Here is a 51,425-nt window from a genome sequence, read left to right on the forward strand (position 1 = left end):
CACAAAAGTCAAGGCTTTACCGGAGGGATAAGTCAAGCCGGTCTGCTTGCCAACGATATTATAACCCGATGACACGATACCGCTATATGCCCCCAAAATCTGCTCTTCCTCTGTGGTCAAGCCGAATGAATTATATTTCATGTTGACCGTGGAATCGTCATTACGCGCCTGTGTCATCTGGTATGCTCCGTTATAAGCAAATTCTTCCCATGTAGTGCCGATAACGCCGGTGGCTCTGGTGATAGTGCGTCCGGTAATCATATTCACGGCATTAAACGTCTGGACGATGACGCTTCCGTTAGGGTCTGTTTTCTGGGTCACGTTATTAGCCAAATCATATTGCCAATTGGTATGTATCCCGCCCGGCAAATATTCATCTGTCTGCCTGTCACGCGCGTCATATATCCAGCTTGAAATATTTCCTTTATCATCCGTCATTGAGGTTCTTCTGGAATTGTCATCCCACTCCTGCATAGTAACAATGGTATCAATGATATTCCCTGTTCCTTTTCCTCCTACACGCAAATCCTGCAAGGTTTTGCGTAAACGGGATAAACCATCCACGATACTATACGAGGTGTTGCCTTCCGCATCAATTAAGGATACCATATCGTTTCTGGAATTATACCCGAATTGGCGGGTCGCGTTATCGCCTGTCCGGGTGGTGCTTTTCAGGCGGTCTAATTCGTCAAAGACATTAGTGGTGGTATATTCCTGCGAAGGAGAATTCAAGATTTCCGTCTCAACCATCACTTCGGGATTGGAATTGGCATCCAGGGTAAGCTCCACCATATTCCCTTTGGCATCCTGTGTTTTTATGGGCCTGCCGAGGGCGTCATATTCTGTAATGGAATCGTGGTTAAGGGCATCCCGCACCAGTTCGACCAGCGAACGCTTGTTAAACTTATACTGAGTGGTTGACCACTCGCCTTGTGACGGCGGCTGTTGGGTTAATGGATTGCCTTTCCAGACCTGCGTTTCATAAACCCGCTCGGCTTCGTCACGGAGATATTTCGTTACACTCAATATGACACCGGCGGAATTCTTGCGCGTTACGCTTAAAGTGCTTCCGCAGGCGTTAAGCTCTATATCCGTCCGGTTGCCCAGGGCGTCTATTGAACCGACATACCTGCCGAACTTATCCCTCAAGGTAGTGTTTTCATATCCCCTGGGGTCAACTGTTTTTACGTGGTTACCGTTGGCATCGTAATAATTCTTATAACTGCCCCAGATGCTTGTGCCGTATCCATAAATTGTTTCCCAGGGAAGCCCGCGCTCGTCAAAAGACTTCTTTACCTGGTTGCCTTCCGGCTTGGTCAGTAAGTCCGCATTCAGGCACGGGTCGTATCCGATGCCGGTGGTGATATTCTGCGTGGCAGAAACCTGCTGGATATAAGAAGTAAGGTTATCCATGACACCGCGGATAAATGACGTCCGAATCCACTGCATATTATATTCATCCGGTGTCCCCGCGGGATTATCCGTGTTTTCTATATCCAGATAATCCATGACGCCGTTATCATTGTAGTGGAACATCTTACGGTATTTATTAGTAAACGGGGCGGGCGGATTAATCTGTTCCATTAAGCCGAGTGTACTAACCTGATATCCGGTGGTATTGCCCTTGGCGTCTGTTGAAGAAACTACGTCGCCGGCGGAGTTATAGTCTTGCGAGGAGGTAATCTGCTTTCCGCCTGTTGCCGAATCCAGGATGCTTTTCCAGAGGAAACCTTTACGGGTGGCATCCGTATAATAGTCAATGGCATTCATAAAGCCATCCGGGTCGGTGGAGCCCGTGGGCTGTCCGGAAGAATTCCAGCGGAAGAGTAAGTCGCGGGTTTGGTTTCCGCCCTGCGCGGCTAAGCCTAAGGTAACCACCGGGCAAACCAGTTTGACGGTTTTATCGGTACTCCTATCGGTAATGCCGTCATTGTTAAGGTCGCCTTCGGTAGCCTCTTCCCATTCATAGAAAAGGGTGCTTGTCTTTTGCAGAGGATTAGTATAGGTTTTCAAACGCTGGAAGCGTGATTCATAGGTCATTGATTCAATAATATCCGGCGGAGCCCCTGCTCCCGGAATGGGTTTTTGGGTAGAGCTAAGTAAATTCCCCCGTGCCAGGGGGTCAGAATTAGTTGTATCAAAGGCATTGACTATGGAGTTGCCCATCGGGAAAAACACGCCGGTAGTTTCATAATTGGCATTGCATGTAAAGGTGGTTGCATAAAACTCAGGCTCTTCCGGACGCAGGTTGGGGTTAGTATACTGCCTGATGGAGGTCATAAAACCGGAGGTATTAAAATATTCCTTTCTTAAGTTGCCGTTCATATCAAGTACTTCCGCATACTGCCCGTTGGCATCGACACCGTAAGAAATATGATAAACGCCGCCGTGCCCAAGCGTCTGCTGGATAGGTTTGCCTAAGTTTACGCTTAAGGTGCTCTGTTCATAGGTATTGGTTAAGAAAGTCTGCCCGGCATGGTCTTTCATGCTTTCCACCAGATAATCGGCATTAGAAAGCGTGCCCTGGTTATTCTGCCCTTCCGACAAATAGGCAATCGGGATGGTCTTGCCGCCGGGAATGGTCAGGAGATTAAAACAATGCTTGGCGTTAAATCCGAGTTCCCATGTCCGGTTTGCATAAACTTCAATAACGTGATACAATAATCCGTTAGAATAATAAACAAGCTGTAAAGCCCTGCCCCAGTTATCCGTGATATCAGTCGGGTAACAGGGATAAGAAGAATTATTATACTGGAAAACAAGGAAGGTGCCGGAAGGCGATTCCCATCTGGTAAGCCTGCCCAAAGCGTCGAAATAGCGCTTATCACCGAAGCGACCGGTCAGGATATATGTGCCATCTTGCTGTTTTTCCAGTTTGGCATATAGTCCCGCGGGCGCGGTATAGGAATTATCCGGATTTTTAGTAAAGCGGTCGGAGCGGTTATCGTGGTTATAAAGAATATCGCCGTTTATGGGAGTTGGGTCTAGCCATATTTCATAAGAATGGCTCCAATACGCCCCTAGCGCGCCCATGGAAGAAGGATTGCCGGTGCTCATGTAGGTAAGCGCAAAGAGGCGCGTGATGCCGTCATCCGTATTGCAATTCGGGAGTGAAGGCATGATTAACGGAACGACCTTGCCTTTTACGGACATGGGGAGCGATAAGGTAAGATTACCCAGATATGGATTGACGCCGACGCCTTCATAAACCTGGTTACGCGGCAAAGCCTGCATCGGCTTGGCGAAGAATGTGCCTGCCTGCCCGGGCTGGGCAGAAGAACTGCCTGCGGAGCCTCCGCGCACGTAAATATTATTGTTCGGGTCATTGGGATTTGATTCGTTATAATTATACTCCATGAACGCGGCGAAGAACTTGACGCGTCCTCCTGACGCACCGCCGCCGCCGTTCATAGCACTGTATGGTGCAGGCACGCCGCCGTTACCGCCATCCGCGTAGATTTTTCCCGTAACGGCAATCCTGTATGCCCTAAATAAGATACCGCCACCCGAACCGCCGCCCGCGCCGCCTGTGAAGAGGTCGTCGACCTGGATACCATCCTCACCGTCAGTGCCGCTGGCATCGATGATGCCCTGAACCAAGATAGTTTGAGCAGCATAAAGCAGGCAGACGCCGCCTTTGCCGCCGTAGGGATCAGCCGGGCCCGGAGGAACAACACTGCCGCCGTCAGAGCCCTGGGCAATATCGTCGAAATAAGCCGTGCCGCGCGCGGCACCGCCGGAATTAGGATTGCCGCCGCCCGCGCCGCCCGTGCCGCCGTATCCGCCACCGCCGCCGCCTTTTTCATAATCCGGCGCATCCAAACCATTAGTTAAGGTCGGGTCTTCTATCCCATTCAGGTTAGAATCGGTCAAATCTATCTTGCCGTTAACGCCAATCGTTATATTGCCATCGGTCTTCAAGTTTATTACCCCGCGTGATGTTGATTTCAATATCCCGTTAATCACGATATCGCCTTGAGCCTGGACTTCCCGGCCGCTGCCGGTCTGGAACTCCACGGTTACGCCCTGGTTAACGGTAAAATCTCCTACATTAAAATGTTCTCCGCCTATGGTGGTATTTGCTGTTATTGTCCAGTCCGCGCCCTGATGGTCGCCGCCGGTCAGGTTATCCCAGGTGTCCCTTGCGTCCAATAGAAGCTGTTTCTGGGCAATTGGATTAAGCACAGGGTCTAAACCGGCAACCTGGAAGGTAATATAATACGTGCCGGTAACCGTAGGTGTGCCGCTCAATAAACCGGTGGAGCTATTTAAAGTTATGCCTTCGGGCAGGCTGCCTGAAACAATAGTCCAGGTATAAGGAGCCGGTGCACCGCTTGCGCTTAAGGCAACGGCATAAGGAACGTTTTTATGGGAATAGGGAAGCGATTGCGTCGTAATATTAAAAGCGTAGTTAACCGTAAGGGAAAAATCCAGGGTTGGCTGGGCGCCCGGGAAATCGCTTAGCCTGAGCGTTGCGTTGTAAACTCCGGTGACCGTGGGTGTACCGGACAGTTTTGGCAACCCGGGGTATGGGTCGCTGGAATAAAAAGTATCCGCCTGGTCCCACCACCCGTAACCGGGTCCGCCATTGGTTGATATCAAACTGATTCCCGCGGGCAGGGTGCCGCTTATTATGCTGAAACGGTATCCCGAACATATGTAAGGCGGCTCGTATTCGTCATAGCCCCAGCAATCGTAAAGGATGCCGCCGGTGGCGCTGAGCGTATTATTGTAAGCGATATTTATGGTTGCCGAATTGAGGGGGCTTTGGGTGGTAATCACCAAAGCAGGGGCAATATAGATACTTAAAGGCTGGGTATCTTCCTGGCTGTCATTAGAAATAACTTTAATCGTAAAATTAGCCGTGCCGTTACTCTCCGGCGTACCGGTAATTGCGCCGGTGGATGAATTCAGGTTTAATCCGGCAGGCAATGAGCCGGAAAGAATAGACCAGGTATAGGGAGGGAGACCCCCGCTATAATTAAGCCCCGCGCTATAAGGGTGATTTACTTCCCCATCCGGCAAGGATGCGGTAGTGATATTAAGCTGGGGAATGGCTACGGTGAGAGAATAATCCCTGGTTACAATGACTCCGAGGTAATCCCGTATTTGCAGGGTAAAAAGGAATGTCCCGTATTGGGCGGGCGTGCCAACCAGTTTGGCTTGCCCCGGGTATGGTTCGTTGGTATAAAAAGTATCTGCCTGGTCCCACCACCCGTAACCGGGCCCGCCATTGCTCGTGGTTAGGCTCAAGCCTGCGGGCAATGTGCCGCTTATTATGCTCACGCGGTATCCTGAGCCGATGTAAGGCGGCTCGTATTCGTCATAGCCCCAGCAATCGTAAAGGATGCCGCCGGTAGAATTGATGGTAGTATTATAAGTGCCGCTTAAGGTTGCCGAAGGCAGAGGGCTCTGGGTGGTAATTGACAATGCCGGTGCGATATAGATGCTTAAGCTTTGGGTATCTTCCTGGCTGTCGTTAGAAACTGCTTTAACCGTAAAGTTACCGGTGCCGCTGGCTGTGGGTGTGCCGGAGATAACTCCGGTGGATGAATTGAGATTCAAACCGCCGGGCAATGAGCCGGTAAGAACAGACCAGGTATAAGGAGTGGCTCCGCCTACCGCCGTTAAGGTTTTAGTATACGCATAATTCACTTCGCCATCGGGCATTGAACTAGTCGTAATGTTTAATGGCTGCCCGTTAATGGTAAGCGAGAATTCTTTGGTAACCGGATCGTTTGGATAGCCTTTGGCTCTTAGAGTAAAGTTATATGTGCCTGCCTGGGTGGGTGTGCCGACCAGTTTAGCTTGTCCGGGATATAATGATGTATAAAAGTTATCTGCCTGGTCCCACCATCCATAACCGGGTCCGCCATTGGTCGTGGTTAGGCTTAATCCCGGAGGCAGGCTCCCGGCGGTCAATTCCCAGACATACCCTGAACCGATGTAAGGGGGTTCGAATTCATCATAGCCCCAGCAATCAAAGAGCGTGCCATTCGCGGCGTTTATCTGGGTGTTGTACGCGGAATTAACCTGCCCGCTGGGCAAGGGGCTGTTGGTGGTAATGGTAATCGGGTCGGCAAAGGCAAGGGAATTCACCGCAAAGACGCAAAGAATTGCCAGAGAAATTACCAGGGCAGTTGACAATTTGGTTTTGTTCAACATGGACAATCTCCTTTATATATAATATAATGTAAATGATTTACGAAAAGATTGAAATGGAGTGATTGACCGGAAGAGGGATTCCCTCTGAGGGAACAAGAACTTTCCAAGATATTCCTTTCTCGAAATATCTTATATCAACGTTGTCGTACTTTAAGCTGTAAGATATAATTCAATTTAGTCAGTCGTAGCGTATACTAAATTGGGATGCGCTCCTTGTCAAGAAATTTTTATTGTTCAGGTAAAATATTTTCGCCGCATTCTCTCAAAACACTGCCGCGCTTCACGATCTTGCTACCCGCTGATGAGGGCCGCCCACCACTAACTTATAACCTGTAACCGGTAACCTGCAACACCTTTTATTGCTCATCTATATTTGACATACTTTTTTTATTTTAGTATAATCAAGTCAAGTTGCGTGAGTTTTAGTTGAGGAGAAAGTTATGGGAATGTTTTTCTATTTCGACTGGACATGGTGGCTGATGATTCCCGCCATCTTAATCGCTTTATACGCCCAGATACGCGTCAAGACCACTTACGCGAAATATGCCCAGCGGACTGCAAGTTCCGGGATTAATGCCACTGACGCGGCGCGCCAGATACTCGACCAAGCCGGCCTCGCCGATGTCCCGATAGAACATGTTCCGGGAAACCTGACCGACCATTACGACCCTCGTGAAAGAGTATTGCGGTTATCAGATACCGTATATAACAGCCGTTCATTAGCCGCCTTGGGCGTTGCCGCGCACGAAGCCGGACACGCCATCCAGCACCAGCAATCATATACACCGCTGGTATTCCGGAACGGAATCGCTCCGGTAGTAGCTTTCGGCCAGCATTTATGGTATATCATACTTCTGGGAAGTATTTTTATGATGTCAACTTATCGGGGTTGGCCGGTTTGGATGCTTGATGTCGGGATAATAGTAATGACCGGAGTGGTTGTCTTCCAGGTTGTGACCTTGCCGGTAGAATTTAATGCCAGCAAGCGTGCTTTGGTGTTATTGAAAACAAACGGCATTGTTTTAGAGAGTGAAATCAGTGATGCCCGGGCGGTTTTGAATGCGGCTGCTTTTACCTATGTTGCCGCAACACTCTCTTCAATCTTGATGCTTCTGCGTTTGATTTTAATCCGGCGGTCCCAGGATTGATTTAAATTATATTTCATAATAAGGAGGCAGAGAATGAGCCCAGCAAGACATTCGATTAATCAACACACCAAAGGCATCTCGCATGGACTTGGCGGTTTTCGCGAGATAGTGATTTCGTCCAACAAGCTCGTCATGATGTATTCCGAACATATCTGGCATCCGCCTACAGATGTCTACGAAACCTCCGAAGAAATAATCATTAAATGCGAGATTTCCGGCATAAGCCAGGATGATATCGCCATTAATATCGAAGAAAATAAAGTCGTGATTAAAGGAATCCGGTCGGATTGTGATAAGCGGCCAAAGCGTGTTTTTAAACAGATGGAAATAAATTACGGCGCCCTGGAGAGGGTAATTGCTTTGCACGGTTATGTCGAGCCGGAGCATGCTTACGCCTCATACAGGGATGGTTTTCTGGAGCTGGTTATACCGAAAAACAACCAGCCATCATCGTGTAAAACAAAACAGATTAAAATTAAAAAATAATTTGGAGCAAAAAAGATGCCTGACGAAAATGACGGAAAAGATATTGAAGCGGCATTGCCTGTGGTTCAGGACCGCCTGAAAGAAGGAACGGTTGTTGAATTGGCGATTTTATCTTCACGCGATATCGTCCTGTTCCCCGGAGTCCTCATGCCTTTGTTAATTAGTGATTCCGAGTCGTTAAGCCTGATTGATGATGTCTTGGGCGGCGATAAATCATTCGGCCATATCACGATGAAAGGGACTGCCGAACAGGAGGATGATACCAGGGCCTATAACTTATATGAGTATGGTTGCCGCGCGGTCGTCTTGAAAATGCTGAAGATGCCCGACGGCAAAGCGCGTATTTTGGTCCAGGGCGGCGAAAGATTTAAGCTCGTTGGCATGGTCCAGCACGAACCTTATCTTAAGGCAAAGGTCCAAATCATTCAGGATGTCGTGGAAAATTCAGATGAGCTGCTTGCCTTAACACGCACTGCTACCAATGTTTTTATCAATGTCATCAAACAGGTCCCTTATTTGCCGGTGGAAGAACTGCAAATGGCGGCCATGAATATTACTTCCCCGGTGTTGCTTTCTTATCTGATTGCCGCAAACATGAATTTCCCTGTCCAGGAGAAGCAGAAAATACTTGAAGAAAACGATGTCAAATTGAAATTGGAGCGTATCATCCGGCTTCTCAACCGCGAAATGGAAGTCATCCAGTTGGGCAGTAAAATCCAGAACCAGCTGCAGAGTGAAATAACAAAAGCGCAAAAAGACCAGCTCCTGCGTGAGCAGATGCGCATCATACAGCAGGAACTGGGCGAAGAAGACGACCACTCCCGTGAAATGAAAGAACTTAAGGAAAAAGTTGAAAAAGCCAAACTGTCTCCCGAAGCCCAGAAAGCGGCGGATGAAGAGATTGCTCGCCTGGCGCGTATTTCTCCTGCTTCGGCTGAATATAGTGTTTCCCGGACATATCTGGACTGGCTTGTTACACTGCCATGGTCTGCCTCAACGAACGACATGCTGGACATAAAAAAGGCGCAGAAAGTCCTTGACGACGACCATTACGGCCTGGAAAAGGTGAAGGAAAGGATTCTTGAATACCTTGCCGTCAGGAAACTTAAAAACGATATGCGCGGGCCAATACTCTGTTTCGTCGGGCCTCCGGGTGTCGGTAAGACATCGCTGGGTCGTTCGATTGCCCGTGCTTTGGGAAGGAATTTTTACCGTATGTCCTTGGGCGGAATCCGGGATGAGGCGGAAGTCCGCGGCCACCGCCGCACCTACGTCGGCGCTTTGCCGGGCAGGATTATCCAGGGCATCCGTAAAGCCGGTTCCAATAACCCAATTTTTATGCTGGATGAAGTCGATAAAATCGGGCAGGATTTCCGGGGCGATCCTTCAAGTGCCCTTCTGGAAGTGCTTGACCCCGAACAGAATTTTTCCTTTTCCGACCATTACTTGGAAGTTCCTTTCGACCTTTCCAAGGTGATGTTCATTACCACGGCCAATATCCTGGATACCATTCCCCCGCCGTTACAGGACAGGATGGAAATACTGGAATTGCCCGGCTATACCGAGGAGGAAAAAATAAAAATTGCCCAACTGCACCTGATTCCGAAACAACTGAAGGAACACGGTTTGGATGAAAAGGATTTTACCATAGATGAATCAGCCCTGTGTAAAATAATCAGTTCTTATGCGCGTGAATCGGGCGTCCGCAACCTGGAAAGGGAAATTGCCACTCTCTGCCGTAAAATAGCCAAGGAAAAAGCCAGCGGCAATAAATTCGCCAGGAAAATCACGGCTAATAATGTCGCTGACTTTTTAGGACCCATCAAGTATTTCCAGGAAATCGCCGAACGCACCAGCGAACCCGGCGTGGCAACCGGACTGGCCTGGACCAGGGTCGGAGGTGATATCCTTTTTATAGAAGCCACACGCATGAAAGGGAATAAAGGTTTCATGCTTACCGGCCACTTGGGCGAAGTGATGAAAGAATCTGCCCAGGCGGCTTTGAGTTATATCCGGGCGCATGCCAAGAAGTTTAAGATACAGGAAGATTTCTTCAGGGAATCAGATATCCATGTCCATGTCCCGGCCGGGGCGATTCCGAAAGACGGCCCTTCCGCCGGCGTGACCATGGCGATTTCGCTGATTTCGCTCTTGACCAACAGGCCCGTCCGTTCCGATGTCGCTATGACAGGGGAAATTACCCTGCGCGGGAAAGTGCTGCCGGTTGGCGGGATAAAAGAAAAGGTGCTTGCGGCAAAAAGCAGCGGCATTAAGACGGTGCTCCTGCCCAAAAAGAACATGAAAGATATCGAGGACATCCCGCTCCGGCTGACCAAAGGACTTCATTTTGAATATTTGGACACCATTGAGCAGGCGGTCAAAAAGGCTTTTAAATAATGAACAATATCAAAAAGACACTGGTGGTCGTAATGGCCGGCGGCAAAGGCGAGCGCCTGGAGCCTTTAACCCGCGACCGCACCAAGCCGGCTGTTCCATTCGGCGGGATTTACCGCATCATTGATTTTACCTTAAGCAACGCCCTAAACTCAAATTTCCGGAAGATTATCGTTCTGGTCCAGTATAAATGTAATTCCCTCAACCGCCATTTGCGTGATGGGTGGAATTTCCTTTCCCCGGAATTGGGTGAATACGTGGAAACCATCCCGCCCCAGCAGCGTATCAGGGACACCTGGTACCTGGGCACCGCGGATTCGGTTTACCAGAATATTTATTCAATCGAAAAGGAAAACCCGGCATACGTGATTATCCTTGCCGGCGACCACGTTTACAAAATGAACTATGCGGAAATGCTCGCTTCTCACATTGAAAAAAACGCCGATGTCACGGTCGGCGCCGTTCCTGTTCCTTCGGAATTGTCTCCCCTTTACGGTATTATCGGCGTGGATTCATCAAACCGCATTACCGCCTTTCAGGAAAAACCGCACAGTAATCCGATAACAAAGCATGATAACCCTAAAATGTGCCTGGCATCGATGGGTATCTACATATTTACCACCTCTATTCTGTATGAAACTCTCGTGGCCGATGCGAAAAATGAAAAAAGCACGCATGATTTCGGGCGTGATATTGTCCCCGGCCTTCTCGGCAAGAAACAGCTTTATGTCTACCCATTTACTGATTCTAAAACCAACGGGCCGGGATACTGGCGCGATGTCGGGACCATAGACGCATATTACATGGCGAATATGGATTTGGTTTCGGTCTCGCCTGAATTTAATTTATATGAACCGGAATGGCCTATTTACACCTACCGGACCCCTGCGCCGCCGCCTAAATTTGTCTTTGCGCAGGAAGGACCGGATGCCCGGCGCGGAACGGCGCTTGATTCGCTCGTCAGCCAGGGTTCGATCATCAGCGGCGGCCGTGTGGAGCGCTGCATCATATCGCCCAACGTCCGGGTAAACAGCTATTCCAATATATTCGGCTCTATTCTCTTCGAAGGCGTCGATGTCGGACGCCGCGCCAAGATAAAAAATGCCATCATCGATAAGAATGTTAAAATACCGGCCGGCATGGAAATTGGCTATGACCTGGAAAAAGACCGCAAACGGTTTGCCGTCAGTGAAGGCGGTATCGTAGTAATCGCCAAAGAGCAGCATTTGTAAATACGGAATGAATCCAAAAGCATTGCATAAAATCGGTTACGGAATGTATATCGTCTCTTCGCGTAAAGGAGACAGTTTTAACGGACAGATTGCCAATACCGTTTTCCAAATTACCTCCGAACCCCCCACCATTGCGGTAAGCATCCATAAGAAAAACCTCACCCATGAATATATTTCCGAAAGCAATGTTTTTACCGTTTCCGTCCTGAATAAGGATACCCCGATTAAACTTATCGGAACATTCGGGTTTAAATCAGGGCGTGACCTGGATAAGTTCGAAGGCGTCAAGACGAAAACCGGGGTGACCGGCGTCCCGATTGTTCTTGATAATACCCTGGCTTACCTGGAAGCCGAAGTCATCAAGTCCGTTGATGTGGTGACCCATACTGTTTTTATCGGCAAGGTGGTCAATGCAGAAGTCATACAGGATGAGGAAGGCATGACCTATTGCTATTATCATGAAGTAAAAAAAGGGAAAGCGCCATCCACCGCCCCGACGTATGTTGCTGCGGTGGATAACGCGCCTAAGCAAAAGGAGGGAACCAAAATGGATAAATATGTTTGCAAAGTCTGCGGCTACATCTACGACCCGGAGAAAGGAGACCCCGATTCCGGTATAAAGCCGGGCACCGCCTTCCAGAATATTCCGGATGACTGGGTCTGTCCGGTCTGTGGCGTCGGTAAATCCGAATTCGAAAAAGTTTAATCCTTTATAATCTCAAACCGGTATGTGGTTCATCGGAGTGTAACGACGTCTCTTTAGGGATGGTGAAATAATAAAAAAGGAGTTTGATATGGCCGCGAGATTACAGGTGTACAAATGCGAAATATGCGGGAACATCGTTGATGTATTACACGAAGCCAAAGGCGATTTGGTATGCTGTGGCAAACCTATGAAACAAATGGTGGAAAATACCGTCGATGCTTCAAAGGAAAAGCATGTCCCGGTCGTGGAAAAAACCTCTTACGGATTCTTGGTAAAAATCGGCAGTATGCCCCACCCCATGGAAGAAAAGCATTACATCGAATGGATTGAAGTATTGGCCGATGGCCGGGTCTGCCGCAAGTTCCTAAAAACCGGAGACAAGCCCGAAGCCGAATTCTACCTCAAGGCGGAAACCGTTACCGCCCGCGAATACTGCAACCTCCACGGCCTGTGGAAAAGCTAAGGGCAATTAGTGTCACTCATTGGGGTTTTCCACCCTGCCCATAAAGAGGATGCTGTTGGTCTTGGTATCGCGTATCAGGAATATAAACGGATGATCTGCCCAGAAAGTCGTTTTTTCTTCAGGCATTGCAGTTGCTTCCATTGTCACTGCCGTTGCCGCCGCGGCCTCGGTGCCTTCCTCGTTAACCTCCACAAATGCTTTGTGGATTACACTGGTGATAAAAAAATCCTTATTCCCGTTCATTCCGGAAAAATCAGCCTTTCCGAAGCTGAACGCATCGGTCATTCCCATTGTCTTAAGGATTCCGCTTAACTCAATATCTTTGGTGAATTTCAGTTGCGGGAAGCCGACCTCCACTGTTTGCTTCTTCATGACTTGCAGCCATTTATCCAATTGTTCGGGATTCAGGGCTTTTTCGAGGCCTGCTAATCCGTTGACATTATCCGGAAGCAATACCGCCATGGCCAAAGAGCTGTCGCGGTAAGGCATCTCCAGTATCCGCATGTTTTCCAGTCGGGCGTAATTGAATTCATTTTCCTGCTGCATCATAAGAGTTTCAATATATTTATCTTCGGCGAGTTGGAAGTTGAGGTTTTTGGTCCCTTCCTTATCAAATATAAACTGCCATTTTCCCTTAAAGTAAATCGCATTTGTCAAGACTAGCCTTGTCGCCTCATTTAGAACTCCTTCTTTCAATAGTTCCTTGATTTTATCCTTGGTCTCTTTTTCCACCCAGCTATTGATAGCCTGGCGCGATTCCTCGGTTGCCTTTTCAAAATCAACTTCCATTAATTCCACTCCGTAAAAATTCTTGGTCGAATCCAGGAACGCCGGCAGGAAATTATAGCCTTTCTGCCCCCAAAGCATGTTGGCGACGTTTAGCTCATATCCTTTTTTATCCGGTCCATTAAACTCCTTGTTAAGTTGGGCGAAAGCCTCGTGGAGTATTTCCGGGTCGGTTTCAAAGTAAAGGGTTTTTGCCATCTGTTTAGCGGTTTCATTTTTGGCGCCGGCATAGGCCATGGCCAGTGCGCTTGAAATGCTGTATGGAGAAAAGAAAAGGTTGCCTTTTTCCGCGCGCAGCATTCCGTAAAGGCCAAGGGCGAATTTGTTATTGTAGGCTACGACCTTGTTTACATCGGACGCTTTTTTCTTTGATTCTGGCTCTTCTTTTTTGGGAGAATTTTTTGCGGGTTCCGCTATTGGTTCGGATTTTTTAGCCAAATCCATTCCACAGCCTTCACAGCGGTTAAGTTTCTTCGAACACTTCTGGCAGTAGGTGTCCGCATTGTAAAATATTTCCGTCTTGCAGAAGGCGCAATGGCCGATTACCGCGGCTTTGAAACGGCTTTTGCATTCCTTCGAGCACCAATCCGCCTGTAGCGCGGTATTGTATAAGAGAACCCCTGTTACGGCCAGCATCCCCAAAAACGCCGTGGTTATCATTCGTTTTATCATATATCCTTCCATCTCCACTATTTATAATCATTCAGGCGCACCTAAAGGTTGGCTGCGTAATTTCTAACACCGTCTGAATATCAACTCTCATCATACCAAATCTTGTCAAAAAATAAAGTTTTAAGATGAATTTATTTCGGGCAGCAGGAAGCTTCTTTCTTATCTAAAATCCGCCCATAGGTATTTTCACTTGACAAAGCACGGTAACAAGCTATAATTAACTGGAAACACACTTAAAGGAATAGATATGGGAATGAAGGAAAACGAGCTTCCAAAAACGGTAAAAGATGAAATCACTGATGACGGCATGCCGTTTTTCGAGCTTTTCGGCCAGGACGAGAAATACCACGTGGAAAAAAAGCTCGGCAAAGGCGGCATGGGCGAAGTGCTTTCCGTGGTCGATAAAAATATCCAGCGTAAGGTGGCGCTGAAGCTGATTATCAGAGATAAAGCCTCTGATGCCTCCAGCATGTCCCGTTTTATAGAAGAAGTCCAGATTACCGGCCAGTTGGAGCATCCCAATATCGTCCCGACCTACGAGCTCGGAAAAACAAAAGACGGTAAGATTTATTATACCATGAAGCTGGTCAAAGGGGTTACCCTGGAAGCTATCATCGATTCTCTTAAGGAAAAGAAATCCACTCATAGTATCCAGCAATATTCTTCGAACAGACTCCTGCAGATATTTATCCAGGCATGCAACGGCATTGCTTTTGCCGCCAGTAAAGGCGTCGTCCACCGCGATTTGAAGCCGGAAAACATAATGGTCGGTGAGTTCGGCGAGGTCTTGATAATGGATTGGGGTCTGGCCAAGGTCCTCGGCAAATCCGAGCGCAAAGGTGGTGTCGCTAAAGTCGAAGGCGTCCGGGAAAGCGGTATGGTGACCAAAACAATGGATGGGACGGTCATGGGCACTCCTGCTTATATGCCCCCGGAACAAGCCGCCGGTGAGGTTTCCGAAATCGACGCGCGAAGCGATGTCTACGGCCTGGGCACCATCCTTTACCAGATACTTACTTTTACTCCCCCATATGTCAATAAGGATATCGATAAGGTTTTGGAGGCGGTGGTGAATAAACCCGTAACGCCTCCCAGAAAACGCAATCCCGTTAACCATATCCCGAAAGAGCTGGAAGCCGTTTGCCTTAAGGCCATGGCAAAAAACAAAAGCAAACGCTATGCTTCAGCCCAGCTTTTGGCCGCGGATATCCAAAGCTACCTGGAGGGCAAATCCGTCTCGGCTCTTCCTGATGCTCTTCTTGTCAGGGCGGTTAAATGGGTCAAGCGGAATAAAATCTTGAGCGGCAGTATCGCCGCTATTGTCTTGGTTACGGCCGGGCTCTATGGAGGACTAACCTACCTGCAATACTCGCAAAAACAGGCGGAAATCCGGAATAACTTGAGCGAGGCGGAAGAGTTTGTATCGCAAAATGATTATGAAAAGGCGTTGGAATCCTATAATAAAGCTTTGGGGCTGGATCCGGATAATGTATTTGCAACGATTGGAGCCGGGGATTGCAAAGAAAAACTATCTTCCTTGGCCGAAGAAGAGAAAAAACACGCCGTCGAATCCGAACGCAGCAAAAAGATATCCGAACTCCTCGCGCCGGCCCGGGCGTTTAAAGAGGCGGGCGATAAACTATTGCAGGAAGAAATAAAGCCGATAGAAACGATTCTCTTTAAAACGTTTACGGCTGAAGAAGGCCACAAAATAGACCACGGGAAATATTACAAGCAATGGCTGGAAAAACAGGAGATAATCAAGGAAAAATATGATAAGGCCATCCAGAATTACCAGTCCGTTTACCAGCTTAACCGCGATAACGAAACCGTCAACAAAGACCTCTCCGGGATTTACCGGATCTATTTCGATTGGGCGGAAAAGGTGAATGACTATAAGCTGGCCGAGATTTACGGGCAATTGCTGGCGCTATATGACCGCAAAGGAATTCATGCGGATTACTTGAAAGGCGCCGGCCGCCTTAAAATCACGAGCAACCCACCGGGCGCGGAGGTTTACCTCTTCAGCCTGAAAGCCACTGCTGATAAACGCCTCTCACCCGAAGGATTTAATACTGTGGAGATGGCATTGCAGGACCTTTCTAAGGTCCAATCTCTCAAGCTTGGACAGACCCCACTGGATTGGAAGGATTTGGAAATGGGCTCTTACCTGGCCGTTCTCCATAAAGATGGCTATGCGGATACGCGCTACCCGGTTTTTATCGAGCGAAAGGAATCGGAAATTGCGGATGTCCGCCTGCTCAAGGAATCGGAAATTCCGGAAGGCATGGTTTATGTTCCGGCCGGTGAGTTTTTCCCGCTATTAAATTTGAATGCCAAAGTTATCCTTCCGGGATTTTTAATCAGTAAATATGAAGTGGCTTATGGTGAGTATGTGGAGTTTATGAATAACTCGGATAAAAAAGGTTCTGAAGAAATGATTGACTATTGTAAAAGGATGAAAATTGATTCCTTTGTTGTAGATGCGGAAGGCAAATATGCGCTTAGGAACAGCGTTTTGGAACGCATTCCCGTTGCGTATCTGGTGCCTTCCCAGGCAATGGTTTATGCCATGTGGAAATCGGACAAAAAAGGAGGCAAATATCGGCTGCCGACTATGGATGAATGGATAAAAGCGGCGCGCGGGGCGGATAAACGCCTTTACCCCTGGGGTAATGTCGCAAACAGCATCTTTGCCAATATCTCAGAAGGCGCAAAAGAGACATACCCGGAATTCGCCGGCAGTTTCCGAATGGATTGTTCGATCTATGGGGTTTATGATATGGCTGGAAACCTTTCGGAATGGACTTCTGACTATAAAACAACTTCCGGCCAGAAGTATCATTACGTCAAAGGCGGTCGGATCAATTGGGAAATTAAAAATTGCGGAATTGATAATACGCAACTATATCAGGATGCTTTCCATACTTTCGAAGTAGGTTTCCGTTTGGTAAAAGAAATAGAATAAAGGAGGAAGATATGAAAGACAGGCAGCTCTTGGCAAAAACCATCCCGGCGATGGTATTGGCCGCCCTTATCCTTATGGTCGGGTGCGCCGTAAAAAAGACGATAGAGTCTCCCCCGCCGCTGAGGCCGGCCGTTCAGGGCAGAACCTTTGTGTTGGACGAAATCAAGTTTTTCGAAGCGAGCAAAGCCGAAGTCCCGGACGCAACTAAAAGAAAGTATTCGTTTGAGTTTGACCGTGATTTGAGCCGCTATGTTTATTTTGAGCTGACCGTGCAAAATAAACTGTATGGTAAACAGGATAACAAAGTGAAAATTGATGCGAAATATTATTACCCGGATGGCAATCTAATGGGCGAACCGGTCCTGGAATACACCATCCCGCAAAGCTGGGATGTGGCCTTACTTCACCAGGGCTATGGATGGGATGAACCGGGCCAGTGGCCGCTCGGCACGTACAGGGTCGAGTTTTTTACCGGCGGGGAAAAATTAGGCGAAAAATCTTTTACCGTCTTCGAAACTAAAAAGCTCGGAAAGGGCCAAAAAGATGCTGAGAAAACCTGGACGAGTGGCAAGTGGGGTTTTGAAGTGACTCTTCCGTCTGAATACGATATGGATATTTTGGATAAGCCCGAAGGCATCCTTATCGCCCGGTTTTCTGATGGACAGGGCACTGTCAGGGGCATTATTGCCAAGGAGGATTCTGAAGGCAGGGCCGATGACTACCTGAATGACGTTATTGCGATGCTTAAGGAAGATAGTGATATCGAAGTAGTCAAAAATCCGAAGGGCAATAAGTCCGCGACGGTAGTTTATATAAGCAATATCAACGGCACGGATTACCAATACTATGCCCGGGTGATAGATATTGGCGGTGCCAAGTTCCGGGTTGTGTTTTATTGCCGGAAAAACATCTACGAGGAACACAACGACATTTTTGAAGAATACGCCGACACGTTGGAAGAGCTGGAATAATAAAAACCGCCTCTTGAGCGTCGGGACAATTCCAGCTTCTTTTGGGATACGGGATACTACTATATTTTAATATCACCTTAAATTTGATTTATTTGTTTATATGTCTATAATAAAGCCATGAAATACAAACTGCTTTTACTGCTGATTTTACCGTTTGTCGTAATGCTTTTTACCCCGCCGGCCTATCCGGCGGATGATGCAAAACAAGAGGCCGATAATTCCGCGCTAAAAGCCGATACCCAAAAACTAATCACTGAACTCGGCTCGGACGACTGGGAAACGCGTGAAGCCGCCCAAAAATCCCTGGAAACACTGCCGGATAGCAACCCGAGGCTCAATCTGGATGAGTTTGAAGCATCAATCGAGGATGCCGTCAAAAACGGCGATGCCGAAGTCAGCATACGCGCTAAACACATACTCAAAGTGATTGAAACAAGGAAACGGGCACGTTTCTCCAAAAGCTTCTTGGAAAAATTCCCGGATATCTATTCCGAAATAGGCGGCATGGACGCAGTTGATAAATTCGCCGTATTTAAAAAAGTGATAGAAAGCAAAGACCTTCCCCCGGAAAACACTTCCGGCGATGTCGCCGTGCTAATCAACGAAATCCTTTCGGATGGCGGGGCTGGCTTGGAATTAGGGCAAAAATACGAGATACTCGGCCTGGTCAATAAACCGGAGTGGCGCAATGCCGTTCGCCAGTCCATGTCGGGCATCAGGAAACTTGTCAGGGATACCGATCAATCCGTATCCTCCTATGCTATCAGTTCCCTCAGCAATATGGGCGATAAAGAATCGCTTCCCCTGATACGCGAATTGCTGGAGGATAAAGACGATAATATACGTTCCTCCGCCATCTATGCCATTTTGAATTTGGGGGATAAAGAATCACTTTCCCTAATACGTAAAATGCTTGATGATAAAGACGAGAACGTGCGCCGCGCCGCCTTAAGCGCTCTGGGCTCATTTTCTGATGCCGAATCACTCCCAAAAATACGCCAAATGCTTAAGGATAAAAGCGAAAATGTGCGCTCCTCCGCCGTTTATGCCGTTTTAAATCTTAGAGATGCCGAATCCATCCCTGAACTGCGCAAGATGCTTGAGGATAAAAGTTGGAATGTAAGGCAGTCCGTTATTACTACCCTTGCCGGGCTTAACGACAAAGAATCCATCCCCCAAATACGCAAATTGCTCGAAGATGAAAATATGCAGGTCCGCGCTTCTTCCGTGCGCGCACTCGGCGCTTTCGGGGATAAAGAATCCCTCAGCTGGATACGCCAGACGCTTAAAGATAAAGATATCTCTGTGCGCAGCGCCGTTGCGGAAGCGCTCGGCGAGTTGGAGGATAAGGAATCCATTCCCGAAATACGCGGGCTGCTTGAAGACACTGATGCTTACGTGCGCGGCTCCGCCATCGAGGCGCTTAATCGTTTGGAGGATGCCGAGTCCCTTCCCAAAATACGAAAGATGCTCGAGGATGAAAATATATCTGTGCGTATTTCCGCCGTAATTGCCCTTAACTCGTTTGTTGATGCAGAATCAATACCCAAAATACGCAAGTTGCTCGATGATGAAAATGCAGCTATGCGCCAGACTGTTTTCAGTGCCCTGGCCGGGCTTGGTGACAAGGAATGCATCCCCCGGATACGCCAGCTGCTTAAGGCGGAAGATTATAATACGCGCGGCTCCGCTATTGACGCCCTGGGCGAACTGGACGATAAGGAATCCATTCCCGCGATACGCGAATCGCTCGACGATCAAAATGAGTATATCCGTTACTCTGCCGTAGAGGCGCTTGGCAAACTAGGCGATAAAAAATCCATTCCAAAAATGCGCGAATTTCTTAAAGGCGAAGATGAAAACATGCATTGCTGTGCCGCCCGTGCCTTGGGGGAACTGGGCGACATGGAATCCTTGCCCGAGGTCAGAAAACTCCTTAAAGAAAAATCACCGTGTCATTGCATTATCAGCGCGCTTGGCTCGTTCGGCGACGAGGAATCCATTCCAGAAATAACGCGCTTCCTGGAAGATAAATCCTTTTATAAACGCGGCTGGGCGGCGATTGTGCTGATAGAGCTTGGCGTGAAAGACAAAGCCACCGAAAAGGAAATCAAGGATATTAAATTGTGCCAAAGGTATTATAAAAAGCGCGCCCGGGCGGCGCTGAATAAACTTAAGGCGCCTAGACCAGAATAAATATATAAAAAACGTCAAAGAAATATATATTTTCTCGCATTCCCGCTCTTTAATATGGTATACTATTTAAATGAAAAACCCATTCGTTTTAGCAACCACAATATGGTTCGGTTTCGCAGGGCTGATTCTTCTGTCATCCGTCGGTTGCGGGGATGTGAAGCTAAAAGCCCCGGATGAAGCCAAAATAAAAGAATTTGACAGTTGGCCCGGCGCAAAGGCACAAGAGTTCCTCAAAGCCCAGATAAATAAGAAAAAGGCGGATAATCCCAATAATGTCATTGAAGCCTCCCAAATAAAACCCGTGGATTATAACTGGCACAAGACTTTCTTCCCTGATTACGCCGCGTATGATGTCACCTACTCTTTAATCGACCCGCGGGATAATCAAGTGTACGCCTACATAAACGAACGTATTAGCATCGATAAAAAAGGCAATCGGCTCACTCCCGTCCAGGTTCCTTACGTCTTAAAATACCCCCAAATACAAGGCGCGCCTTTCCAAATAAAGACTAGAGAAGACGCCTTAAAATGCGCCGATGAATATGTAAACCTACTTTTGGAAAAAGCCTTAAAACCGGCGGACCTGAAAATCACTCAGGAAAACGATGGCAAACAAATATGGCTTATCAGTTACCGTGCTGAAGCCCCCGCTCAGGAAACGGAAATCGTCCTTTGGGAATTCAGGCTGGTTACGGATGCACAGGGAAAACTCATAACCGCGCAGGGCTCCTGCACATTTCCGGAGACGGATATAATAAAAGACCCTCGCTAAGACTGGAAGAAATAAACTTGAGCGAAGCGTAATCCCGACCGTAAGTGTCTGGCAATTCTGGCTCCACCATATTTAATCAATCAGCCAACCCTTTCGCAGAAAGGGACAAATTATTTCCTGAAGACACCATTCTACTTTAAATTGATGGATGTTCCCCGAAATGTAGTCCAGTAGGCGTCCCGAGAGGGGGAAATGAAAGGGAATGGCCATAACTGACCGCACTGTAATGGTCAACGGGTACATACAACCCGTATCCTTTTTGGAGTTTTTGAGTCGGCATTAAATTCGGAAGGGGTGGTTTCCTGTATCAGATGCTATTCCTTCAGCTTTTTAACCTTGCCAAAATGGCGCGGTTGATGGATATCCCGGAAAAATCATCGTTGGCATAAACGGCGAAACCGGATTCCTTATTCTTTGCCTAAGACATTCGCGCTGTTTTATACAGCTCTCCCAGAAAACCGGTGCGGGTCACTATATCGGCCAGATTGATTTTCCGGGCGTGCTCTGAACCATCAAGCTCGTTTGTCATATTTTGTCCTGGCGTAATTCCGGTAGCGCTCCCCTTAAAAAATTAGCACGCTACCGAAGCATTTAATTACTGGTAGAATATCGTTATTACTGGGGTTGTCAAGTGAAATGGATTGTCCTGCCACCCGCCCGTATACGGATTAAGCCCTCTAGTCCCGCTTTCCCTCCCGGTGTATCATGAAGATATTTTATTTGACCAGCCAACCAATGCTATGTATATTATACAGAAAATAAATAACTGTTATATACAAGGAGCTTGAACATGAGAAATGCGCTTTTTTCGGCTTTATCAACGGTAATATTTTTTTCAATGGCGTGTGCTGGAAACCCTTCCCAGCCGCCGGAAAGCAAACCCCAATTTTCGGAAACAGTAAAAAATCAAATAACGCCGGAAAAAGGGCGTGCGGAGCTGAAAATCCCTGAAGAGCTTTTGCGACGGGCTTGTCAAAACGTCGGTTACGGCGATAACATACTCGGTTTTACCGGGGAACAAATAGAGAGCCATCCGGGCAAGGCTTACCGGTTGGAATCCGTGCCCAAGCTCTTCGGTGATATAACCAAACTCCCCCGCTTCAGCGGGCGTATTTCCGAAAGTTTACTGGAAAATCCGGAGGATTTTACCGCTGCCGCAGTCTGCGGGTTTTCCCTGCTCAGTGTCTTATCCGGGGTCGGTGTTCACGCGCCCGGAGAAGACTGGGGAGTTGATTGGATACCGGAAAAGGCCGTCATTGACGAGGCTTTTGAAGCGGTCCTGGAAAAAGTGCGCAAGAGCGGCATAGAAAGCCCGATGAGCGAAGGCAATCTTAAAAACTGGCAGAAATTGCCTGACGCAATAAAGAAATTGGCTGTCAGGTTGATCATTGCTTCGATCGAAGCGGCTCCTGTTCTTAAAGAGGCTTTTGACGATGAATTCCTGCTTAAGAGTATCAAGGCGGATAAGCTTGATGGACTGACTCCTTCCCTGCTCTACAAATTTTGCGCGGACCCGTGGGTAGGCGAGAATGAAGTCACCCCGCGTAGGTCATTTGAGGCAATGGAACGCATTGATATGAAGTATCTTTGTTTCGGTTCCCTTTGTTACCTTACATACGCGCACGGTGCAATTGAGGAGTTCCGGAAATGGAAAAAAGATAACAAGCCGGAAATGAAAGATTTCAAAGGATGCATTTTCCAAACAACTGCGGGCATGGTATGCATCGCAGGCGAGGGCGCAGATGAACTATCCGGTGATTATTCACTGATAATTGACCTGGGCGGTAATGATGTTTACAAAGGAAGTACGGCCATACCGAGGTCGCTGGTTATGCCTATCAGCGCGGTGGTGGATCTTGGCGGAAACGATACATACGATTCAGGAGAAGAACCGGCCGCGCTTGCTTGCGGGAATCACGGCATAGGCGCAATATTCGAGTTCGAAGGGGACGATTCTTATGCCTGCCAGAGTTCAGGCATCGGATGCGCCTGGTACGGGACCGGATTGGTTATCGATTATGCCGGCAACGACAGCTACAACACCAAAGATGTTTGGGGCGAAGGAGCCGCCCATATCGGTGTAGGCATGCTTATTGATATTGCCGGTGACGACAACTACAACTGCGTCAAGGAATCGCAGGGTTTTGGCGGTCCCTTCGGAGCCGGACTGCTTTTAGATGTCCGAGGCAACGACACCTATAAATCCAAAGGCGAGCTTGCTCCGAGTGTTTGGGGTGAAAACCCGGTTAGCATGGCCATGGGGGTTGGGGTCGGTCGCCGTGCGGATTTTGGCGACGGACACAACCTTGCCGGAGGAGTCGGAATACTTGTCGAGGGTGCGGGAGATGATAACTATCAATCCTATGTTTTTTCCTTAGGATGCGGTTACTGGTGGGGATTGGGCATGTTTGAAGATTGCGGCGGCAATGATACCTATGGAGCGACTTATTATTCATTCGGGGCCGCCGCCCATTTCGCGGCTGGTTCTATGGTTGACCGTTGTGGGGACGATAACTATAATCTTAACTGCGAACGCGTCAAGGCTTCTTTCGGCGAAGGCCGGGACGGCTCGGTCGGCGTATTTTTTGAGGGGGAAGGGAATGATCGGTACCATGGATTGGAATATCGCTGTGCCGGAAACTCCGACCTTAAATCAATCGGCTTATTTTGGGAAAGATGCGGGAATGATATTTACGAAGTGCTCAATGAATTTTCCAACGTTTCGGAAACCCCAATAATTTTCGGCTCCGCATGCACGGATAGCGGCGATAATTTCAAGGAGACCCAACGCGATACATTCCCCCATGTGGGCATATTCCTTGATACAGGCGGTTCGGACACTTATTCAAACCTTAAGAAAGGGCCGTTGCACGAAGCCGTTGACAATCATCAATGGCAACACAACAAGGGACCGGTATTTTGGGGGTTTGGGTTGGATATTGATTGGTACCTGACGCCTTCTGGGGATAAAAAATGAATTCCGGTGATACTGATTAACTGACAAAAACCATTCTGCACTCTTTGTTCCAGAGACGACCCCGAATGCTGACGCACTCGGAACGCCTGATTATTTATTGCTGTGGAATCGCATGAACTTAAAAGAAGACCTTAACCAAACTCAATACGAAGCGGTCACCACAACCGAAGGGCCGGTACTGGTCATTGCCGGCGCCGGTTCAGGGAAAACCCGCGTCATCGAATACCGCGTCCTCCACCTAATCCAAAACAAGGTTGACCCCCAAGCCATCCTGCTTTTGACCTTCACCCGGCGGGCAGCCCGGGAGATGCTCTCCCGCGCCAGCCGGCACGATACCCAATGCCAGCACGTTGACGGCGGCACCTTCCACTCCTTCGCTTACCGGATGCTCCGTAAATACTCTCAATCAATCGGCCTCTCCCCGTCTTTTTCCATCCTTGATGAGGGTGATTCGGAAGAGGCTATCCAGCGTGCGGCTTCCAAATTCGGTGTCTATGAAGAAAAGCCGGGGGAAAAGAAGCGCTTTCCAAAAAAGGATACCCTAAAATCAATCTTCAGCGCCACGGTTAACAAGGGGTTTTCCGTCAATGATATCCTTTACCGGGAATACCCCCACTTCGTCCAATACGCCCCGGAGATAGAAAAAATACGCTCCGGTTACGATGAATACAAAAAGGCAAAGGGCTATCTGGATTACGACGACCTTTTGCTTTATCTAAAGGCATTGCTGGCGGATGAGGCAACCCGTGATAATATTTCCCAAAAGTATTGTTACATCATGGTGGATGAATACCAGGATACCAACCGCTTACAGGGCGAGATAGTTTTTGCGTTGGGTTCAAGGCATAGTAACGTCATGGCAGTAGGTGACGATGCGCAGAGTATATACGGATTCCGGGGCGCTACGCACGAGAATATCATGCGCTTCCCCAAAGAGTTTCCAGGGTGCAAAATCATCACGCTGGAAAAGAATTATAGGAGTCTTCAGGGCATCCTAGACGTGGCCAATCCGATACTGGAGAATATGGAAAAGAAATACCCCAAGCGGCTGGTCTCCGCGCAGGAATGTAGCGGCGGGAGGCCGATAATGAATTATTTCGCCAATGCCTATGACGAGGCGGAATGGATTGCCGGGACAATCCGCAATCTTTTAACCAAGGGGTTTTCAGCCGATGAGATTGCTGTTCTTTACCGGGCATCCCACCTTTCCATACCGCTACAGGCGGAGCTTGCTAAAAACGGGGTGGATTTTCGGGTCTTCGGCGGCTTGCGTTTTTACGAGCTGGCTCATACCAAAGACGTAATGGCATATCTTAAGATTATTACCAATCACCGGGACGAGCTTGCTTGGCACCGGGTGCTGACCATGGTTGATGGGATAGGTCCGGCCACCGCGGATAAGATAATAGGAGAAATCATTGCCTGCACAGATATGGGCGCGGCCGTGACACGCGTTTTGGCCAAATATGGCGCAGGGTACAAATACTCTGTGGAATTGAAAAAACTGATAACATTCCTTAAGGCAATCAGCGACAAGAAGTGTGGAATTGTGGAACAGTTGTCACAGGTAGTAGGACAATACACCCCGATAATGGAAGAGAAGTTTGACGACTGGCCCCAGCGGGCAACCGATTTGGAGGCATTGGAGCGGTTGATTACGCATTACCATTCCTTAAAAGATTTTCTGGCGGATTTGGCAATTGAGCCGCCGGAAAAGCGAGGGATAGATTTTAAAACAGAGGATAAAGCCGTAACGCTTTCCACGATACATTCCGCCAAGGGGTTAGAATGGGGCACGGTTTTTATCATCGCCCTGGCGGATGGATGTCTGCCCTCCCAATTCGCGATTAAAGATTCAACAGAGCTGGAAGAAGAGCAGAGGCTTTTATATGTGGCGGTGACGCGTGCGAAGAATAACCTGTGGCTTTCGCTTCCCATGGAAACGGAGAGGGCCGATCTGCCACGCGTAAATAAGCTCTGCCGTTTTCTGGCCGTGCCGAATGTGCTTGAAAAGATAAGTGAACAAGGCGTGTATTATTGAATCAATTATTTATACCTGATTTTTAAAGACAGGATGGAGAGAACCAAAAGCAGGCTGACCGCATTGGCTAAGATAATAGGCAGGTCTTTTTTAATAATGCCGTATCCCAGCCATAAAGCAACCCCGATAGCAAGGGTTGAAAAGGTAAGCAAAGAGATATCTTTGGTATGGCGGGAGCGCCAGCTTTTTATTGCCTGCGGCAGAAAAGAAAACGTGGTAAGGATGCCGGCAAGCAGTCCTAAAATGGTAATATAATCCATGGCTTAATAGTTCAATAGTTCAACGGTTAAACTATTCATTCGTTTGGTTATTTTCCCCCGGAGTGTTCTTGGACAAATTTCTTTATTTCCTCTATGTTTTCCAGGATAAGCTTTGCCTTAGACAGGCCGAAGGAAAAAGGGAATTTGTCATTTTCATCCCGCTTGATAACCAAAAGAGGTTTGCCTTTGTATTCGCTTCTTTCTATCATTTTTTCTCCGTTTATTCTCCCACGCCCGGAACTCCCGATATTCGGGTATCCCGCAGCATATCTGATTATTTATTCTCGAATATTTCTTTAGTAACGGATTTCAGCGCCTTGGCGCCTTCCAAATCTATCTTTGCCGCTTGCTCCCAAGAAACATTTACCCCGGCCGTTTTGGCGTCAATCATCGCATTAACGGTTTTCCCGACATTGCCATTGGACAGATAATGAGCCTCCAGATTTTCTAACGGAATATCCAATCCTGCCTTGACGGCATTGATATGGTTACTTACAATTATAACCGCGCTTACTTTCCTGAACCACATCCTTAAAAGAGAGGAAAAGCTAACCGGTGCGCCAGCAATAAAAGCCTGGAACCACAGGAAACCAAACCTGAATAGGATGATAGCCAGGATAAAAAAAGCAATCACCGCCCCGATTATTAATGTTACTTTCAAATCTTCCATAATTGCATTCTCCTGAATTTTAATCCGGTCCGTTTATCGCCATTTTGTCCTGTATTTTTTCCACCTTTTATGGAACCAAATCCACTCTCCGGGATTGCGCCGGATAATCTTTTCTATGCTTCCGGTATATTTCTGGATGACGTTCTGGATATCCCGGCTCAAGTTTCCGGCCGCAGGGGTGGGATAAATCGGTTCTTCAAACCCGATTACATACTTAAATGATTTACCGATTCTGTATGAATAGTAAGGAAGAATCGGGGCTGAGGTTTTAAAAGACAAAATTGCCGGCACCCTGGCTGTGGAGGCAAGCTGCCCGAAGAATTCTGCCGGAAATCCCTGTTTGCGCCCTGCCAAGTCTACCATATGGGCGATAAGCTCGCCTTTTTTGAGCATTTTAATGGAGCTTGCCGTAGCATTTTCCGCGGTGTAAAGAACAGGGGGCAAATTACAGTATCGCCGGCTGTTTTCAAGCAGCTTAAGGACCATCGGGTTAATCAAGCGGAAGGCAACCGCGTGTATGGGATAGCCGATAATTCCCATAATCTGGAGCGCGACTTCCCAGTTGCCCAGGTGCCCCCCCACCAGTATCACGCCGCGGTTTTCCCTGTATACTTTTTCCAGCATCCCAAGATTTTCAAACCGGGCGTATTTATGCCAGGTATCTTTCCTGATAAGGCGTTTTAGGCGGGTTGCATGGGCAAAGGATATCCCTAAACGTTCGTATACCTCCAAAACGATTTCCTGCTTTTTCTCTTTGGATAATTTATCTCTATAGGCATTATCCAGGTTTACCAGGGCGATATTACGGTGTGTTTTATCAAAGGCATAGGCTATCCTACCCATAAAAGCGCCTAATCCGGTAGCACCCCTGATGGTAAGCGATTGGAACAGGGCAACCAGGATTCTAAGCGGCAGGTATTGGGACAGGAAAATAACGTTTTTAGGAAGCGGAAGCCGGTGCCATGCCATCATAATCTTATTTCCCGTATTTTATAAATGAGCATAGTATACATCCAATGGAGAATTGTGCAATTATTTTCGGTTTCGGATTAAAAGAGGAATTTGGGCTGTGGCTTTTGGCGGAAAATAAATTTTTGCATAATCATAATTTTATGCTTGACAAATACAGGTGGATATGCTACACTGTGTTTCATTAGTAGGAATGTTAGTTGAGTGATAGTGTTTTGGCGGTTAGTTTAATAAGTTTTAGTGAGAATTTAATGAACCCCCAAAAAGTACTTTCAGCTTTGGGGGTTTTTTTATTGTTGTGAGAGCGTAGGCCCCGGAACGTATCGGGGGGAAAGGAGTATATTATGGGACGTAAACTATATGTTGGTAACCTGTCCTATGATTTAACCGAAGAGCAACTGAGGGAATTTTTCGCCCAAGCTGGCGCCGTTGATACGGTCAGCATGATAACAGAAAAATTTTCAGGTAAGCCTAAAGGTTTCGGTTTTGTCGAGATGGCTACTGATGAAGACGCCAAGAAAGCCATTGAGCAATTAAATGGCCAGACTTTGGCTAATCGTCAGATCGTCGTCAACGAAGCCAGGCCGATGCAAAAGCGAACCGGTGGTTACAATGCTTTTGGCGGCGGGAACAGGGAACGAAGAGACAGATATTAAACAATAGATGTCTTTAAGCGGGGAGTGTCTTTATTGATGCTCCCCGTTTTTTATTATTCTTTCAGCAAGTTTCATTAGTATTGACATTTCCGAGATTAGGGTATATCATAGTGCCTCGATTTAATATATGGAAAAAATAAGAGTAAGATTTGCACCCAGCCCGACCGGCTACTTGACGTTAGGCGGCGCCAGAACCGCTCTTTATAATTACCTTTTCGCGCGCCATTATAAAGGCACTTTTATCCTGAGGATTGAGGATACGGATTTAGTCCGTTCCACCCAGGCATTTACCAACGGCATCCTGGAAAGCATGAACTGGCTTGGTATGGAATGGGATGAAGGGCCATTTTTCCAAAGTAAGCGCCTGGATATTTATAAAAAATACGCCCAACAGCTTATTAAGGAAGGCAAGGCATTTTACCGCGAAGACCCCGGCAAGGGAACGGGCGTTGTCTTTAAAATGCCGGAAGGGGCAAAACTCAGGATAGACGACCTTATCCATGGCCCCATCGTCTTTGAAAGCGAATATCTCACTGATGTAGTAATAGTAAAATCCGACGGCTACCCTACTTATAACTTTGCCTGTGTGGTAGACGATAGTTTGATGGGTATAACCCATATCATCCGCGGGGATGACCATATTTCCAATACGCCCAAACAGATTGCTTTATACGAAGGGCTCGGCATGCCCACGCCGAAGTTTGCCCATATCCCACTTATTCTGGGGGAGGATAAATCGAAACTATCCAAACGGCACGGCCATAATTCCGTGGTGGAATATAAAAAGCTCGGATACCTGCCCGATGCGCTTTTCAATTTCCTTTCGCTTCTGGGCTGGTCTCCTGGAGAAAATATCGAGCTTATGCCGAAGAACGAAATCATCGAACGGTTTACCATAGAGCGCGTCAAACATACGCCGGCACAGTTTAACTTCAAAAAACTGGACTGGATGAACAGCCATTATATCAAGAACCTGGAACCGGCAAAACTCCTGGAGCTTGTCAAGCCGCTTCTCACCGAAGCAGGTTATAATATAGATAAGTTTGATATCGGCCGGCAATTAACCCTGGTAAATCTTTACCGCGAGCGTGCCGAAACCTTACGTGACTTCGTCGAGGCAACCGGATTTCTTTTCCACGAGGACGTAACTTATAACCCGGAGGCGCTTGAAACATATGTCAAGCCGGTGAAGTCAAAAGAGGTTTTGCAGGATGTTTATAGCGGGGTAAATAACCTGGGTGAATTTAACCATGCTTCTCTTGAAACGCTTTTACGGAACATTTCTGAAACGCGCAAGCTTAAGTTTAAGGATATCGCCCAGCCGATTCGAGTAGCTTTGACCGGCAATATCGTTTCACCGGGGATATTTGAGACCATGGAACTGGCCGGTAAGGAAATGGTTACCAAAAGGCTGCAAAAAGCCCTTCAGTTATAAGATGTTTTACCTTCGAAGTGACGAACAAAAAGGCGTAGATGATGAACGATACACGAAAAGGTCCAATTCTTCTGATATCAATTGCGGTTTTACTTGCTTTGGCAATTGCTGCAATTTTGATAATAACTAGTTTTGGCTTATTAAATAAGTACGCTTATTATCCGGGCAAAAATTGGACCCCTGCTTTTGAAAAAGAAATATGCAAGTGGGGCAAGAACCTTGCGATACAATCGGTGTTACAATAATAAATTTTGATTGGGGCTATTATAAAGTTTATATGTATGTACCTGATTTATTCCCTGAATTGCACCGTTGTGTTGGTTTTAGGCCTTTTTCAAAAGATGGCGGTATGCAACCCCCCTCTGATGCCCAAGCTTTTGCTTATATGGTGGATACTGACGATATCGTCTGGAAAAATAAAAGCCCAGAACAGATTATAGCACCCACAAACATTAATGATGTAAATTTGAACGGTAAGAAAATGATTTCTGGGGTAAAGGCTCTTGCAGATAGTTTTAAATCAAAGGAAAACTGGGTCAGATACGGTAAAATTGTTAAATCTGAAAATGGTTATTCTGTAATTAAAGAGTGAAATTGAATTCGTCAAATCCTTAGTGTCTTTACGGTTAGCCATGTTTTTCTTCTTTAATTCCAATATCTTCCACATCAAGCGGTTTGATTTCAAGCTCCTTTTTAGGAATATGAACGAGGTTGAAATGGACGATCAGGTATCCGCCGATTCCCGCCAGCAGGAAATCGCTCAAGCGTGCGATGAGCATAAAAGCCGCGGCAACCGCGGAACTCATGCCCATCAGGGCAAATACGCCGATTTGCCCTCCTTCCCACAAACCCATTCCGCCCGGTGTAATGTGGAAGGAAAGCAGTATCTGCCCCACCGTAAATATCAATGCCAGTTCTTCCCAGTTGAGCATCCGTTCGCCGTTGCTTAAACAGTAAAATATTAGAACGGGTTTTACGAAAGTAATAGCCACCGCTATAGATGCCAATCCAAATGCGGTAAATCCGATTCGCCAGTTATGGCAAAACACTTCGTGGAACAATTCCTCCATCTTATGGACCTTCGGGATACTTTTATCCATCAGCTTCCGTAATGAAGCAAACTTCCGCATAAAGGTAAATAATCTAGTCAGCATTTGGAAATTACGCAAAATTCCCCAGAAAAATATGGCAAATACCAGGCCAAGGGAAATATCCACTCCGATAATCATATCACGGATAGCCGGGGGGATTTTCATGCCGTAATGAGGGCTGAATACAATCAGCACGGTGCCGATATAAAGGAAAAGCAGAAATGCCAGGAGTTCCATGAACTTTGCGTAGATGGCGGTGGCAAAGACCTTGGTTTTGGAGATACAATAAATCCTGCCGATGTAATAGGAGCGGAAGGGTTCGCCTCCGATATAAAAAGACGGGATAAAAATATTCATTCCATAGGCAATCATATGGGCGATTGTGGCATGGCGTGGTAATACTTTTATCTGGTAGGATTTCATTATCAGCCACCAGCCGACGCCGGTCAATGCCAGGCTGACTGCGCCGGCAAGGAAAAAACCTCCGGTTCCCAGCCAGCCGATTGCCTGGATGTTTTTCCATATCTTTTCAAAACCGACAACCGCGCAGATGGCGATGATAATACCCAATCCGAGGAGGAAAAGAAAAAGATAAATGAGAGTTTTTTTCATTAACCAAATTATAGGATTACAAAATCTTCCCCGCAAGAAAAATAGGACCACAGAGAGCGCAGAGTTTTTATTGTCAGGTCGGTTAAAGTATGCTATAAAGAGAATATGAAAGCCAAGATATGCGGATACGGGATTCTAAAGAATTATGTCGGCACGCCTGAGAAGCCTTATGAATATACGGCGGTAAATTCCAAGCCGTTAAAGGATATTTTCCCTGAACTCGGTATTCCGCAAGGGATGGTGATGCTTGTTTCAGTCAACGACCAGCAAAAGAGCTTTGATTACATCCCGCAGGATGGTGACGATATTCGCCTTATTCCCCCAATCAGCGGAGGTTAGCAATTTTGAATAAGGTCGCCATGGTATTTTTATAAAACGATGCCCTGTAAGTCAAATATTTAACTGGTTTCATCGGAAGGTATTTGTCACCGAACATAGAAAATAACAATCCATAAAAAGAAAAATACTGCCGAAGGGTCATCGCAGCATTATCAAAAGCTTTCAAATCCCTATATCCCTCTACTATGTATATACGGCATGGTAAGCAAAAAGGGACAGGAAAAATTTGAGCATTTCGCAAATAGTTTCCAATCCCAGATAAATAAAGATGTTGGAAATACATAAATTTTCGCTTTACAAAATTTTGTAGGGGGAGGGGTGGCAGTGGGGGGTGGTGCGGTATACACCCATCCCGCGTATGGTGTGCACTCTCCCAGCATACGGCATGCATTCCCCAGGTATATAGTATGCACTCACCCCGCGCAGGGCATATACTACCCCGGCGTACGGCATGCATTCCCCAAGTATATAGCATGGACCCTCCCGGCGTATAGCGTGCACTCCCCCTGAGTTCGGTATACACTCCCCCGGCATATGGCATGTACCCCGCCCGCGTATGGCGTATACTCCGCCGACATATCGTATACACCCCGCAGGCATTCGGTATACACTCCCCCAGCTGTACACTAAACCTTCTCTGCTGTCAGGAAATTGTTGGGAGGGGGTTTACCATGCATCCCATGGTGGTGCATGGAAAATCAACCGATATAACTGCACCTCTTATTTAAGGAAAATCTTATGCTAAAGAAACATAGCTGGTTTTCGTATCTATTTCTCTATTATGCCGATTGGTATATGGCAATCTTATTACTGCGTATCGCGCAATTCATTGGTTTCAAGCGAGGCATCTTGAGATGTAATGTCATGCTGCGATCCCGAATAGCGTGGAGAGTCTTGATTACTCATCGGGAAACTTATCGAAAGGGGCTATCTGCACACCAAAATATCACGAAAAACTATTGCGGCAACCTGATTTTTATGGCATCATATCTTACGAAATGGTTATCTCACTTTGACTTTTCCACCATTTTACCCGCTTTTCCCCTTGTTCAGATGTGTGTCACATCTACACGCATTATAGGAAAAACAAATTTAGGAATGGGGCCATTTCGTATTTAAATTCGGTAAAGGTGCTTTTCCGAATCAGGCGGATTTTTGCTCGGAAGCATTTTTTAATATGTGCGGCTTAATAGTCTCTTCCTTGTTTACCATCTTATCCGTAATCTCGTATTTTCGGTGTTGCTTGTCGTTGGGAAGTTCGAACATGGTTTCCAGCATCAGTTCTTCGATAATCGCTCTCAGGGCACGCGCGCCGGTCTTTTTCTCAAGCGCTTTTTTGGCTATTGTTTCCAATGCCGGGCGGGTAAATGCCAAATCGGCATTTTCCATACGGAAGAATTCCTGGTATTGTCTGATAATGGCGTTTTTAGGTTCGGTTAATATTTTAATCAGCGCTTCCATCCCAAGAGGGCGGACGATGCAGGTGACTGGGAAGCGGCCGATAAACTCCGGTATTATCCCGAATTCCATCAGGTCTTCCGGCTCAACCCGCTCCAGAATGTCCCCCAATTCCATGGCGCTTAAATCTTTGACATCTGCCTTAAACCCGATTTGTTTCCTGCCGATACGGCGTCCGATGATATGCTCAATTCCGTCGAATGTTCCGCCGCCGATAAATAATATATGCTTGGTATCTATCCGGATATATTCCTGCTCAGGGTGCTTCCGTCCGCCCTGTGGAGGGACGTTGCTGATGGTGCCTTCCAGTATTTTCAACAAACCCTGCTGGACTCCTTCACCGGAGACATCACGGGTAATGGAAGGGTTATCATGAGTGCGTGCAATTTTATCTATTTCATCGATATAAACAATACCCCGCTCAGCACGCTCCAAGTCAAAATTAGCGGCTTGGATCAGGCGCAGAAGGAGGTTTTCCACATCTTCGCCGACATAGCCTGCTTCGGTTAAGGTCGTCGCATCGCCGATGGCGAAAGGAACGTCTAAAATCTTGGCGAGGGTTCGCGCCAAGAGCGTTTTGCCGCATCCGGTCGGGCCGATTAAAAGGACATTACTCTTTTCCAGTTCGACATCGCTTGCGGGGTTTGGGTTAAGAATCCGTTTATAATGATTATTCACCGCCACAGAAAGGATTTTCTTGGTGCGATCCTGTCCGATAATATATTCATCAAGGGCTTTTTTTATCTCTTTTGGAATAGGCAGTTTGGTAATTGTCGGAGTTTTTTTTTCTCCACCTGGAACGGACGGGCGTTGAATGGTTTTTCCGGGTTTTACCATGCGGTTACATAATTCAAGGCAATCCAGGCAGATGGCAATCCCGTCGGGACCGCCGATTAGCTGCTGAATCGGAATTCTTCGTCCGCAGAAAGAGCAGTGATCACTGCTTTTATAACCGCTGTTGCCGGTATTTGTGCTTTTACGTGGTTTTCTCATTTCTTGGGTAAATCCTTCATCGTTTCCAGGACTTCATCTGCTATGCCGTAATCTTTCGCTTCTTGAGCGGACATAAAGAAATCCCGGTCGGCGTCTTTTTCTATCTTGGCAAGCTGTTGTCCCGTGTGTTTGGCAATAATATTATTTAGCCTCTGCTTCAGCTTGATGATTTCCTCTGCCTGTATTTTTATATCGGTGGCATCTCCCTGCGCGCCGCCCCACGGCTGGTGCACCATTACGCGGGCATTCGGCAGGACATAACGTTTGCCTTTTTTCCCGGCGGCCAATAAAACCGCACCCATGCTGGCGGCCTGCCCGATGCAGTAGGTTGCCACATCGCACTGGATAAACTGCATGGTATCATATATTGCCAGGCCGGCGGTTACGGAGCCGCCCGGCGAGTTGATATAGAGATTGATATCCTGTTCCTTGTTTTCCATCTGAAGGAAAAGCATTTGGGCGATAATCAGGTTGGCAAAATAATCGTCAATCGGCGAGCCGATAAAAATGATGCGGTCTTTCAATAACCGCGACCAGATATCATAGGAACGCTCCCCGCGCCCGGTTTTTTCCACCACTATCGGAACGAGGTAATCCATATAAGCTTCGTGTTTTGGCTCAGGCTTTGACATATTCATTTACAAGTCTCCTTATATGCCGTAATGTATCTTAATCGGTTAATTTAGCGCTTTCTCTTAAGAACTTTCTTACTTTTTCCTCGCGTAACTCATTCCTTAACTGCCCCATCATATCGTTCTTTTCATAGTAAGCCTGGACTTCGTTGGGCCATTTACGGTTGCGGGCGGCGATTTCATTGATCCGCTCTTTCATGTCATTTTCCGTAACGAATATTTTTTCCTGCTTTGCAATATGTTCAATAATGTAGTGTATCTTTAAATCCTTAATAACCGTTTCTCGGTTTGCCGTTTTATTCTTTTCAATATGCTCTTTCACTTCATGTTCCGGCATGCCCTGGTATGCCATGAGCATTGCCTGGCGTTTTTGCATATATTCAGCGCCGCGCTCAACAAGTGTTTCCGGCAAGGCAAAATCCATTGATTTATAGATTTCCTCGATTATTTCTTCTTCTGTTTTACGGTCAGCCAGGCGTTCTTTTTCCGCCCGGATGCCTTTTTCCAGTTCTTTTTTCAAGGCATCCAAGGATTCCAACCCCATTTCCTTTGCCCAAGAATCGGTGACTTCAGGAAGCTTCATCATTTTGTGGTCTTTGAGAGTTATTTTTAGCGTAACGGGTTTTCCGGACAGATCCTTTTTCTGGAAATCTGCAGGGACAGCCAGGCTGATTTCTTTGGTATCATTAAGCTTCATACCGCTTAAGGCCCCCATGATTTCCTTGGATGGCTTGCCGAAAACGTTTATTTCAGGGCCGTAAATCAGTTCGACGTTTTCCCGTTTTTCAACCGTTTTCCCTTCGGAAAGCATTTCCTGATCGATGATGACTACATCGCCTTCTTTCATTTTCACGTCCTTTTCTGTCGGGACGTATTCGCGGCTTGAATGCTGCAGCTTTTCCAAGGCGTCTTTAATATCCTTGTCGGTAACCTCGACTTTTACCTTTTTGGCGTGCACACCTTTATACTTTGCCTTTTCAAGATTGATGGTAGGAGCAATTTCCATGGTAAACTCAAAAGAAAGTTCGGTTTTTTCGTCAAGCGTCAGCTTTTCAGTGTCGATAACCGGTTCGACCGCCGGGGTGAGGTTTTTTTCCTTAAGGATGGTGCTGTATGATTCACTGATGATTTCCATTTTTGTGTCTTCCCTGATGGCCTTGCCGAACTTGCGTTCGACCAGACCTTGCGGGGCGTGCCCTTTGCGAAAACCGGGGATAACCGTATTCTCGATGAAGTCCTTATATTTCTCATCAAGCTTTTTCTTGATAGTTTCCTTCGGGATTCCGACCTTTACTGATAATTTGCACGGGCCCACTTCTTTAATTTCTGTCTGCATATTTACCTTCCTTTTCAATAAGATTTAAACGTCCTATTATAGCGATTTATCCTTTACATATCAAGTTTTTTAATTGTTCAGCCGATATATACAATAACATAAAAATAATTCAACGAGTTGAAGGAGTCATGATATGATGAATATTTTAGTGGTAGACCCGAACGGCGATTACGGCAGCCTCGTTAAAGGTGTATTGATGAGCAAGCATTTCGGAGTATCGGTATCAATGGAATTGTCAGAAGCACAGGATAAAATAAATACCGGACTCTTTGATATTATCTGCGTTGATACAGATGCTCCCAAAGTGACTGGTTTTATAAACGAAGCGAACGGGTTGGTGCCGGAGGCGCCGATTATCACTCTTTCCGAAAAAGAAGACACGATGAAAAAAGTATTTCGTAATATTACAAAACCGATAAGTTTAGCCGATTTGATAAAAGCAGTCAGAGAAAGCACGACACGGTTAGACGGGATAAAATGTGCATCGGCACATAAAGGTTTGGTGTTACCGGTCGAACTTGCCGCAGGCAAAGAACAAATAAAGTGCAAAGTTACCGAATTAGGCTTTAAAGGGGCATTGGTCGAACCGGTGGACGCCGCCGCAGAACCGCTCAAACAGTTTGCCCGGTTCTTCACCCAGAAACTGAAGAATTTCACGACCTCGCTATTGAATAAAGAGCAGACTATTTTAAAGGTAACGGCCAAGCTGGCTTATACCGAGCAATCGCCTGATTTGAACATACGCCGGGCCGGGTTGGTTTTCCAGTCAATCAGCGCGGATGAAAAGAAAATACTGGAAGGCTTACTGGCTAACGCTGCGTAAGGCATCCGGATTGTTTCTGCGTTTCTTATATCCGCCATCAGAAGGCTATTTCTAATTTATCTTGACATTTTTTGCCTAAACTGGCAGTTTAGATGCTCCGTAATCAATTATGAAGAAACTATTTCGCAGCATTTTCCTCAACCTCATCCTCGCATACGTTAAATTAAAAGGTAATCCTTATGAAATGGAAGGAGTTGATATGAAACCAAGCAAAGCCCCGATGTATATTATAATCATTCTCATGGGTTTGATATTGGCCGGAGTCTGGCTGGGTATGGGCATGAAATTCATGCCGGATATGGCGATGGGGAATTCCATAAGGGTTGTATACAGCCATTCCAAAGAGGAAGATGCCGGCGTTCCCTACCGGTTTAACCTGACGGCGACTTCCACAAACGACTCAATCACGGTTAATGATATCAAGGCGTATTTTTTGAAGAAGAGCGATTTTATGAAGAAATATCCCGCTCTTAGCGCCGTTGATTTTGACTCGCAAACATTAAGCCAAGTATGGGAAGGTGATTTTTATACCGGTTCTTTTTCCCCTCTTGAGAAGAACGATAAATACTATTTCTTCCTGAAGGTAACAGATTCCACGGGGAAATCTTTCACCATACCTAAAGACGCGGTTGAAAAAGGCAAATATTACCATGTCAGTTACAAGCAAAATCCTAATAAATGGGGATTACTTATACATATATTGCTCATGATGGTGGCTTTGATGTTCCTAATCCATGCGTTTTATTATGCCCTGAACTATATTTGGAATAAAACGGACTGGAATATAGGCAAAGGCGTGTGGTCCATGTTTTGGGGCACGCTTTGCTTCGGGATATCCGCGTTCCCCTTAGGTATGTGGGTGGAATACGAAAAATACGGCACCCTCTGGACGGGATTCCCTTTAGGAACGGATATTACGGACAGCAAATCACTTTTCAATTTCCTTTATTGGTTTGTTATACTCATTCTTATGAAGGGAACTATCCTTAAAAAGGACCATGATAAAAACATCATCGGCAAAAAGGCAGTTGCCTAGCTGACGCTTTTGGGCGCGGTTTTGACTATGCTGGTGAGATTTGCCATTCCCCACGGGGATTTATAATAAGAAAGGATGATTAATATGCCAGATACACCTAATGAAAAACCCTCAACGTTTCCCAAGTGGCCGCTCTACCTGACAATATTATTCGGCCTGATTGTGGGCGTTTTTTATTCGATGGACTCGATGACCTCCGCCACGATAAAGCATAAGCCAATACAAGTCGGCCCTTACACCGTTGAAATTACCGTGCGCGACAATCCGACACTCGAAACACCGGTGACTTTCCCGCTTGTGGTGACTTCGGAAAAGCAGCCTAGGGAAGTAAAACTGGTTTATTATTCGCTTAATAAGGAAGAAGCATATCCGACAATGGTGCATAAATTACCGCCCAAGGAAAAGGAATTGAGCGAAACGGATATGCAGCCCGCCGGAAAAAGCGGTTTTTACGTCGCTAAGTTGCCGCCATTGGGAATGGCCGAGATGTATTATTATAATATTAAGCTGACAGATGAAAACGGGCAATCGTTCAACCTCCACGAGAAAAACGCCAACATCGTCTATAAAAGGAAAGGCATCAGCATTGTTACCCTTATTCATTTTGTATTAATGGTCATGGTCATCTTCTTCCTGTTCCATGCAATATATTACGCCCTGATGCATATCGCGACAAACGGCGGTTTTACGATAAAGAAAGCTTTTAATAATGTTTTCTGGAGCACACTGTTTTTCTTTATCACCAGCTTTCCGATCGGCTGTTGGGTTTCGTATAATGCCTACGGCAATCCCTGGACCGGTATACCAATTGTCTGGGATCCGAATGACGTGGATAATAAAAGCCTGGGGATATTCATCTATTGGTTAATTATTATCCTGCTTTTAAAAGGACTAGATAAAGGTAAGAATAAAATCGGGACAAAGGCTTTCGCATGGCTGAGCCTTTTGGGTTCAATCCTGACGATACTTTTATTTATAACCGGCGGGCACAGATAACGTTTGCTATTTAAAATACCCGGTTAAATCCGTTAGTTTTACTTGCGTTTCTTTGCCGGTGTGCATCTCTTTTACGTTAGCTAAATCGGCAGATTTACTTGTCCCGATAAAAATGACATATTTAACATTAAGTTTTGAAGCCATCCTCATCTGTGAATTCAAACTGCGGCTTTCATAATCCGTATCCGCGCTAATTTTCGCCTTGCGTAAATCCGCCAGTAATTTTAACGCGGTTTCTTTGAGGGAAGCATCTGCAAGAGCTATAAAGGCTGTTAGGTCGGGCAATTTAATGTTTTTATCCGACGGAACCGTATTCTCTGACTTTAACGCGATGATTATCCGCTCTATTCCCAAGGCGCAGCCCATAGCGCCTAAATTTTGCCCGCCTAGGGACGAGATAAGGTTATCATAACGCCCTCCCCCGCCGAGCGCATCCTGTGCCCCTAATGTCGGGTAGGTTATTTCATAGACGGTTCCGGTGTAATAATCAAGGCCGCGGACTAAAGCCGAATCAAGCCTATATTGCACGTTAGACGCATTCAAGTAGCTCTGCACTGTTTTAAAGCGGGTCTTGCATTCATCGCACATATTCTCGCTAACGCTAAAACCTTTAATTATTTCACGGCACTTCGGATTTTTGCAATCAAACACCCGCAGAATATTCACATCAAAGCGCGTTCGGCAGTTTGGGCAAAGTCCTTGTTTTGCAGGTTCCAAATGTTTGCGCAACATTGAAGTATATATTACCCGGCATTTGGCACAGCCCAGCGAGTTAAGCCTTACTTCATGCTTATTCAGCCCTAATTCCCCAAACAACTGGGCATTCATTTGGATAATCTCGGCATCCAGCGCAGGGTCGGTTGAACCGATAGCTTCTACGTTTAATTGGTGAAACTGCCTTAAGCGGCCTTTTTGCGGGCGCTCGTGCCGGAAAGCGGGACCGATGGAATAAAGCTTGCGGAAGGCTTGAGTTTTCTCCATGCTGTGTTCGATATATGAACGGACAACTGATGCCGTGAATTCAGGCCTTAACGAGAAGGATTCATTCTCATCCGAGCCGGTTGCGGAAACATTATACATTTCTTTGGAAACGATATCAGTGGCATTACCTATTGAGCGGTTGAATAGGCGCGTTTCCTCAAATATCGGCGTGCGGATTTCTTTATAACCGTATCTTTCGAATACGGCGCGGGCGGTTTCCTCCACAAAACGCCAGTATGGAATCTCATCCGGCAAAATGTCAGCAGTGCCCCTCGGGGTTGAATATGCTTTATCTTTCATAATTATCAGTCATATTATCGGGAAAATACGAGAGAATTATCAATAAAGATTTTATTTGCGCGATTCAACCACAGCCGATACCACCCTGTCCACGGCATCCTTAAACATGATGATGCCCAAAAGCTTATTCTGGTTATCGACAACCGGAATCGCTCCAAAACTATACTTAAGGAATAATTTAGCGGCTTTCTGTTCCGAAGCATTCGGTTTAATCTTGACTGCTCGAGTGTTCATTATCTCGCTCAGTTTAGCCGTGGGTGCGGCTGACAACAGGCGGCGCAAAGTAACCACCCCTAATAATACCTGATTGGCATCCACGACATAGGCATAATATAAAGCCTGCACATTAGGAGCAAGCTCCTTGATTTTAGCGAATGACTGTTCCACAGTCATTTCCGGCGGCAAAGCGATGAATTTGTCCGTCATCAGCGAACCGGCGGTTTGGTCGGGGTGCACCATCAATTTCTTGATGGAATCGGAAACATTCGCGGGCAGCGGTTTTAGCATTTCCTCCCGCCTTTTCGGCGGCAAGTGCGATAGCAAATCGGCCGCTTTATCCGGCAGCATTAAAGCTATTAAGTTAGCCCGTTTTTCCCGGTCAAGATTTTCAATTATCCTTCGTTGCCGTTCTATGGGCAGCTCCACCAGGACTTCGGCGGCAGTTTTTATATCCAGGGAACGGAACATTGCCAGTCGTTCATACCGGTCTAAATCCTGCAGGATATCGGCCAGATCAGCCGGATGTAATTCATTCAAACGCTGGCTGGTCGATTTTAACTGTATGGGTGCCAATCCAAAGTGATCGCTGCTACCAGGTAATTGCTGAACATGTTTCCACGACACAAACTGCTCCGGCAACTTATACGAAAAAATCCATTCCATGATGCCATCAAGCCGTTTTTCCCATCCCAATCTTCTGGACAGAGCCCTGAAACCTATATCCATGTGAACGACCCAAATCTTATTTTGTTCCTTAAGCAAATGCAGGTCATTGACGCGCACAACCTTGCAGCCGGAAACATCAACGATTTGCTTGTCCAAAAAAGTATCCTTTAACATTAAGTCTTTGCCGTTAGCGATGTTTACGGGATTAACGATTGTTTCTTCTTTAACCCAGAGTTTTGTGACCGGCAACTCAAATGGCAAGATATCCTCCCATAAAACCACTCCTTTATCATGGAATAGCCCACGTTTGGTGATTAATTTATTTACTTCCGGATATATTTCTTTGGAATGGGCAATTATATCTACGATTTTGCCGACGAATTTGCGGCTTTTTTCACGATATAATTTCTTGCCGAGCAAATTCGTTAAAAATAAAAAATACTGCTGTCCGGTAATCATAATTTATCCGTAAAAAACACCATCGCGATTAAACCGGCAATCGGAGGGAAGAAAAAAGTGCAAGCCAGCCGTATCATGGTGAATTTCCATCCCAGTATGCCTATTTCCATCGGCATCCGGCTTACCGCCCATAAAGACCATGATGTAATAAAAGCGACCATGGTGGCGGTTCCGGCCCCGGCTTTCATTAATCCGGCAGCCAAGGGGAGGCTTACGTAAGGGCCGCCGACCATAAAACCGCCCGAAACAGTCCCAACCAAGATTCCGCGAAAACCGGATTCTGCGCCAACCCATTTAAGCATAAGCTCTTTTGGGATAAGCACCTGAACCATTCCGGCAACGATGAACGCGCATATCAGTAGTGGAGCAATTTCAAGCAGCATCTTAGCGGATAACGTTATACCAGTCATATGCTTGTTTCCCCCCTTGAAATATGCCGTAAAGAAAAAGGCGAGCGCTAATATACCCATAATAATAGTCGGAACTAACATGGCAGACTTTCTCCTCTTTGTGGGGTTGCTGTTATCAATCATTCGTTTCATCCTTGTTTTCCGATGCAACATCATTATCGCTAATTAGTTTAGCATTGCCGATAAGTTTTTCCTGGCGCAATTCGCTAATCAGCCTTAATGGTTTTTCCAGCTGGTTCCGCCTGGTTGTTGAAAGCGCGTCAAATTCTTCCTGGGCATCCTTGATTTTCTTGCCCATCCTATCAAACGATTTGATGAAATTATCCCATTGTTTCGCAAACGTATTCAATAGCTCGATGATCCGCGATGCGGTTTTTTCCATATTGAAATTATCCACAGACTGCCTGATGACCGCTAATATCGCATAAAGCGTCAAAGGCGAACAAATAATTATCTTATCCTTGATTGCCTCGTCCAATAAAGCGCGGTCGTTTTCATTGATGAACGCGTAAACCTGTTCGTTTGGGATAAATACTATTGCAAAATCAAGGGTGTTTTCCGCCTGGTTTATATAGTCGCGGCTCGTCACTTCTTTTATTCTTTTCCTGACATCACGAAGGAATTGTTCCTTGTAGCTTTCTTTATCAGATTTGCTTTCCGATTCGAGATACTGGAAATAATTATCCAGCGGGAATTTCACGTCCATATTTACTTTTAATCCCTGCGGCAAAAGAAACGTATAATCCGGGCGGGTGTTAATCGTCGCCATGGTTTTTTGTTTCTGGTAATTGATCCCTTCGATAAAACCGGCCAGGCGCAGGACATCCTCCGCCATCCTTTCGCCCCATTGCCCACGTGCCTTTGTGCTTGCCAACGCGGTGTGCAAACGGTTAGTGGTTTCCTGCAAACGGCACGTTTGGTCGGCGGTAAGTTTAAGCTGGCTCGAAAGCTCGCCGAACTTCTGGATACGGTCCTTTTCAAACTGCCCTATTATTGTTTGGACCTTTTCCATGTCGCTTTTGAGGCTTTCATTCATGGCGCCAAGCGTCTGGTCAATCAGTCGTTTCTTCCCTTCCAATTCCTTTTCCCCAAGCTGGCTCTGCTTGGACAATGTTTCATTGGCCACTTTCAGGAAATTCTCGGTATTCTTGGACAATACATCCATAGAAACAGACTGGAAGGTTTCTTTCATTTGTTCCGCAAGCTTTTTCTCTTTGCCTTTTGAGTATATCAAAGTTATGAGAAAGCTTAGCGCCAGCCCGATCCCTATTCCGATAAATATTTCGGTTGTCATAATTGGTAATAGGATTAAATCTTAATATTTTAATCATTCCGACGCAATGCGTCAATGAATATAATACATTTGGAGAAGCATCAGGAGCGGGCTCAAGTGTTTTGTCGATAGAGTTTTTGCGTAATATTCGCCGTTAACACATTTGAGATAAATTTTCTATCAGAGTTATTTATCCCACTTATTTGCTTTCGTCCCCAATCCGCTTAGTTCGTCGGTTACCGGGCTTTTGGCCGCAAAGCGGACATCCTCTACCCCGGCACTGCGGCAGGCATCAAGCGCGCTGACCACTGCCTGCATTGGAACTTTCGAGTCCGGATCGATAATAAAGGGCCATTCAAGCTTTTGTGCTCTTAGTGCCGTATGGCGGGCGCCGATATCGGATGACAGGGCTTTCCAACCGGTTATCCGGACCGCATCAGCGCCGTATGGCTTAACCAGAATCTTTGTGTTCATATCCATGGAGTCATCGTAAACCAGTTTGATGCGAATCTCATCCATTTTTGGGTCAATAGGTATGGATGAATTTATCCCGCTATCCTTGGGCAAGTAAGAAGCAAGTTTTCCCTCCAGTGTCTTAAACTTTATGCTGCACATAAAAAAGATAATCAACTGGAAGATGACGTCAATCATCGGGGTCATGTCTAATTTCGGCTCATTCCGCTCATTCCCTTTAAACCTTGCCATAATCGCCTCCTTTCATAAAATCCCGGAAACACCGGGATTAGTTTAATCATTACCGGGCGGCTTCCTCGCGCCGATTTCAATTTTATAGATACGCGCCCTGGCACAGGCGGCAAAAACCTTTTCCACCATTTGATAAACTGCACCGGCATCCGACCTGATCATCAGCGGTCGCAACGAAAGTCCTATTTTCTCGTTCTTTCTCGGAGGCAGTCTTCCCGGGAACTTGCTTCCTTCAATAATAAGATACGCTTCCAGCTGTGATGGCGTAATATACTTACGCTCAACTTTTATCCGCCAATGATCGTCCTCGCAGCACGGTTCAACAAGGTTTTTACTTGAATCATAGATAAGGTTTCCGCATACCCCACCCGGCGCTTCATGAACGAGCTCGACCATCAACCGCTCATCCGGAGGGGTTTTGTCTTCCTGCGCATTTTTCGCGCTGGGCAGTTCGACCGCCGACATCGGGTTGGCAAAATCCGTCACCAGCATGAAGAAAACAATGAGCTGGAAAACGCAATCGATCATCGGGGTCATATCAAAACCGATTGCCTCCAGCAGCTGCCGCGATTTTATCCTCATAACGCCTCACCTCCTTTCCGCCATAAGTATACCCTAAACTAACCATTTAGTCAACATTTTGTTAAGATTTGCAGTGAAATTAACTTTTTAGTTATAGCTAATTTTCTTGCCTTTCGGGCCCCCCGTATTTATAATTTCACTATATATGAAGCTGACTTTCGCACAAATGCTTAAAGATGAGCGGGAAAAGAAAAACTTGAGCCAGGTTGAGCTGGCGCGGAAAGCCGGGCTAACCGGGTCGTATATTTCGACCTTGGAAGCACGGCGCAAACCTCCCCCATCCGATGCGGTCATCAAAAGAATCACCCGTGTTCTGGGAATCGACCCGAAGGCTTTATTGGCGGTTGCACACCTGGAAAGGACCCCGGAAGATATCCGCGAACACCTGCGGCAGCTTGCCGTCAGTTCAAAAGCCGGTAAAAACACTGAATGGCTGGCAAGCATCTTGAGCCCGTTTTCGCTGGCAATACATCCATCCTCGCAAAAAGGCGTATTTAAGCGCGGTTTGCATCAAGTGCAGGAACAGGCGGCCACTCTCCCGCCAAAACCGCTTTTACCCATTCTCCAAAATTATAATGAAATACCGATAACGATAAACGGCAAGATCAAGGCAGCTAAGTGGCAGGAGGTTCCTTCGGATATGTGGAAAGCCTACCGTTTTTGCTTTATTGCCCCGAAAGATGATGGAATGTACCCAAAGATAGAAGGCGGGGATATTTTGATTGTCGATCCGAGAATTATCCCCCAAAGCGGTGATTTGGTATTAATAAGCATGGATAAAAATGCTTACGTTCGCAAATATTACTTCACCGAAAATAAGGATATCCAGCTTCTGACATTTAACCCGGATATGCCGCCGGTCAGCCTGAATAAAAACTCCAGAAATGTTATTAAAGGCGTTATCGTCCAGATAATCCGTAATTTTAAGCGTAGTTAACTGAAATATAAAAGAGGTAAACACCAATGCGCGGATTAAATAATCGCCAGAACAAGATAAATATCATGAAAAGATACGGTAATTGCGCATTATATAAATCACAGTCCCGCTTAGGCAAAAACCGCCCGGATTTGCTTAAAAAGCGGGCGGCTTCAAAATTAACCTTGAAACAGAAGGATACCCGTTGATGATACGTCGCCTAGTATTACCGGTAATCATTTTATCCCTCTATACGGGCCCTATCGGGCTTTTTGCCGAGGATGATTCAATCGGTTTAAACCGCTTTAACATAACCACCATTCCGATGCAGTCCGATATCTGCAGTTACGAGTTTTGCGATTTTAACCAGGACGGATTGAACGATATTTTCCTCATTTCGACCGGTCCACGATTTACCGGTTCTATTTACCTCCAGAAGAAAGGCGGGTTTTCGGACGCGGCCGACTTCCAGTGGCAAATTGACGGCGCGGCAACCGCTTTACTGCTCGGTGATTTTATGCCTGAAACAGGCATCGAAATCGGTTATTTAACCAGCGACGAGTTTTGGGCTTACTATTTCGTGCCCGATACGGAATCAAGCAGCCAGACGGGAATGAAATTGGCGTGCAAAAAGATTTTGGATGCAACCCCGATTTTCATCAAGCCGGAACGTAATTATTTGCCCATTCTGCAAAAACCGGTTGATATTGACAGGAACGGTTATGACGATGCGCTCATCCCCCAGTTAGACGGATACAGAGTATATTTTCAGGAAACGCCCGGCGGAAAATTCACTTCTTGCCCGGTCGGCCACCCAGCTGAAAAGTCATTTTACCAGACATCAGCGAGTTTTATCGTGGCCAAACATTCATTGCCTAATATTCTTATCAAAGATATAAATGCGGACGGGATGATCGATGCGGTAATGCTAAAAGGAGATGAATTGAATTATTACCTGCAAAACGAAAGCGCTGCCCTATCGGAAAGGTTTACTGTAACCGCCAGCGGAAGTTCACGTATCAAATCCCTTGAAAATGACGCCGACCCGAATGAATTTAACCAGGTAGCCTTGGATTTTTCCGACATAAACCAGGATAAGCTTATTGACATGATGATTTCCATAATGAAAGGCAAGATTGACAGCCTGGGCGACGTTCGCACGCAGGTCCTGGTTTTCCAGGGCAGCCTTCAAGGCCAAGACTGCCAATCATTCTGTTACAAAGAAACTCCGGATCAGGTCATTAACCTCAAAGGGGTAGTCCCGCTGGCCCGTTTGGATGACGTAAATGAAGACGGCAATCTCGATTTGATTACCGCATCATTCCAGATGGATATGACCTCAAATATCCAGAAAGTTTTATTGCGTTACTTAGCGCTGACTTATCATATCAGGACTTATCAGGCAAAATCACGCAAGTTTTCATCAAACCCGGATTACGAACGTTCAATTAATTTCCCGCTTGAATTAATCGGCAAAGGCACTTCATATTTCTCCCACATTTATTTCAAGGATTTTGACGGGGATAAACGGCCGGATGTCCTGACGATTTCCAGCCCGGACAAAAGGCACGGCAAGCTGAATATCCGCCTGTCCAGAAAGCGCGATAAACTTGGAAGCCCGCTTATGGTAAGTTTCGGCAAGGATGATTACCTTTTATACCGGCTGAGAATACCATCCGGCGTAGATGTTTTGGATTTTAACATGGACGGTAAAAACGATATTATATTGCGATACAGCACCAGGATTATTATCATGATTTCCAAATAACCTATTATGCGACGAAGAATCTTCCCGTATCTGGTTATTTTATTTTTTCTGATAGTGGTGATAACCGCGGTCAATATCCATATAGTCTCCGTGCGCCTGGTGACTAAAGAGAGAGTCCAGGAGACCTTAAAAAACCTCACCGGGTTGCCGGTTACGATTGAAAGGGTTAAATTCCACTGGTTTAGCGGCATTGATATTTACGGCATCAGCCTGGCCACCCTGCAGAACGAACCCATCCTAAAAGCGCGCCGGATTAAAATCACTTATGATACCGGGAAGCTCTTAAAAGGCGAACTGGTTTTTGAAAACATCCTGATTGACACGCCGGAAATGGCGGTTTCCCAGGAAAAACTAACCAGTTTCCGCTTTAAAGCACCCAGGTCATCACCAGGGAAAAAAATACCGACATTAACAATCAGGAACGGTAAAATTAATTTTGCCCACCCAGCGCTTTTAACCGCCGGGTATTCCCATGCCTTCGATAACCTGGTGCTCAACGTATATCCGGTAACCGGTTCCCAATATATTATTGACGGTTCAACCGATGCAGGCGTTTTCGGGCAATGGCTGATAAACGGCGAATTTGACACGATTAGCAAAGGGATTAACCTGGTGTTTTTCACCCGCGAATTGAATATAAATGAGGCAAGCCCGCAGAAATTAGCGCCAAACCTAAAAACCGCCTGGGAAAGATACCAGCCCATAGGGAAAATAAATGCCGGAGTAAATATTTCCTACCATCCGGATAAAAATTCCAGCCCGCGTTTTAACATCATGGTCGAATCATTAGACACCAATGTCGCATTTTTCAAATTCCCTTATAACGTTTATAACATCAAGGGAAAACTCGAATTTAATGAAAGCGGGATGGTAATCGAACGCCTGAGCGGCAATAACGGCGCGGCGAAAATTACCATGGAGGGAAAAAGCACCGGTTTGGCAAGAGATGACGGCTATGAACTGCGTATTTCCGTCCAGGGACTGCCGTTGGATGACCAATTGGCAAAAACTCTGCCGGAACCATTAAAAAAGATATGGGACGGCCTTAAACCTGATGGAATGATTGACTTTACGACTTTAATAACCCGTGCGCCGGGTGAAAATCAAAACACCATGTACCAGGCAAAAATAACCTGCCATAAGTGTTCCGCCACCCCGACAAGTTTTCCGTATCCCTTAACCGAAATAGAGGGTGAAATCGAATACGCCCATGATAAAACTACGCTTAATTCTATCAGCGCCAAGCGCAATAAATCCGCCGTAAACCTCAAGGGGACGTTCTATAATACCAACCCGAAAAAAGGACCGATTGACGTCATTATTGAAGGAAAAGATATCGAACTTAGCGATTACGTCCTGAAAGACGCCATGGAAAAATTACTGCCGGGCAGTAAGCATTTCTGGGAAGCCCAGCAGCCCGAAGGGATTGCGGATGCGGTAATAACCATAAAAAACCCCGAAAAGTTTGCGGAGATATATGACCTTAACGTGGGCCTTAATTGCAAAGGCGTCAAATTCAACTATGGAACGGCGCCTTTTGTGTTTAAGAATGCAAGCGGGCAGGTTGATTTCATACAAAATAAGGAATATCCCCGCGGAAGGCTGAAAATAGACAAACTGGCGGCGGAAAATGAAAAATCACAGCTTGAAATCTCCGGCGATGTCATTGATCCGGCATCGTTAATGACGCCAAGTTCTAACGCTCCCTATACCCTGAAATTAGAAGCGCGTAATTTTAATATCACTCCGGCGGCTAAAGATATTTTCCCGGTTGAAGTCATAGAATCCTGCAAGTCATTGAACTTTACCGGCGACCTGGATATTTCTGCGGATATCCAGAAGAATAATCCAAAATCCAAGAACATCACCCCATCAGAAACGCGGATTGATTACCACCTGACGGCGAATATCTCAAACGGTGCATTTACCACGGGCATCCCGTTTACCGAAATAAGCGGCAAGTTAATCATTGACGGGCACAAAATAGGAGAAAAACAGCATTATTCCCTTGGTTCCATAAATCTCTCCCAGGTTAAAATAAGTGACAAGCGTTTTGAGAATGTATCGATGACATTTTCCCACCAGGATAACCGGATAATGGCGACTAAAATCCAGGGGACTGCTTACCAGGGCAGTGTTACCGGTTCTTTGAATATTTCCCTGCCGGATTTTAATTATAGCGGTAAATTTAACGTAAACGGATTGGACCTGACCGATTTCAGCCGCAATACCTTCCCGAATAACGCTGAGGTCATAGGGAAAACCGCCCTTGAACTGGAAATCAACGGCACTGGAAGCGCCCCTGAGACAATCGGCGGGCATGGGGTTCTGACTATTTCCGAGGCTCAATTGTGGGATGTCCCGCCCCTTTTTGCCATATTTTCCACGTTTAAGTTTACCAAGAAATCAAAGTTTGAACGCGGTGAAGTAAAATTCAGGATAAAAGACAGGAAGTTCCAGCTTGACCGGATTAAATTCACCAGTCCCGAAGTTTTTTTGAGGGGGAAAGGGACGATGGATTTCAACTGGATTCTTGACGTGCAGGTGGATATTGAGGAACGTAAAACCGGATTTATTCCGCTTGATTTTGTCAAGAACCTGATTAAAATATTCTCCCGCCCGATTTATACCATCAAGATTGAGGGTCCGTTTGGCGACCCGAAAGTATATCTTAAACCATTACCGATACTTTCAAAAGATTAGAAATGAAGATAATTATTGCCAAGACGACCGGGTTTTGCTGGGGGGTAAAAAGGGCGATGGAACTTGCCCAGCAGATGGCAAAGCCCTCCTTAGCCAAGCGCAGGCAAAAAATCTATACGCTGGGGCCTCTTATCCATAACCAGGAAGCCGTGGAACTCCTTGAAAAACAAGGGATTATGGCATACAATCCAAAGGCCAAGTCGCCGGCGGTGATAATCATCCGGGCACACGGCCTGCCGCCCGATGCGGTAACCAAACTGGAAAAGCGGGGGTTTAAGATTATTGATGCTACCTGCCCGCACGTCAAAGTGTCTGAGAAAAAAGCCAAGCAATACGCCGGACAAGGTTTCCGGGTGATTATAGTCGGCGATAAAAAGCACGCCGAGGTCATCAGCCTGGTCGGCTACGCCAAATCCGGCAATGCCGTAATAAAACCATTGGTCGTTAGTTCCCCGGCAGAGGCAAAACATCTTAAGCTGAAGAAAGGCAACCGGTATGCGGTCATCGCCCAGAGCACCTTCCAAAAAGAGGCGTATGAAAAAATAGTTGCCGCGCTGAAAAAGCGCATCCCGGATTTAGAGGTAATAGACACTATTTGCCGGGTAACCACCTTGCGCCAGGAGGAAATCAAGCGAATGGCGAAAAGAGTGGATGCGTTTATTGTGGTCGGTGCTCATCACAGCGCGAATACGACGAGATTGGCATTGCTTGCGCGCTCCACCGGCGTTCCAACATTCCATATCGCCCAGCCCAAAGAGATTCCGTTTGAGGAAATCAGAAAATATCGCACGATTGGCATAACTTCAGGGACTTCCACACCGGAATGGATAACCGAATCAGTCATCAATGCCCTAAAAAATAATGGGTAATATATATTATATGGATACCCTATATATGCTATGGGGGTGAGGTGGGCACATCGTATGGATAGTATACCTATGTCATACAGATTCTATGCCCATATCATGCGGATAGTATGCTTATACCATACGGATTGTATACCAGTATTATGCGGATAGTTGCTTTGTTGAATAATTATTTTGAGGAGTGATATAAAAGTTAAAGTAAAACAGGGTCATAGACGAAAATACTTGTAGAGAACAGTATTTTTATAAGGAGAACCCGTCTATGACCCCTGATTTATTATGTGAATCGGCAAA

The 51,425-nt window shown here is 46.4% G+C and carries 40 protein-coding genes; 24 read left to right on the forward strand and 16 right to left on the reverse strand.

All coding sequences use genetic code 11. The features are described 5' to 3' along the window. Window positions 1-6,165, reverse strand: a 6,165-nt coding sequence (locus HY811_10410; GenBank protein ID MBI4835208.1) for a putative Ig domain-containing protein, incomplete at its 3' end; no start/stop codon positions are given. Window positions 6,166-6,611: 446 nt separating this feature from the next. Here HY811_10410 and HY811_10415 point away from each other — a divergent pair. The 6 genes from HY811_10415 to HY811_10440 all read left to right on the forward strand — a co-directional run bounded on the left by HY811_10415 (window position 6,612) and on the right by HY811_10440 (window position 12,594). Beyond that, the gene (locus HY811_10415) at window positions 6,612-7,313 is read left to right on the forward strand and encodes a zinc metallopeptidase (GenBank protein ID MBI4835209.1); all 702 of its coding nucleotides are present in this window, start codon (window positions 6,612-6,614) and stop codon (window positions 7,311-7,313) included. 33 nt (window positions 7,314-7,346) lie between these two features. Then, window positions 7,347-7,799 (forward strand): Hsp20/alpha crystallin family protein, encoded by a 453-nt coding sequence (locus HY811_10420; protein MBI4835210.1) that lies wholly within the window; start codon window positions 7,347-7,349, stop codon window positions 7,797-7,799. 15 nt (window positions 7,800-7,814) lie between these two features. After that, window positions 7,815-10,196, forward strand: a complete 2,382-nt coding sequence (lon, locus tag HY811_10425; GenBank protein MBI4835211.1) for an endopeptidase La — start codon at window positions 7,815-7,817, stop codon at window positions 10,194-10,196. An 8-nt stretch (window positions 10,197-10,204) separates the two neighbouring features. Further along, complete coding sequence (gene glgC, locus HY811_10430; GenBank protein MBI4835212.1) at window positions 10,205-11,425, forward strand: glucose-1-phosphate adenylyltransferase; 1,221 nt, start codon at window positions 10,205-10,207, stop codon at window positions 11,423-11,425. A 7-nt stretch (window positions 11,426-11,432) separates the two neighbouring features. After that, window positions 11,433-12,131: a flavin reductase gene (locus HY811_10435; protein ID MBI4835213.1), complete on the forward strand. Its 699-nt coding sequence runs from the start codon at window positions 11,433-11,435 to the stop codon at window positions 12,129-12,131. A gap of 88 nt (window positions 12,132-12,219) precedes the next feature. Beyond that, window positions 12,220-12,594 carry a desulfoferrodoxin gene (locus tag HY811_10440; GenBank protein MBI4835214.1) on the forward strand — a complete coding sequence of 125 codons (375 nt, stop codon included), beginning with the start codon at window positions 12,220-12,222 and terminating at the stop codon, window positions 12,592-12,594. A gap of 12 nt (window positions 12,595-12,606) precedes the next feature. Here HY811_10440 and HY811_10445 read toward each other — a convergent pair whose 3' ends face one another. Further along, window positions 12,607-14,052 carry a serpin family protein gene (locus HY811_10445; protein ID MBI4835215.1) on the reverse strand — a complete coding sequence of 482 codons (1,446 nt, stop codon included), beginning with the start codon at window positions 14,050-14,052 and terminating at the stop codon, window positions 12,607-12,609. Window positions 14,053-14,299: 247 nt separating this feature from the next. Between HY811_10445 and HY811_10450 the strand changes: the two genes are divergently transcribed. The 6 genes from HY811_10450 to HY811_10475 all read left to right on the forward strand — a co-directional run bounded on the left by HY811_10450 (window position 14,300) and on the right by HY811_10475 (window position 25,977). Next, entirely contained in the window at window positions 14,300-17,020 is a 2,721-nt protein-coding gene (locus tag HY811_10450) for an SUMF1/EgtB/PvdO family nonheme iron enzyme (GenBank protein MBI4835216.1), read from the forward strand. A gap of 11 nt (window positions 17,021-17,031) precedes the next feature. After that, window positions 17,032-17,991: a hypothetical protein gene (locus tag HY811_10455; protein MBI4835217.1), complete on the forward strand. Its 960-nt coding sequence runs from the start codon at window positions 17,032-17,034 to the stop codon at window positions 17,989-17,991. Window positions 17,992-18,108: 117 nt separating this feature from the next. Next, entirely contained in the window at window positions 18,109-20,187 is a 2,079-nt protein-coding gene (locus HY811_10460; protein MBI4835218.1) for a HEAT repeat domain-containing protein, read from the forward strand. A gap of 70 nt (window positions 20,188-20,257) precedes the next feature. Continuing rightward, window positions 20,258-20,959 carry a hypothetical protein gene (locus tag HY811_10465; GenBank protein MBI4835219.1) on the forward strand — a complete coding sequence of 234 codons (702 nt, stop codon included), beginning with the start codon at window positions 20,258-20,260 and terminating at the stop codon, window positions 20,957-20,959. Between the two features lie 790 nt (window positions 20,960-21,749). Then, window positions 21,750-23,936, forward strand: coding sequence for a hypothetical protein (locus HY811_10470; GenBank protein MBI4835220.1), 2,187 nt, complete (start codon window positions 21,750-21,752; stop codon window positions 23,934-23,936). A gap of 112 nt (window positions 23,937-24,048) precedes the next feature. Then, on the forward strand, window positions 24,049-25,977 hold the full coding sequence (locus HY811_10475) for an ATP-dependent helicase (GenBank protein ID MBI4835221.1): 1,929 nt from the start codon (window positions 24,049-24,051) through the stop codon (window positions 25,975-25,977). 5 nt (window positions 25,978-25,982) lie between these two features. Here the strand turns inward: HY811_10475 and HY811_10480 are convergent, their stop codons facing one another. The 4 genes from HY811_10480 to HY811_10495 all read right to left on the reverse strand — a co-directional run bounded on the left by HY811_10480 (window position 25,983) and on the right by HY811_10495 (window position 27,879). Beyond that, window positions 25,983-26,237 carry a SemiSWEET transporter gene (locus HY811_10480; protein ID MBI4835222.1) on the reverse strand — a complete coding sequence of 85 codons (255 nt, stop codon included), beginning with the start codon at window positions 26,235-26,237 and terminating at the stop codon, window positions 25,983-25,985. A gap of 47 nt (window positions 26,238-26,284) precedes the next feature. Continuing rightward, window positions 26,285-26,446, reverse strand: coding sequence for a hypothetical protein (locus HY811_10485; GenBank protein MBI4835223.1), 162 nt, complete (start codon window positions 26,444-26,446; stop codon window positions 26,285-26,287). 65 nt (window positions 26,447-26,511) lie between these two features. Then, window positions 26,512-26,907, reverse strand: coding sequence for a flotillin-like FloA family protein (locus tag HY811_10490; GenBank protein ID MBI4835224.1), 396 nt, complete (start codon window positions 26,905-26,907; stop codon window positions 26,512-26,514). 33 nt (window positions 26,908-26,940) lie between these two features. After that, window positions 26,941-27,879 (reverse strand): lysophospholipid acyltransferase family protein, encoded by a 939-nt coding sequence (locus tag HY811_10495; GenBank protein MBI4835225.1) that lies wholly within the window; start codon window positions 27,877-27,879, stop codon window positions 26,941-26,943. 341 nt (window positions 27,880-28,220) lie between these two features. On the opposite strand from HY811_10495, the gene HY811_10500 reads away from it, so the two are divergent. From HY811_10500 to HY811_10510, 3 genes are all read left to right on the forward strand, one after another. Beyond that, entirely contained in the window at window positions 28,221-28,532 is a 312-nt protein-coding gene (locus HY811_10500) for an RNA-binding protein (protein ID MBI4835226.1), read from the forward strand. Window positions 28,533-28,659: 127 nt separating this feature from the next. Next, window positions 28,660-29,967 (forward strand): glutamate--tRNA ligase, encoded by a 1,308-nt coding sequence (locus HY811_10505; protein ID MBI4835227.1) that lies wholly within the window; start codon window positions 28,660-28,662, stop codon window positions 29,965-29,967. A gap of 199 nt (window positions 29,968-30,166) precedes the next feature. Then, window positions 30,167-30,559 carry a hypothetical protein gene (locus tag HY811_10510; GenBank protein ID MBI4835228.1) on the forward strand — a complete coding sequence of 131 codons (393 nt, stop codon included), beginning with the start codon at window positions 30,167-30,169 and terminating at the stop codon, window positions 30,557-30,559. A gap of 34 nt (window positions 30,560-30,593) precedes the next feature. Here HY811_10510 and HY811_10515 read toward each other — a convergent pair whose 3' ends face one another. After that, window positions 30,594-31,670 carry a flippase-like domain-containing protein gene (locus tag HY811_10515; protein ID MBI4835229.1) on the reverse strand — a complete coding sequence of 359 codons (1,077 nt, stop codon included), beginning with the start codon at window positions 31,668-31,670 and terminating at the stop codon, window positions 30,594-30,596. Between the two features lie 105 nt (window positions 31,671-31,775). Between HY811_10515 and HY811_10520 the strand changes: the two genes are divergently transcribed. Further along, on the forward strand, window positions 31,776-32,009 hold the full coding sequence (locus tag HY811_10520) for a MoaD/ThiS family protein (GenBank protein MBI4835230.1): 234 nt from the start codon (window positions 31,776-31,778) through the stop codon (window positions 32,007-32,009). A 1,143-nt stretch (window positions 32,010-33,152) separates the two neighbouring features. On the opposite strand, the gene clpX is transcribed toward HY811_10520, so the two are convergent. From clpX to tig, 3 genes are all read right to left on the reverse strand, one after another. Then, window positions 33,153-34,460, reverse strand: coding sequence for an ATP-dependent Clp protease ATP-binding subunit ClpX (gene clpX / locus HY811_10525; protein MBI4835231.1), 1,308 nt, complete (start codon window positions 34,458-34,460; stop codon window positions 33,153-33,155). After that, window positions 34,457-35,059, reverse strand: a complete 603-nt coding sequence (gene clpP / locus HY811_10530) for an ATP-dependent Clp endopeptidase proteolytic subunit ClpP (GenBank protein ID MBI4835232.1) — start codon at window positions 35,057-35,059, stop codon at window positions 34,457-34,459. Before clpP ends, clpX begins: the two co-directional genes overlap by 4 nt. A gap of 70 nt (window positions 35,060-35,129) precedes the next feature. Continuing rightward, window positions 35,130-36,428: a trigger factor gene (gene tig / locus HY811_10535; GenBank protein ID MBI4835233.1), complete on the reverse strand. Its 1,299-nt coding sequence runs from the start codon at window positions 36,426-36,428 to the stop codon at window positions 35,130-35,132. 133 nt (window positions 36,429-36,561) lie between these two features. Between tig and HY811_10540 the strand changes: the two genes are divergently transcribed. The 3 genes from HY811_10540 to HY811_10550 all read left to right on the forward strand — a co-directional run bounded on the left by HY811_10540 (window position 36,562) and on the right by HY811_10550 (window position 39,283). Further along, window positions 36,562-37,251 (forward strand): response regulator transcription factor, encoded by a 690-nt coding sequence (locus HY811_10540; protein MBI4835234.1) that lies wholly within the window; start codon window positions 36,562-36,564, stop codon window positions 37,249-37,251. A gap of 199 nt (window positions 37,252-37,450) precedes the next feature. Then, the gene (locus HY811_10545; protein ID MBI4835235.1) at window positions 37,451-38,287 is read left to right on the forward strand and encodes a hypothetical protein; all 837 of its coding nucleotides are present in this window, start codon (window positions 37,451-37,453) and stop codon (window positions 38,285-38,287) included. An 84-nt stretch (window positions 38,288-38,371) separates the two neighbouring features. Beyond that, on the forward strand, window positions 38,372-39,283 hold the full coding sequence (locus tag HY811_10550; protein ID MBI4835236.1) for a hypothetical protein: 912 nt from the start codon (window positions 38,372-38,374) through the stop codon (window positions 39,281-39,283). Window positions 39,284-39,289: 6 nt separating this feature from the next. Here HY811_10550 and HY811_10555 read toward each other — a convergent pair whose 3' ends face one another. The 6 genes from HY811_10555 to HY811_10580 all read right to left on the reverse strand — a co-directional run bounded on the left by HY811_10555 (window position 39,290) and on the right by HY811_10580 (window position 44,878). Further along, window positions 39,290-40,564 (reverse strand): histidine--tRNA ligase, encoded by a 1,275-nt coding sequence (locus tag HY811_10555; GenBank protein ID MBI4835237.1) that lies wholly within the window; start codon window positions 40,562-40,564, stop codon window positions 39,290-39,292. A gap of 51 nt (window positions 40,565-40,615) precedes the next feature. Then, complete coding sequence (locus tag HY811_10560) at window positions 40,616-41,908, reverse strand: magnesium transporter (GenBank protein MBI4835238.1); 1,293 nt, start codon at window positions 41,906-41,908, stop codon at window positions 40,616-40,618. Continuing rightward, window positions 41,905-42,399 carry a permease gene (locus HY811_10565; GenBank protein ID MBI4835239.1) on the reverse strand — a complete coding sequence of 165 codons (495 nt, stop codon included), beginning with the start codon at window positions 42,397-42,399 and terminating at the stop codon, window positions 41,905-41,907. The genes HY811_10560 and HY811_10565 overlap by 4 nt, the downstream gene beginning before the upstream one ends. A 34-nt stretch (window positions 42,400-42,433) precedes the next feature. Further along, entirely contained in the window at window positions 42,434-43,612 is a 1,179-nt protein-coding gene (locus HY811_10570; protein ID MBI4835240.1) for a DNA recombination protein RmuC, read from the reverse strand. 165 nt (window positions 43,613-43,777) lie between these two features. Further along, window positions 43,778-44,296, reverse strand: coding sequence for a biopolymer transporter ExbD (locus HY811_10575; protein MBI4835241.1), 519 nt, complete (start codon window positions 44,294-44,296; stop codon window positions 43,778-43,780). Window positions 44,297-44,338: 42 nt separating this feature from the next. Next, the gene (locus HY811_10580) at window positions 44,339-44,878 is read right to left on the reverse strand and encodes a biopolymer transporter ExbD (GenBank protein ID MBI4835242.1); all 540 of its coding nucleotides are present in this window, start codon (window positions 44,876-44,878) and stop codon (window positions 44,339-44,341) included. A gap of 145 nt (window positions 44,879-45,023) precedes the next feature. Here HY811_10580 and HY811_10585 point away from each other — a divergent pair, with 145 nt between their 5' ends. From HY811_10585 to ispH, 5 genes are read left to right on the forward strand one after another with little or no spacing between them, the layout of a single operon-like run. Continuing rightward, window positions 45,024-45,815, forward strand: a complete 792-nt coding sequence (locus HY811_10585) for a helix-turn-helix domain-containing protein (GenBank protein ID MBI4835243.1) — start codon at window positions 45,024-45,026, stop codon at window positions 45,813-45,815. 26 nt (window positions 45,816-45,841) lie between these two features. After that, window positions 45,842-46,003, forward strand: a complete 162-nt coding sequence (locus HY811_10590; GenBank protein ID MBI4835244.1) for a hypothetical protein — start codon at window positions 45,842-45,844, stop codon at window positions 46,001-46,003. Beyond that, window positions 46,003-47,562 carry a VCBS repeat-containing protein gene (locus HY811_10595; protein MBI4835245.1) on the forward strand — a complete coding sequence of 520 codons (1,560 nt, stop codon included), beginning with the start codon at window positions 46,003-46,005 and terminating at the stop codon, window positions 47,560-47,562. The genes HY811_10590 and HY811_10595 overlap by 1 nt, the downstream gene beginning before the upstream one ends. A gap of 6 nt (window positions 47,563-47,568) precedes the next feature. Beyond that, window positions 47,569-50,265 carry a hypothetical protein gene (locus HY811_10600; GenBank protein ID MBI4835246.1) on the forward strand — a complete coding sequence of 899 codons (2,697 nt, stop codon included), beginning with the start codon at window positions 47,569-47,571 and terminating at the stop codon, window positions 50,263-50,265. Window positions 50,266-50,267: 2 nt separating this feature from the next. Continuing rightward, window positions 50,268-51,134, forward strand: a complete 867-nt coding sequence (gene ispH, locus HY811_10605; GenBank protein ID MBI4835247.1) for a 4-hydroxy-3-methylbut-2-enyl diphosphate reductase — start codon at window positions 50,268-50,270, stop codon at window positions 51,132-51,134. Window positions 51,135-51,425: the final 291 nt, after the last annotated feature.

It is taken from the genome of Planctomycetota bacterium (assembly GCA_016207825.1).
Classification (GTDB): Bacteria; Planctomycetota; MHYJ01; order JACQXL01; family JACQZI01; genus JACQZI01.

Coding starts and splice junctions, on each gene's coding strand:
- HY811_10415 (MBI4835209.1), top strand. CDS start 6,612: ATGTTTTTCTATTTCGACTGGACATGGTGGCTGATGATTCCCGCCATC.
- HY811_10420 (MBI4835210.1), top strand. CDS start 7,347: ATGAGCCCAGCAAGACATTCGATTAATCAACACACCAAAGGCATCTCG.
- lon (MBI4835211.1), top strand. CDS start 7,815: ATGCCTGACGAAAATGACGGAAAAGATATTGAAGCGGCATTGCCTGTG.
- HY811_10435 (MBI4835213.1), top strand. CDS start 11,433: ATGAATCCAAAAGCATTGCATAAAATCGGTTACGGAATGTATATCGTC.
- HY811_10440 (MBI4835214.1), top strand. CDS start 12,220: ATGGCCGCGAGATTACAGGTGTACAAATGCGAAATATGCGGGAACATC.
- HY811_10445 (MBI4835215.1), bottom strand. CDS start 14,052: ATGATAAAACGAATGATAACCACGGCGTTTTTGGGGATGCTGGCCGTA.
- HY811_10450 (MBI4835216.1), top strand. CDS start 14,300: ATGGGAATGAAGGAAAACGAGCTTCCAAAAACGGTAAAAGATGAAATC.
- HY811_10455 (MBI4835217.1), top strand. CDS start 17,032: ATGAAAGACAGGCAGCTCTTGGCAAAAACCATCCCGGCGATGGTATTG.
- HY811_10460 (MBI4835218.1), top strand. CDS start 18,109: ATGAAATACAAACTGCTTTTACTGCTGATTTTACCGTTTGTCGTAATG.
- HY811_10465 (MBI4835219.1), top strand. CDS start 20,258: ATGAAAAACCCATTCGTTTTAGCAACCACAATATGGTTCGGTTTCGCA.
- HY811_10470 (MBI4835220.1), top strand. CDS start 21,750: ATGAGAAATGCGCTTTTTTCGGCTTTATCAACGGTAATATTTTTTTCA.
- HY811_10475 (MBI4835221.1), top strand. CDS start 24,049: ATGAACTTAAAAGAAGACCTTAACCAAACTCAATACGAAGCGGTCACC.
- HY811_10480 (MBI4835222.1), bottom strand. CDS start 26,237: ATGGATTATATTACCATTTTAGGACTGCTTGCCGGCATCCTTACCACG.
- HY811_10485 (MBI4835223.1), bottom strand. CDS start 26,446: ATGATAGAAAGAAGCGAATACAAAGGCAAACCTCTTTTGGTTATCAAG.
- HY811_10490 (MBI4835224.1), bottom strand. CDS start 26,907: ATGGAAGATTTGAAAGTAACATTAATAATCGGGGCGGTGATTGCTTTT.
- HY811_10495 (MBI4835225.1), bottom strand. CDS start 27,879: ATGATGGCATGGCACCGGCTTCCGCTTCCTAAAAACGTTATTTTCCTG.
- HY811_10500 (MBI4835226.1), top strand. CDS start 28,221: ATGGGACGTAAACTATATGTTGGTAACCTGTCCTATGATTTAACCGAA.
- HY811_10505 (MBI4835227.1), top strand. CDS start 28,660: ATGGAAAAAATAAGAGTAAGATTTGCACCCAGCCCGACCGGCTACTTG.
- HY811_10510 (MBI4835228.1), top strand. CDS start 30,167: ATGCAAGTGGGGCAAGAACCTTGCGATACAATCGGTGTTACAATAATA.
- HY811_10515 (MBI4835229.1), bottom strand. CDS start 31,670: ATGAAAAAAACTCTCATTTATCTTTTTCTTTTCCTCCTCGGATTGGGT.
- HY811_10520 (MBI4835230.1), top strand. CDS start 31,776: ATGAAAGCCAAGATATGCGGATACGGGATTCTAAAGAATTATGTCGGC.
- clpX (MBI4835231.1), bottom strand. CDS start 34,460: ATGAGAAAACCACGTAAAAGCACAAATACCGGCAACAGCGGTTATAAA.
- clpP (MBI4835232.1), bottom strand. CDS start 35,059: ATGGATTACCTCGTTCCGATAGTGGTGGAAAAAACCGGGCGCGGGGAG.
- tig (MBI4835233.1), bottom strand. CDS start 36,428: ATGCAGACAGAAATTAAAGAAGTGGGCCCGTGCAAATTATCAGTAAAG.
- HY811_10540 (MBI4835234.1), top strand. CDS start 36,562: ATGATGAATATTTTAGTGGTAGACCCGAACGGCGATTACGGCAGCCTC.
- HY811_10545 (MBI4835235.1), top strand. CDS start 37,451: ATGAAACCAAGCAAAGCCCCGATGTATATTATAATCATTCTCATGGGT.
- HY811_10550 (MBI4835236.1), top strand. CDS start 38,372: ATGCCAGATACACCTAATGAAAAACCCTCAACGTTTCCCAAGTGGCCG.
- HY811_10555 (MBI4835237.1), bottom strand. CDS start 40,564: ATGAAAGATAAAGCATATTCAACCCCGAGGGGCACTGCTGACATTTTG.
- HY811_10560 (MBI4835238.1), bottom strand. CDS start 41,908: ATGATTACCGGACAGCAGTATTTTTTATTTTTAACGAATTTGCTCGGC.
- HY811_10565 (MBI4835239.1), bottom strand. CDS start 42,399: ATGTTAGTTCCGACTATTATTATGGGTATATTAGCGCTCGCCTTTTTC.
- HY811_10570 (MBI4835240.1), bottom strand. CDS start 43,612: ATGACAACCGAAATATTTATCGGAATAGGGATCGGGCTGGCGCTAAGC.
- HY811_10575 (MBI4835241.1), bottom strand. CDS start 44,296: ATGGCAAGGTTTAAAGGGAATGAGCGGAATGAGCCGAAATTAGACATG.
- HY811_10580 (MBI4835242.1), bottom strand. CDS start 44,878: ATGAGGATAAAATCGCGGCAGCTGCTGGAGGCAATCGGTTTTGATATG.
- HY811_10585 (MBI4835243.1), top strand. CDS start 45,024: ATGAAGCTGACTTTCGCACAAATGCTTAAAGATGAGCGGGAAAAGAAA.
- HY811_10590 (MBI4835244.1), top strand. CDS start 45,842: ATGCGCGGATTAAATAATCGCCAGAACAAGATAAATATCATGAAAAGA.
- HY811_10595 (MBI4835245.1), top strand. CDS start 46,003: ATGATACGTCGCCTAGTATTACCGGTAATCATTTTATCCCTCTATACG.
- HY811_10600 (MBI4835246.1), top strand. CDS start 47,569: ATGCGACGAAGAATCTTCCCGTATCTGGTTATTTTATTTTTTCTGATA.
- ispH (MBI4835247.1), top strand. CDS start 50,268: ATGAAGATAATTATTGCCAAGACGACCGGGTTTTGCTGGGGGGTAAAA.